This is a genomic window from Actinomadura pelletieri DSM 43383, from assembly GCF_003634705.1.
GTDB classification, from domain to species: domain Bacteria; phylum Actinomycetota; class Actinomycetes; order Streptosporangiales; family Streptosporangiaceae; genus Spirillospora; species Spirillospora pelletieri.
Map to the genome: position 1 here is coordinate 684,654 of NZ_RBWU01000002.1, position 55,986 is coordinate 740,639.

The window sequence follows — 55,986 nt, forward strand, 5'->3', positions numbered from 1 at the left end:
GGACTCGGCGCCAACCCGATGCTGGTGTGGGGTTTCTGGCTGATGCTGCCCGCCGCGGGCGAACGGGGCAACAAGGCATATCTGGCCCGGATGCGCGGCGAGGTCCCCGCGTCCGGCGGACCGAGGGGAGAGTGACCATGGGCACCGTCGTCGGCGGCTTCCTGCTGCCCCACGACCCGATGATGCTCACGCATCCGGACGCGCCGCCCGCGCCGGTGCGCGACCGGGTGCACCACGCCTACGCGGAGATCTCGCGGCGGCTCGCCGCGCTGGACCCCACCACCGTGCTGATCATCGGCGCGGACCACTACATCCTGTTCGGCCCCGGCTGCCTCCCGCAGATGCTCATCGCCACCGGCGACCTGGACGGCCCCGTCGAGCGGCTTCCCGGGCTGACGCGCGGTCCGCTGCCCGACAACGCGCCGCTGGCCCGGCACATCGCCGCGCACGGGCACCGCAACGGCGTCGACTGGGCGGTCGCGCCGACCTTCACCGCCGACCACTCCGTGGTCATCCCCTACCATCTGGTCGCCGAGCCGCTCGGCGTCCCCGTGATCCCCGTCTATCTGGCGTGCGGCGTCGAGCCGCTGATCCCGTTGCCCCGCGCCGTCCGCGTCGGCGAGGCGATCCGCGCGGCCGTCCAGGACGCGGACGAGGCCGAACGCGTCGTCGTCATCGGCAGCGGCGGCATCAGCCACTGGGTCGGGACGGAGCGGATGGGCGAACTCAACACCGACTTCGACCGGATGGTCCTCGACCGCGTCACGGCGGGCGACACCGCCGGGCTCGCAGCGCTCGACGACGGGCGGATCCAGGCGGAGGCGGGCAACGGCGCCCTGGAGATCCGCACGTTCGTCACGGCGATGGCGGCCGTCGGGCCGTGCCGGGGCGAGGTCATCGGCTACGAGGCGGTCCCCGAGTGGATCACCGGCCTCGGGTTCGCCGAGCTGCTCCCGCTGGAGACGGCCGATGCCCGCTGACGTCACCGACCGCGGGTGCCGCACGGTCCTGTGCCGCCTCGCGGACGTGCCGCCCGGACGGATGCTGCGCGTGGTCACCGCGGAGGTGGGCCCGGTGCTGGTCGCCAACGTGGACGGGACCGTGCACGTCACCGACGACACCTGCACGCACGCCGAGGCGTCCCTCAGCGACGGCGATCTGGAAGGCGACCGGGTGGTGTGCCCCGTCCACTGGGCGGAGTTCGACCTCGCGAGCGGGCGGCCCCTGTGCTTCCCGGCGACCCGGCCCCTCACCGTCTACCCGGCGGCCGTCGAGGACGGTCACGTCGTCGCCCACCTCGCCCCCTCGGCCCAGGAGGCATCCTCATGACCACCGGAACCGACCCGTCCGTGCTCGGCCTCTGCGAACTGGACGACGGCTGGCTCGACCGCCGCGTCTTCTGGGACCAGGCCGTCTACGAGCTGGAACTGGAACGGATCTTCGCGCGGTGCTGGTTGTTCGTCGCGCACGAGTCCCAGTTGCCGAAGCCCGGGTCGTTCCTCACCACCTGGATGGGGGAGGACAACGTCCTGGTCGTCCGGCGGCGCGACGGGTCCATCGGCGCCTACCTCAACAGCTGCCCCCACCGGGGCAACCGGGTGTGCACCGCCGAGGCCGGGACCGCCCGCGGCTTCGTGTGCAACTACCACGGCTGGTCGTTCGGCCTGGACGGGACGCTCAACGGCGTCCACGAATCGGTCGCGTACGGACGCGAACCCACCTTCGACCGGGCCCGGCTCGGCCTCACCCCCGTCGCGCAGCTCGACACCTACAAGGGACTGGTGTTCGCCACCTTCGACCCCGACGCGCCGCCGCTGCGCGACTACCTCGGCGACTTCACCTATTACCTCGACGTGATGCTCGACAACGACGCGGGCGGGACCGAGTTCGCGGGCGGTTCGATCAAGTCCGTCCTGGGCTGCAATTGGAAGATCGCGGCGGAGAACTTCGCGGGTGACGCGCTGCACGCCGGATGGACGCACGCGTCCGGCGCGGAGGCCATGATCGGGCGCGGTGTCGCCGAACTCGGCGCGGACGACGCCGAGAGCTACCACGTCAACGTGCACGGCCACTGCTGGGAGTTCAACCTCGACGGCGTCGGCAACGCCGCCACCCTCGGCGACAAGCGGATCATGACCTATCTGCGGGAGAACCAGGAACGCGTCGCCGGGCGGCTCGGCGAGCTGCGCGCCAGCATGGTCGGGTCGATCAGCTCGGTGAACGTCTTCCCGAACTTCTCGTTCCTGCCGGGCCAGAACACGTTCCGCACCTGGCAGCCCAAGGGCCCGCACCGCACCGAACTCCACACGTGGGTGCTGGTCAACCGGAACGCTCCACCGGAGGTCAAGGACGCCTGGCGCAAGGGCGCGATGATGACGTTCTCCCCGTCCGGCGTCTTCGAGATGGACGACGGCGAGAACTGGGAACTCGCGACACGGTCCAACCAGGGCGTGGTGACGCGGCGGCAGCGGCTCTACTACGGTCTCGGGTCCGACACCGCGATCGACCACCCCGAACTGCCGGGGAACGTGCACCGCGGCCAAATCAACGACGCCAACCAGCGGGCGTTCTACCGGCGCTGGTCGCAACTGCTGCGCGCCGCGACCTGGGACGACCTGGAGAAGACGCGATGACTTCGGCGGAGGTGTACTGGGAGGTCCACGCGTTCCTGGCGTACGAGGCGCGGCTGCTGGACGAGGAACGCTACCCCGAGTGGCTCGACCTGTTCTGCGACGACGCCCACTACTGGGTGCCCGGGGTGGAGAACCGGGGCCGGGCCGACACCGAGGGCTCCTACGCGCCGTCCCGCATGGCCTACTTCGACGACACGCTCGACGACCTGCGCCGCCGGGTCGTCCGGTTCACGGCCCCGACCGCGTGGGCGGAGGACCCGGCGACCCGGCACCTGCACGTGGTGTCCAACATCGAGGTCGAGGGCGCGGACACGGCGGGGGAACTGCTCGTCCGGTCGGTCATCGTCAACTATCGCGGGCAGGGCGACATCGACGCGGCGACCCTGTACGGGCGGCGCGAGGACGTGTTGCGCCGCACCCCCGAGGGGCTGCGCATCGCGCGGCGGCTCGTCGTGCTGCGGCACGCGGTCCTGCCCGCCAAGAACATCAACACCTTCTTCTGACCTCCCCGGCCCGCCGGGCCGGGGAGAACGGCATAAGGACGGCAACTGGAATGACGGCACAGCAACGACCCGCCGGGCCGCCCGGTCGGCTCGACGGCCGGGTGGCGCTGGTGACCGGTGGCGGCAGCGGCATCGGCCGCGCGGTCGTCGACCGCTACGTCGCCGAGGGCGCCCGTGTCGGCGTCCTGGAACGCGACGCCGGGCGGGCCGACGCGCTGACCCGCGACCACGGCGACCGGGTCACGGTCGAGGTCGGCGACGTCCGGGCGCCGGAGTCCCACGCCGCGTCCGTCGCACGGACCCTGGAGGCGTTCGGTCGCCTCGACGCCTACGTCGCCAACGCGGGCGTCTACGACTACTCGGCGCCCTTCGAGGACATGGACGGCCCCAGGCTCACCGGCGCGTTCGACGAGCTGTTCCGCACGAACGTCCTCGGCCCCATGCTCGGCGCGCACGCGGCACTGCCCGCGCTCCGGTCCACCGGTGGCACGCTCATCTTCACCGTGTCGTCCAGCGGCCTGTACGCGGGTGGCGGCGGGACGCTGTACGTCGCGTCCAAGCACGCGGTCATCGGGCTGATCCGGCAGCTCGCCCACGAACTGGCGCCCGACATCCGGGTGAACGGCGTGGCGCCCGGCGCCACCCGCACGGCCCTGGCCGGGCTGGACGCGCTCGGTAGCGCGGATCACCGCCTGGACGAACGGCTTGGACGGATCGCCCGGCACCTCCCCCTCGGGTTCGTCAGCGATCCGGACGACCACGCCGGGCTGTACGTTCTGCTCGCCGATCCCCGCGACTCCCGTTTCATGACCGGGACGGTGCTGCCCAGCGACGGCGGCCTGGAGGTTCGCGGCGGACGCACCCGAACGGAGGCGACCCGATGACCACCGGACCGGCCGCACGACTGTCGGTCTCCCTCGGCCTCTGGCAGGACAGGCCACCGGGGGAGGCACTGGACACGGCCGTCCTCGCCGACGCGTTCGGGTTCCCGGAGTTGTGGATCGGGGAGATGGCCACCTACGACGCGTTCGCGCTGGCGACGGCGGTCGCCGCCCGGACCGAGTCGATCGCGCTGACGACCGGGCCGCTGCCGGTCGCCGTCCGCGACCCGGTGATGATCGCGATGGGGGTCGCGTCGCTCGCGGACCTCACCGGCCGGCCCGTGGCCGTGGCGCTCGGCAACTCCAGTCCCCATGTCGTCGAGCAGTGGCACGGCCGCGACCGGCGGAACCCGCCGGAGGCCCTCGCGGAATCGGCGCGGCTCGTCCGGCGCCTGCTCGCGGGCGACCGCCCGGACTTCGAGGGCAAGGTGCTGCGCACGCACGGGTACCGGCTGCGGCTGCCCGCGCCCGCGGCGCCCATCACCATCGCCGCGTTCGGGCCCGCCGCGATCCGGGTCGCCGCGCGGCAGGCCGACCGGATGGTGGTCAGCCTCGTCACGCCGGAGACTGCCGGGCGGCTCGCCGCGTCCCTGCTGGCCGAGGCACTCGAACTCGACGCCGAGGTGCCGCCCGTCACCGCGTGGGTCCCGGTGGCCGTGGACGGCGGTGACCAGGCCCGCGAGCAGGTCCGCCGGGCCGTCGTCGGCTACCTGGCCGCCCCCGGCTACGCCCAGATGTTCGAGGAGGCCGGGTTCGGGGACGTGGTCGCGTTCGCCCGGAGCCGCCCGCACCCCGGTGAGCTGCTGGCGGCCGTCCCGGACGCGCTCGTGCAGGCGATCGCGGCACTCGGCGACGCGGACGCGGTCGCCGAACGCCTCGCGTCCTACGACGTCGGCGAGATCGCCGTCCTGCCCTGCTGCACCGACGACGACCCGGCGGGCGAACGCACCCTGCGCGCGCTCGCCCGGCACCTGCCATGAGCGGCGACACCCCGCGCCGCGTCGTCATCGTCGGCGGCGGCCTCGCCGGGCACACGGCGGCCGTGACGCTGCGCGACGCGGGCTACGACGGCGGAATCACCATGCTCACCGCGGAACCGCGCCCGCCCTACGACCGGCCGCCGCTGTCGAAGGAACTGCTGGCCGGGACGGTCGACGACAGCACTCTTCAGACCGACCTCGCGGACCTCGACGTCGACCTGCGCCTGCGGTGCCGTGCCCTGCGGCTGCGTCCGGACGCCGTGGACAGCACCGGCGGCGCCCACCGCTACGACGCCGTCGTCCTCGCGACCGGTTCGTCACCCATCGGGCTGGGCGGGACGTCCCGCTCCGTCCACGAACTGCGCACGGTCGAGGACGCGCGGCGGCTGCGCGCGGCGCTGCGGGAGGCCGGCTCGGTCGCGGTCGTCGGCGCGGGATGGGTCGGCAACGAGGTGGCCACCCGGGCCGCCGCCCTGGACCTGAAGGTCACCGTCATCGACGCCGCGCCCACACCTCTCGCACGGGCCCTGCCCGCCGCGCTCGGCGAGCACCTCGTCCCGTGGTTCGCCGCGCAGGGAATCGACCTCCGGCTGAGAACGCTCGTCGACGGCGTCGACGAACGCGGCGTCCGCCTCACCGGCGGTGGCCGCGTGGACGCCGACATCGTCGTGACGGGCATCGGCGCCCGGCCCGACACCGGCTGGCTCCTGGACAGCGGAGTCCCCCTCGCCCCGGACGGCGCCGTCGAGGCCGACGCGACCCTGCGTGCCGGGCCGGGCCCGGTCTACGCGGCCGGGGACATCGTCCGGTGGCCGTCCCGGCTGTTCGGCGCGCGGATCCGAGTCGAGCACTGGGACCATGCGGCGGCGTCCGCCCGGACCGCCGCCCGGAACCTGCTCGGTCACGCCGAACCTTACGATCCGGTGCCCTACTTCTGGTCCGACCAGCTCGGGCACCGCCTCCAGTACGTCGGCCACCACCACGGCGCCGACCGGCTCGTCCTGCGCGGCGACCCGGCCGGGGAGGACCCCTGGTCGGCCCTGTGGTTCCACGGCGAACGGCTCCGCGCGGCCCTCGCCGTCGACAACCCGCGAGACGCCCGCGACGCCCGCCGCCGCATAGCCGGACCGGACACCCGGGGTCGATGAGGGTGCCCCGAAGACCGCTATATGGGTATCCCCATACTCACTCTGGGTGACATCTGCAGTGTGTGCTGTTCAGCGCTGATCTAGATTCGCCGATATGGACACGGGGGAGTCAGGGCGAAGTCAGGGCCTCTGCCGAGGGCCCGTCGCGGTGCTGGTGGTCGCGGCCACGATCGGGGGGACGGTCTCGGCCTCACCGCCCGCGATGGCCGAGGGTTCGGCGCACCGGTGCGGCGATCGGGGCGCCGTCCGGCAGGTCTTAGATCGGGTGACGGGCGTCCATGGCCTGACCGGGGCGACCGTTCGCGTGGACGATCCGCGGTGCGGAACCTGGACGGCGGCGAGCGGGGTCGCCGACCGGCGCACCGGACGGCCGATGACCGCGAACCTGCGGTTCCGGGTCGGCAGCATCGCCAAGACGTTCACCGCGACTACGGTCCTGGCCCTCGCCGCCGAAGGACGGATCGGGCTGGACGCCCCGATCAGCCGTTACCTCCCCGGCCTCGTCGACGAGAACGGCTACGACGGGCGGAAGATCACCGTCCGGAGCCTGCTGCGGCACACCAGCGGCCTGCCCGACCACATGGACACTTTCGCGAGCACGGACGAATTCCGGTTCCGGCACTTCGACCCCGAGGAAAGCGTCGAACGGGCCCTGACCCTCCCGCCCCCGAAAGCGACCTGGCACTACTCCACCACCAACTACGTCATCGCCGGACTCGTCATCGAGAAGGCGACCGGGCATCGCGCGGAGGACGAGATCCAACGCCGGATCATCGCGCCGCTGCGGCTGCGCGACACCTACTGGCCCGGCGACCAGATTCGGATCCGCGGCCCGCACCCGCGCGGTTACGTCCGCCGGGAGGTGAAGGGAACGGTCCGCTGGGACGACTACACCGAGATGAACACGTCCACGGCCTGGACCGGCGGCGCGCTGATCTCCACCCCGCGGGACGTGAGCGTGTTCTACGACGCGCTCCTCGGCGGACGGCTGCTGCCGCCGAAGTCGCTCGCGGAGATGAAGGTGACCGTCGCCCTCGACCCCGACCGTGTCTGGGACGGCGCCGCGTACGGGCTCGGGCTGATCGGCACCCCGCTGCGCTGCGGCGGAACGTGGTGGGGACACGCCGGTGACATCGACGGCTTCACCACGATCTCGGGTGTCGCGCCGTCCGGGCGCCGCGTCGCCATCGCCTTCAACGAGAACCCCTCGACCAATGCGGCGTTCGACGAAGAACTCGACCTCGTCCAGACCGCGCTGTGCGACCCGCGATGAACGGAGCGATCATGACCACGACGCGCACCGCGGCCGCGCTGCTGACCGGCGGCGCGGTGGCCGCCACGATGCTGGTGTCGGTGGCCCCGTCCGCTGCCGCCGCCGCTCCGGCCGGCTCCCTGAGCCGCTTCTACCACCAGCGCCTCGAATGGAAGGCGTGCACGCTGGGCCCGGATGACCAGGTCGGCAAGGACCTGGACGCGGCCGGAGCCCGGTGTGCAGACGTGACCGTGCCGCTGGACTACGCCCGCCCGAACGGCCGCACCATCAAGGTCGCGATCTCGCGGCTGAAGGCGTCCGGTGGGCAGCGGCGGCTCGGCACGATGCTCATCAACGGAGGCGGACCCGGCCCGTCCCTCGACATGCCGCCCCACATACGGCAGGTGATGGGGGCGGCCGGGCCGCGCTACGACCTGGTCGGCATGGACCCGAGATCGCTCGGACGCAGCGCCCCGGTCGACTGCGGCTGGAAGGTCGGCACCTGGATCAAGGGCGCCGGAACGACCCGCCGTTCGTTCGAGCAGTCGGCGCGGTTCGCCAAGGACCTGGCGGACCGGTGCGCCAGGACGAACCAGGACCTGCTGCCGCACATCAGCACGCGCAACATCGCCCGCGACATGGACATCGTCCGGAGCGTGCTCGGCGAGCGGAAGATGTCCTACAACGGCGCGTCGTACGGCACCTACCTCGGCGCGGTGTACGCGACGATGTTCCCGGGACGGCTCGACCGCGTCGTCTTGGACAGCTCCATGGACCCCGACGCCTGGGGGCCGCGCTTGCTGGCGCCCGCCGTGAACGCCAACGAGAAGGCGCTCGCCGCCTGGGCCGGATGGGCGGCGAAACGCGACGCCGAATACGGCCTGGGCGACACCCGGACCGAGGTCCTCAAGCTGGTCCGCCACATCCACGCGGTGTCCGGCGAACGGCCCCTGAAAATCGGTCGGTACCGGGTGGACGCCACTCTGGTGCCGGTCGTCCTGGTCGACTACCTCGGCACCGACGAGGTCTCGTCACGTGCCGCCCTCGCCGGAGCCGTCCGGGTGATGCGGGAGGCCGCGGCGGGACGTCCCGCCACGCCCACCCCCGACCTGGCCGACGAACTCGCCTACCTGACGGCGCCGACGGCCCAGGACGCCCGCGACGGCAGCGGACAGGTCTCGCTCATCTGCGGGGACGTCGCCGTGCCCCGCGACCCGGCCGTCTACTGGCGCGACATCCAGAAGCACCGGGCCGGCGCGCCGATCTTCGGTGCGCTGGGCCACAACATCCAGCCCTGCGCGTACTGGCCGACCCGGCCCGCGGAAACGCCGACCACGATCAAAACGGACCTTCCGGCGCTGATGGTGGCCGCGACCGGCGACACCCGCACCACGTACGAGAGCAACCAGGCCCTGCACCGGCTGCTGCGCGGCGCAAAGATGATCACGCTGGACGCCTTCGTCCATGCTCCGTACCAGCGCGGATATCCCAACACCTGTGTCCGCGACCGCGTGAACGCCTACTGGCTCACCGGCCGCCTCCCCAGTGGCGACCTCACCTGCGCCCCGGAGAACTGAGCACCCTTTCCGCCACACCCTCGGCGGCGTCAGCGGCGCACCAGGTCGCCGGTGGGTTCGCCGTCGAGGGTGACCTGTCCCCGGTACAACCGCGAGCCCGGACAACGCCGCCCGTGAGTTCCGCCCGGCGTGCGACCGCCATACGGCGATGTGTCGCCGGACGGCGCGAATCCCGTGGTCGACCTCCCTAACCGGGGAGGGAAGCCGTGCCGATCAGCGGCGGTAGGCGTCCATGTCGACGTTGCCGCCGCACACGATGGTGGCCACGTGGCGTCCGGCGAAGCGGTCGCGGTCTTCGAGGATCGCCGCGACGCCGAGCGCCGCCGACGGTTCGACGACGAGCCCGGCTTGGTCGAAGAGCCTCCGCATCCCGGCGATGATCGACGCCTCCCGGACCAGGACGGCGTCGTCGGCGACCAGTAGAAGATCGTCCAGTACGGCCGGGATGGGACGCCGTCCGGCGACGCCGTCGGCGATCGTGTCGGTCGAGTCGGTGGTGACCACGCGCCGTCGCCGGTACGAGAGCGTCATCGCCGGTGCGCCGACCGGCTGGACGCAGATCACCTCGACGCCGGGCGCGCAGGCCTTCACCACATGCCCCACCCCGGTGGCCATCGCCCCGCCGCCGAGCGCGATCAGAACGGCGTCGAACGGCCCGGCGTCCACGAGTTCCAGGCCGATGGTCGCCGCGCCCTCACAGGTCTCGATGTCCAGGCTGTCCTCGACGAGCCGGACGCCGTCGCGCCGCGCGACGGCCGCCGCCCGTTCGCGCGCCATGTCGAAGTCGCCGTCCACCAGTTCCAACTCGGCGCCCAACGCGCGGATGCGGTCGAGCTTGGCCGCGGGCGCGAAGCGGGACGCCACGACGGTGACGTCGAGTCCACGGCCACGACCGGACCACGCGAGGGCCTGACCGAGATTGCCCGCGCTCGCGCAAACCACGGCACGCGATTCGCTCTCGGCCAGCCCGCTCGCCACGAGTTCGGTGCCGCGCCCCTTGAAACTGCGGACCGGGTTCGCCGTTTCGAGCTTGACGCTCACCGCGCATCCGAGGTCGGGTTCCAGCGCCTCACATCGATACAGAGGGGTGTCGAGAAACACCGGGTCGATCACCTGGCGGGCCGCTCGAATCCGAGCGAGATCGAGACGAGTCTCCAGCACGACACAGCAGCGTAACCTCGCCACCGCCGCCGCCCCGACATGATCGCCGACCGTCGGTTTCTCACGCGGTGGCCAGCGAACGCAGCAGGGACAACGCTTCCAGGAAGTCTCGATGGCCCTCGTCGTACTCATTACCGGCCAGCAGGAGGCCAGAGCGGTCCAGGAGCGCCCGGACGAGTGCGATGCCGTCGTCACGAGGCCGCAGGCGCCGGGCGAGTGCGATGCCTTCGTCGAAGAGCGGCCGGGACGGCTCCGGAAACCTGCACGGGCGGAACTCGTCGCGAACGGCGCACCGGACCGTCAATCGCCGATGAAGGGTCACCAATTCCCCGAGATGTTCTTCCGGAGCGGCGTCCGCGCCGGGCCTGAGCACCTCGATCTCGTCCCGCAGGGCGGCGCATTCCTCTTCGCTCATCCAGCCGCGAACGTGCGGGGCCCATGTGTGAACGGGCGCGCCCAGATGAGGTCGAGGTTCCGCCGGGGGAAACCGCTCGTCCGCGCGGGCGGACGCCGCCAGCAGCACGGCCCAGAAAGAGGTCTGGTACCCGCTCCATGATCGACGTTCGCCCGTCGCGGCGAGCTCGGCGCACACGGGCTCCGCCTCCTCCAGAACGGTGACGGCGCCGTCGAGCCGCCCATCTGCGGCGAGCAGCCGGGCATGGTGGACGAGCGCGTACACAAGGCAGGTCAGAGGCCCGGCGTCCGCCGCGACGTTGACGCGTTCCAACTCCACGAGATCGGCGAACTTCGCGAGGGCGCCCTCCACGTCGCCCGCGGCCTCCGACGCGGCGGCCCAGGCGACCACGCGCCAGGCCGCCGCGCCGTAGGACGGCTCTTTCGTCGGATAAAGCCGATCCAGTTCGGCGTAGGCGGCGGCCGCCTCCTCGTAGCGTCCGTTCTCGGCCAGCCCGAGAGCCCAACGGCCCAGCCCCGTTTCGCCCGCCGACGGTTCCGACCGGCTGATCGAGGCCATCTCGGCGCGCAGGGCGAAAGCGTCCTGATGCCGTCCACTCTCGTACAGGTGCCACTGGCAGGTGTCAAGAGCGCCCATCAGAGCGGCCGGACGTTCCGGATGGGTTTCGGGTATTCGCCGGGCCGCCTCGACGGCCTCCTCGGCGAGCGCTATGGATGCCTCCGGTTTCCCCTGCAGATCCTTCTCGTAGGTGAGCCGTCCGAGTTCTTCGGCCAGGCGGGGGAGGTACGTCGTGGGTTCGACCTCCGCGAGAACGCGATAGGCGCGGATCCTCTCCGTGGTGGTGAGACGCCTTTCGTTGAGAAGCGCGACGCGCGCCTGCGCCACGGCCCAATCATCCATGCACACCTCCGATGTCAGCCCTTCATACCGGCCTGAGCCGCCGCACGCCACCGCTTTGCCTTCCGCCGCCCGGATCGGCCGTTCGTTGGAACGATACTTTGCGGGCCTGGGGTCGCTGATCAACGTGAACGAGTCGTCGGCTGTCTGTAAATTGAAGAAATCCGATGTTGAAAATTGTTGATTGACGGCACTTGACTATAACGGTTACTATTCGCCTAGATCTCGGGGCTATCTCTTCGAAGATGTCCGTTCGGGTCGTACTTCCGGCGCCGCCTTCTCGGTCGTCGAACGAACGGGAGCGCCCACTTTGAATTGAGGAATCGCATGCGCAAACGAATCCCCGCATACTTTGCGGCCGGCATGCTGGCCATGACCGCTGTGACCGTCGCCCCGGCCGCCGCCTCCGGGCAGGTGCTCGCGCACGGCCCCGATGGAGTCACGGTCGACGTGGCGACCGTCAATGGCAGCGGTTGCCCCATCGGATCCGCCGCGGTCGCCTTGTCCGAGTCCAGCGAGACCTTCACGGTCACCTACAGCGAACACCTCGCGCGGGTGGGCGGCAACTCGAAACCCACCGATGAGCGTAGGAACTGCCAGCTCAATCTGAGAGTGCACGTTCCGCAGGGCTTCGTGTACGCCATCTCGCAGGTGGACTACCGCGGTTACATCTCGTTGCGGAAGGGTGCGAGCGCCTCGCTGATATCCTCTTACTATTTCCAAGGCGATTCGCGCACCAGGCACTACCAGAGAAAATTCAGCGGTCCTCTCGAGATGAACTACCAGAGCACGGACATGCTAGATGTCACCGAACTCGTGTGGTCGCCGTGCGGTGAGCAGCGAAACTTCAACATCAACACGCAGTTGTTGGTCGATATTGGTACCTCGGACAAATCGGAGATCAGCTTCATCAGCCTGGACTCCACCGATGGCAACATCAAGACGACCTACCACTTCACCTGGAAGCGCTGCTGACAGCGGAAACCCCGACACCTTCGGGGGAATCCCGGGCCAGAGGGGTACCGAGTCCCGCCCCGGTCAGACCGGTTGATCACCTGGCCCGGATGAGCGCGGACCTGCGCCCAGGACGGCAGCTCCTGCGGACTCCCCGACCCCGCATGCGGACAGCCGTCGCGCTCGCCGGGGTGCGCACGATGCCGGGCGGAGGAACCACGACATTGGAGGGATCGCCTTACAATGCCGGAGGTCCGCCGCTAAACTGGCGTCCGGGTCACGTTGCCGAGTCACGGGGTCACCATGGCATTGTGTGCGTTCTGCGGCATTCCCCACGTTGCGGATGAGCCACCCACGATCTTCCGTGGTGGGTCTCCACGGTGACGGATTTCCCGAGTGATGGACGGATCAAGCATCTTGAGTTCATCCAGGCCGCGATAACGCGACTCGCCGGGAACTCGTTCCTGGCCAAGGGCTGGGCCCTGACGGCTTCCGCCGCGCTCTACGGCCTCGCGGCGAGCGGCAGTAATCCATGGCTCGCACTGGCCGCCACCGGTCTGAACGTCGCCTTCTGGTGGCTCGACGGCTACTTCCTGCGTCAGGAACGCCTGTTCCGGTGCCTCTACAACGATGCGCGCAAGCCCGACTCGGCCGTCGAACCGTTCTCGATGGACACCAGGCCATATCTCGATGACCCCTACACCGCGCCACGCAAAGTGACGATGTCGCACACTCTACTCGTGTTCTATGGGGCGCTTTTGGTGACGGGGCTGGCGATCACAGTGGCCACCTTCATCCACGATTCCAATGGCAACAAGGAATCGACCGTCCCCGCGGTATCGTCGGCTTCCGTTCAGTTCGTGCCCGCAACGAAGTCCGAGATGTTCTGCAACACTTTCGCCATCGTCTGATAGCTGCCGGCCGGCCACTCGGCCAAGAGCAGCTTCTTGGTCTCGCCGGACGATGTGAGCTCGATCCATTTATGCGGCCCGTACTTTCGCGGATACTTCCACTCGTACTTGTACTCGAACGTGACCTCGTCCATCTGTTGATAGGGCAGGGTGACCGACTCGATTTCCTGACCCGCATAATACCTGGTGCCGTTGTAAAAGTGGCCCTGGTAATACAGTGCAATATTGGTGAAAAGGTAGAATTCGCTCGGCTTGGCGCCCCGCATCAACGACCATATCGTCGACGACGAGCAATCGATCAGACCGATGATCTCCTCGTCGGTCGCCAGCCGGGGAGTGTAGAACCGTCGTGCCGCCTCTTTCGCCGCCGTCCCGACATGGGACCTACGACGATTGCCGAAACGTTCGCGCAGCAGGCCGTCCACATGCGCTGCGATCTGGGTCGCTGTCGGTTTCGCCGAGGATCGCGGTGAGCCGCCTGAATTCTCCGAGTCGAGAATCGGCCTTTCGCCGAGCGGAACGTCTTGCACCTCCGGCTGGTTCAACAGAAAACGAAGCAGATCCTTCGCGCCCTCCACGGTGAAATCGTCGACGTGGTACACGGTGGTGGTCGACGGTGCCAGAAAATCCGGTACGCCCTCGACCGTCTGGCCCGGCAGGACCACGGGCACGAACCTCTGTAGATTGCTCTGCTCGGCGTAGAAGGCATCGCGAATCAGGCGCGCCTCCCACTGCACTCCTCGGCCCTTGTCCGGGCCGGTGCGACCCTCCGCCCTTTCTTTGTAGAGCTTGGAGGCCACACAGAGAACGACGTCGGCCTCACGGATCTGCTCACCCATCCACAGTGCCCAGTCCTGGCGCTGACCGGCGGCCGACCGGTCCAGCCGCGCGTCGATGTCATTGCTTCGGAGGAACTTCCAGAAGTCGAGCACAACCTGGTTGTGCCCGTCGTGCTGGGCGTAGGAGACGAACACGCGCGGAGCCACCGACCACTCCGTTCTCTTTTCCAGACTCGGCATCCCATCGTATGCGGCCGCCCAACAGTAGTGCCCTGAACTCCGTGCCCGGCAAACCTGTTGGAGTCTCCCGGCGAGCACTGCTACCTTTCGGGAGAGCCGTGCCAGAGGACGAGGAGGTGGTACCCGTGAACGTTTCGACATGGGTGCTCCCCTCCGGGGTCACGGTCGGACGATAGGTCGTCCGGGAGCGCTGTTCACAAGCCCTCCCGAAAGGCACGACCATGCAGTTCACCGCCGAACGGCGCCTCGACGACGGCGTCCTCGAACGCGACTTCATCCTCGGAGAGATCCCCGGCGTCCTGTGGACACCCGAGTCCACGCCGGCACCCCTGGTTCTGAGCGGCCACAACGGCGGCCTGCACAAGAGGGAGGCCAGGCTGGTGGCGCGGGCCCGACACCTCGCCGCCGGGTACGGCTTCGCGGTGGCGGCCATCGACGCCCCCGGGCACGGTGACCGGCCCCGCTCCGCCCACGACGAGCAGGCCCGCGCCGACCTCCGCAGGGCGAAGGAGTCCGGCGAGCCGCTCGACGAGATCCTCGACGCCCTCATCGTCCCGCTGGTCGAAAAGGCCGTCCCGGAATGGCGGACCACACTGGACGCCCTCCTTCCACTGCCCGAGATCGGCGACACGGTCGGTTATGTGGGGACGACCGCCACCGGCATCCGGCTGGCGGCCGTCGAGCCACGCCTCTCGGCCGCCGGTTTCTTCGCCGGTGGCTTCGTGCCCCGAGCCCTCCGCGCGGAGGCTCGGCAGGTCACCCTTCCACTGCTGTTCCTGGTGCAGTGGGACGACGAAGGAAACGACCGGCAGGCGGCCCTGGACCTGTTCGACGCCTTCGGCTCCAAGGAGAAGACGCTGCACGCGAACCTGGGCGGACACACCGGCACCCCATGGTTCGAGGTGGACGACGGTGCCCGATTCCTCGAACGGCACCTGAGATGAGACCGAGCCCCGGAACGACCGACGAACGCTAGCCGCACCGCCGGCAGCCCGTCCCGCCCACCGTGCTGTCGGCCGGTCGGGACGGACCCGCGAGCTCCCCGGCACGGAACGGCTCAGGGACATCGCCCACGAACGGATCGGGTATCTCGGATCTACTCGTCAACGAACGCACTGAGCCGTTCGGCGCGAGGCGCGAGAATCATCTTCGATCCCAAACCACAACGGGAAGGAGCCGTCCCATGCTGACGCAGGTAGGGGAGGGGGTCCTGGTCCACCAGAGCGAGCTGCTCCAGAACAACACCATCGTCGTGCAGGGCGAGGCCGGAGTACTGCTCATCGACCCGGGCATACAGGCCTCCGAAATGGCCTGCCTGGCCCACGACCTGTCCGAATCGGGTCGGCGCGTGGTGGCGGGCTTCGCCACGCATCCCGACTGGGACCACGTGCTCTGGCACCCCGAACTCGGCGAGGCGCCCCGCTACGGCACGGCCCGCTGCGCGGCCTTCATGCGAGATCTGCGGTCGGCCCCGGACTGGAAGGCCCGCGTCGCCGAGGGCCTGCCGCCGGAAATCGCCGATGACGTACCCCTGGACCTGTTCGGCCTCATCACCGCTCTGCCTCCCGGGACAACGCGATTTCCCTGGGAAGGCCCCCAAATCCGGCTCATCGAGCATCCGGCTCACGCACCAGGCCACGCGGCACTGCTGATCGAGGACAGCGGTGTGCTCGTCGCCGGCGACATGCTCTCCGATGTCTTCATACCGATGCTCGACGACACCACCGACCCGATCGAGAACTACCTCGTCGGGCTCCAGCTACTAGAGGACGTGGCGGGCGAGGTCGATGTCCTCGTCCCCGGCCACGGGTCCGTCGGTGGAGCCGACCAGCTCCACGCACGAATCGAACTGGACCGGGCGTACGTGCTCGCCCTGCGCGACCGCCGAGACCCGACCGACCCACGCATCGGCCCATCCGCGAAGCCCGGCTGGGAATGGGTGACCGACATACACACCGGCCAAGCCCGGCGCCTCGCCCAGAAAAGCGAGGGCGACGAAACGTCCGGCTAGAGGCAAGCGACGACCACTCCGCCCCCTGCCGTGTCGTTGCCGGATCCTTTACCCCTCTTCGCCGTGACGGGTGGCAGAGTGATCGCGGTGGCCATTCCCAGGGACCCCGACCGGCTCGTGTACTTCACCGACGCCGTCGTCGCGATCGCCGTCACCCTGCTCGTCCTGCCACTGGTGAACGTCGTTCCCCAGGCGGAGCGGAACGGGCAGAGCGCGTCCGAGGTGATCACCGAGCACCAACCGGAGATCTTCGGATTCCTGCTGAGCTTCGCGGTGATCACCCGCCTGTGGCTGGTGCACCACAACTTCTTCCGGCACGTCCGTGCCTACTCCAAGCCGCTGATCATGTGCAATGCCGGATGGCTGCTGACCATCGTCGTGCTGCCGTTCCCCACCGAGATGGTCGGCGTCTACGGCGACGACCGTTTCACGGCCGGCTTCTACATCGCCACGATCCTCGCCGCCGTCCTCTTCCAGACCGGCCTGGAACTCATCGTCCGTGCGAACCCCGAACTGGCGTCCGAGACGTCCCCACCACCACCCGAGTCCCTCCCCGGCTCGGTCACCGCCGCCGCACTCCTGACCCTCGCCCTCGTCCTCGCGCTGACCGTCCCGAACCTGTACTACTGGACGCTGCTCCTCCTCTTCCTGTCGTCCCCCATCGAAAAGACCTGGCACAAATACCGCAGGTAAATGCGGGATGCGATGACCATGAAGTGAGCGATCGGCTGAGTGCTCTGGTGACCGACATCGGGAGGCTACGGCGGGCCGTGCGCAACGAGCCCCTTGAAGGTGCAGGTGGGTGGGCTCCGGGGCTGGACGTCGACGGCTTTCTTCGGAAGGTCACCGCCGAGTTGAACGGGCTGCCGTCGGTCGTGGTGGAGGTGTCGTCCTGATCAATGCGGATCTCCTCACCGGTCCACTGCCTGCGGGGCTCGCGGCCGTGACGATGTTGGCGGACTCGGCGCAGCGGGTCTTTGACGCCTGGTTCCACTGGCGTGACTGAGCCGGACGTCAGCAGGGGCCGTTGTCGGTCCAGACGTTCTGGGAGTTGTTGCCGGGGGCGTCGCCTCGCGTCCACCATCTGGCGGTCCAGGTGTGGTCGTTGTACGAGACCTTGTCACCGCCGACGTAGGCGGTCGAGGAGTCCCACTCGGGTTCGGTGCATTTGCCCGGGTTGTTGTTGTCGGTCCTCCATGGCACCTGGCTTGAGCGGTAGAAGTTGATGCCCATGACCTGCCATCGCGGTCCCTGCGCGCCGAGCCGTTGCCGGAAGGCGTTCCAGTTGTGGGTGGACTGCGGCGACCAGGCGAGTTCGGCGATGGCCGGAAGGCGCGGGAACGCCATGAACTCGATGTCGGCGATGTTCAGCAGGGTTTCCGACCACAGCGGCGCCTCGACGCCGAACACCTGCGACTCGGTCACGCCGGTCATGTGCGCGCCGGGGTTCCATTCGTAGGCGGTCTGCACCTCGATGTAACCCGCCCAGCTCAGCCCGAGACGGGTGCTGGAGTTGTACTTCATGTCGAGGTAGGACTTGTTGGCCGGTGACATGAGGATCTTGTTGCCGCGGCGTGCCGCCGCCTGGACTCCCGCGTGCGACGTCCCCGTCTGCCAGTACTGCGGGACGGCCGAGGTGGGCGGGGTGGCGTCCACGATGTCGTGCCAACCCATCGCGATCTTCCCCTGCTGCTGGACGAGCGGCAGCACCTTGTTGAGGAAGGTGTTGTAGTCCTGCTGGGACGTGGAGTTGGCCTCGTCTCCGCCGATGTGGAGGTAGGGGCCGGGGGTGAGCGCCGCGACCTCGCGGATGACGTCGGCGACGAACTTGTAGGTGATGTCCTTGCTGATGCACAGGGAGCTGTAGCCGACCTGGATGTCGGTGCGGCGCGGCGGCGCGACGTTGTTGCAGTTGAGTTCCGCGTACGAGGCCAGTGCCGCGTTGGTGTGGCCGGGCATGTCGATCTCGGGGACGAGGGTGATGTGACGGCTCTGCGCGTACGCGACGATGTCCTTGTACTGGTCCTGGGTGTAGTACCCGCCGGGGGTGCCGCCGACCTCGAGTTCGCCGCCGTACGTCGCCAGCCGGGGCCAACTGTTGATCTGTATCCGCCAGCCCTGGTCGTCGGTCAGATGCAGATGCAAGTAGTTGATCTTGTACAGGGCGATCTCGTCGATGTACCGCTTGACCTCGTCGACGGTGAAGAAGTGGCGGGCGACATCAAGGTGGGCGCCGCGATAGGCGAACCGTGGATGGTCGACGACCCGGCCGCCGGGGATCTGCCACGGGCCCGGTTGGGTGGTGGTGCTCTCGACCGCAGCCGGGAGAAGCTGCCGCAGCGTCTGCACGCCCGCGAACAGACCGGCGGGCTGGTTCGCCCGGATGACCACCGTGGTGGGCGTGACGTTGAGCTGGTAGCCCTGGTTGCCCACGGTCGGATCGGCGCCGGTGAGCAGCAGCGATATGCCGTCGGTGGGCGTGGCGGTCGCGCTCTTGACCGGCAGCGGGTAGCCGGTCGACCGGCGCAGGAGGGCGGCGAGGTAGTCGCCCACGCCCGCCGAACCGGTCTGGACGTAGATCGCCGTGTCGTTGGTGATCGTGTGGTCGGCGCCCGCGGCCGGCTCGGCCGTGACCGGCACCGGAACGATGTCCTGCATGCTCGCGACCTTGGCGGTGTCGGACGCCGGACCGGCGTCCGCGCGCACCGCCGGTCCCGTACCGGCCACCGACAGCACCAGCGAGGAGAGGATGGCCACGAGCTGCTTGGAGCGCGATCCCGCGCGTGGCGGTCGGGAGGGATTCATGGAAGCGGGTCCTTCAGCGGGGGAACAACAGAAAGGTTTGTTGCCAGTTAGAACGCTTCCCGTCCCGCTGTCAAGGGCTTCCCCTGCCCGACCGCCCCGTGTGCCGGTCGCGCGGTGAGCGCGGTTGATATTCGGTGGTCATCGGGTGCGGGGCCTTCTAGGCTTCCGGGCCATGTCGTCCCTTCGCCGCGAGCGACAACGTGAGCGCCCCGCGCACCGCCGGTTGAGTTCACCTTCGCGACGGAGAGACCATGACCGCACCGCCCCTCGACGTCCGCCATTTTTTGGATGTGCTGCCCGACCCCGACGCTGATCTGGCGTTCCTCCTGACCGAGGTGGTCTGGGACGACCGCATGCGTGCGCGCCGTACGGCCAGTTTCGGTGTGCCCTACAACTACTCCGGCCAGCGCTACGAACCCGTGGAGATGCCCCCGCGGATCGCGGCGATCGCGGCCCGGGCCGGCGAGTTCGCGGGCCATCCCTTCAACAACTGCCTGGCCAACCGGTACGAAACCGGCGACAACTCCATGGGGTTCCACCAGGACTCCTACGAGGGTCTGGTTCCGGCCACCACGATCGCGATCGTTTCGCTCGGCGCGACCCGTCCCCTGGTGTTCCGTAGCATCGACCGGGCCCACCGCACCGAACTCGCCCTTGAGCACGGATCGTTGCTCCTGATGACGCGGGAGACCCAGCGGGCCTGGACGCACGGCGTGCCCCGCGCCGGTTCCGCCGGACGCCGCATCAGCCTCACGTTCCGCTGTTTCGAGTGAGCTGCCCCGGTACGGATTCTCGCGGGGCCGTTCCGGGCCTCACGACGGTCGCCGCGACCGCGGCCGCCGCGCCGACACCGGCGCCGCGCAACAGGCTCGCGCGAGAGATCTCGGTCAAAGGAACTCCTTCAGTAGCGGCCCACGACGTCGCGGATCAGCCCGTCCTGGATCAGAAACGCGTAGGAGAAGCTCTCGGCAGCGCCCCCACGCGTCGTGAAGTCGTAGTTCACGACGTACCGATCGCCGTCCCAGCGGCTTGCGGTGGCCTTGTAGCGGCCGCCGACGTCGAGTACTTCGGGAATGAGGAAGCGATTCATGATGTCCGCGCGCGACGGGTAGACGCGGCCGACGCTGTCGAACCGGGCGTTCACCGCGAAGGTCGCCCCGACCCTTTTAGCGTCGCCCGCGTTGGCCGCGTCCAAGAACCGGTGCGCGACCCGTTCGGCCTCCGCCCTGTCGACGGGAATGGCGAGTTCGGACGCCCGAGGAGAATCGGAGGCACCCGCGGAAGGCTCCGGCGAACCACCGCAACCTGTGAGCAGCACCGCCGCCACAACCGTGAGGCCGATGTGTTGACGAAAGCGCATACGAGTCCCTGGCCTTGCCATCTTCCTTCTTTCGCTGCCGTCGACGAGATGCCGCCGAGGGGCGTCCGTTGGGCTCAGCAAAGCGCGAGCTTCCCGCGCGAGTCCAAGACCTCTGCCTATGCGAAAAACGCATGGCCGCCTGGGGGCGGCTCACCCGAGACTCGTGCCCATACAGTTGACGCCTAGATCGGCTCGGCCAGGGAGGACCTGCGCATGGACGTGGACACGCGGTCCCTGCGGTATTTCATCGAGCTGGCCGAGCAACTGAACTTCACTCGCGCCTCAGAACGGCTCTTCGTCTCCCAGCCCGCATTGAGCCGAAGGATCCGTCAGCTAGAAGAGGGCCTCCGCACACCACTGTTCGAGCGGACCGGTCGCGAGGTCCTCCTGACCGCCGCGGGCGAGGCGCTCCTCCCATTCGCCCGGCAACTCGTCGCCGACTGGCAGACGGCCCAGCGCACCGCACGCGTGGTGGCCGCGGCCCGAGCTCGAACCCTGCGAGTCGGATTCGAGGCCTCGGGCGCCGGAACGATGGCCACCCGGGCCTACACCGACTTCATGCGGCAACACCCCGACTCCTCTGTCGAACCCAAGCGCTTCGAGTGGGGCGGCGAGGTCATGGCGCTGCACGAGGGCCTGGTCGATGTCGCCTTCGTCTGGCTGCCCGCCGACACCACCGGCCTGCACACCGAGGTCGTCGCCGTAGAACGACGGATGGCCGGGCTCGCCACCACACATCCCCTGGCCTCCCGGAGCACGCTCTCGATCCTGGAGCTGAACGACGACCCGATCGTCTGGACCCGCCGGGCACCGAAGGAGTGGGTCGACTGGTGGGCGGTGAACCCGCGTCCCGACGGACGGGAACCGCTGTGGGGACCGGAGAACGACAACGTCGAGGAAATGCTCGAACACGTGGCCTCCGGCCGGGCGATCTGCATCAGCCCCGAGTCGATGACACTGCACTACAGCCGCCCGGACCTGGCCTGGGTGCCCCTGAACGACGTCCCACCGCTACGCATCGCCCTCTGCTGGCCGTCCGGCACCACCAACCAGTCCACCGCCGCCTTCGCCTCCGTCGTCAGACGCCTGTCCAGAGAATCCGTCAAGGCGGTGGACAGCAGGTGCGCAGGTAGGCCTGCAGCTCCGTAAGCGAGTGGGGCTGGAGTGGCAGCGCTGCTTCGCCTCGGCGACGCTTCGCGGTGTCGGCGCCGATGCCCACCACGTCCTCAACCGCCTGCGTGAACGGGCGCCGCGGCTACGGCGTACCGGCTGAGGCGGGCTCGGGCAGCGTGAACAGGCCCGCCAGCCGGGTCAGTCGCTCGGGGATCACCCGGTAGTACACCCAGGTCCCGCGGCGTTCACCGTCGATCAGTCCGGCCTGGCGCAACACCTTCAAATGATGCGAGATGGTCGGCGGTGTCAGCTCGAACGGGACGGTCAGGTCGCACACGCACGCCTCCCCGCTCTCGGCCGAGGCGATCATGTTCAACAACCGTAGCCGGATCGGGTCGGCCAGCGCCTTGAACACCCCGGCGAGCTCCACGGCCTCCGCCTCGCCCAGATCGGCCTCGCTCAGCGGCTCACAGCACGCCGAGGCGGTCACGTCTTCCAACCCCAGCAACTTAGACATACGTCTAATTTGACATCCATCTATGCAAGACGCAAACTGGCTCTGATTAGAAGAACGTCGAAACAAGGTGGTCCCGTGACCGAGGTGAACCAGTCTCATGCCGAGAGCGCCTGCTGCGGAGTCGGTGGTTGCTGTACCGGCGCCGAACGGTCCCTGAACCCGACGGTCACCGTGACCGAGGCCAAGAAGGCCGCCGGATGCGGATGCGTCGACAAGACGGGACTTCCGGTGGTCATCGTCGGAGCCGGTCCGGTGGGGTTGGCCGCGGCGGCGCATCTGGCCGAGCGCGGGCTGGACTTCGTCGTCCTGGAAGCAGGGAACGCGGTCGGCGCGGCGATCTCCGAATGGGGGCACGTCCGACTGTTCTCCCCGTGGCGGTACGACATCGACGCCGCCGCCCGCCGCCTGCTGGAGCCGACCGGCTGGACGCCACCCGATCCTGACGCCCTGCCCACCGGGGGCGAACTCGTCCGTGACTACCTGACGCCGCTGGCCCGCGTCCCCGAGTTGGCCGGACGAATCCGCACGAGAACCCGCGTGGTCGCCATCGCCCGCCAAGGTATGGACGTCACCCGAACCGTGGGCCGTGACGAGCGCCCGCTGCTCGTGCGAACCGTCGACCAGGACGGCGCCGTCACCGACCTGACCGCCCGCGCGGTCATCGACGCGTCCGGAACGTGGGGCCACGGAAACCCCCTCGGACACTCCGGCCTGCCCGCGCCCGGCGAGGCAGAGGCCGCCGCGCGCATGACCGGGCCGCTACCGGACGTCCTGGGAGGCGATCGCACCCGTTTCGCCGGACGTCACACCCTGGTCGTCGGCATGGGCCACTCGGCCGCCAACACCCTCCTCGCCCTCGCCGAACTCGCGAGAACGACCCCTGACACGCGCATCACCTGGGCGGTGCGCGGCTCGTCGGTCGCCCGCCTGTACGGCGGCGGCGACGCCGACGGCCTGCCCGCCCGCGGCGCACTCGGCACCCGCCTGAAGAAGGCCGTTCAGGACGGCGAGATCGACCTGATCCGCGGTTTCACCATCACCCGCTTCACCACCGGTGACGAGACCGTCCAGATCACCGGCACCACCACGGACGGGGAGAGGGTCATCACGGCCGACACCGTGGTCGCGGCCACCGGCTTCCGTCCCGACCTGGACATACTGCGCGAAGTCCGGCTCGACCTCGACCCCGCCGTCCAGGCCCCGACCAAGCTGGCCCCACTGATCGACCCGAACTTCCACTCATGCGGAACCGTCCCGCCGCACGGCGAACGCGACCTCGCCCACCCCGAACCCGGCTTCTACCTGGCCGGGACGAAGAGCTACGGACGCGCCCCCACCTTCCTCCTGGCCACCGGCTACGAACAGGTCCGCTCCATCGTCGCCGCGCTCGCCGGGGACCGGGAGGCCGCCGACACGGTCCAACTCGACCTACCCCAGACCGGCGTCTGCTCCACCGACCTGGTCACCGAGGACCAACTGCCAGGCCACACCTCCCAGGACGACGGCAGCGGCTCCTGCTGCGGCGGCGCGTCAACGCCCGAGCCGATCGGCATCAGTGTCGGCGCACCGGCCGGACCGGGCTTCGCGACCGGAACCCAGCACGGCTACTCCGCCGAGGCCGAACGCCCCGACGCCTGATCCGCACGACGCGCCTCAGCCGGAGAAGGGGGTGGGGGGTAGGCCTTGGCCGGCGTCGGGGACGACGAAGAGGGGGCCGTCGGCGGTGGTGATGTAGAGGTCGTGGAGGTTCGGGCCGCCGAAGGCGCAGGCGGTGGTGAGGGGGACGGGGAGGTCGATGACGAGGTCGAGTCCGCCGTCGGGGGTGTAGCGGTGGACGGCTCCTCCCTCCCAGAGCGCGGTCCAGATGCAGCCGGCGGTGTCGACGGTCAGGCCGTCCGGGAGGCCGGACACGGTGGTGAGGGTGCGGCGGGCCGTCGGGAGGCCGGAGTCGTCGAGGGGGAACACGTCGATTCGGCGGGTCGGGGTGTCGGCGTAGTACATCCGGTGGCCGTCGGGGCTCCAGGCGATGCCGTTGCTCACCGTGACCTCGGCGAGCATGGTGTCGAGGCGGTGGTCGGGGCCCAGCCGGTAGAGGGCTCCGCCGCCGGGGGTCTCGTCGTAGCGCATGGTGCCCGCCCAGAGGGCGCCGTGCGGGTCGACGGCCGCGTCGTTTCCGCGGCGGCCGGCGGTGCGGAGGTCGGCGAGCCAGGTGAAGTCGCCGGACGTCTCATAGGCCCCGATTCCGTCGCGGAGGTTGACCACATGGCCGCCGGTGGCTCGGGGTTTGGCGGCGCCGACGTGTTGGTCGGTACGGAGGAGGACTCGGTCGGTTCCGGAGGACGGGCTGTAGGCGTGGACCTCGCAGGCGAGGATGTCGACCCAGAGAAGGTGTCCGGCGGCGGGGTCCCAGGTGGGGCCTTCGCCGAGCCGCGCGGGGCCGCGTCGGGCGATCTCGGCTTTCATACCGTGACGGGCACCGGGAACCTGACCAGGTCTCCGGGGTTCCGGCTGCCGATGGGGGACATGGCGGCGTCGGCTCCGTAGCGTTGGAGCAGGTCGAGCACGAGCCGGCCGCGCCGGACACGCTCCCGTCCGCTCGCCACGGCGATGTCGCGCAGATGTCGTCCGACCGGGTAGACGGGCGCGGCGTTGCGCAGGCCGAACTTCAGGTAGATGGGTGCGCCGCACCGGACGAGTTCGGCGGTCTCGTAGAGCCGGACGAACCCGCCGAGGTCGTCGGGGGCCTCGACGTAGAAGTCCAGGGGACAGGAGCTGAGCTGCCGGATCTCGGCCAGATGGTGCACGGTGAGGTCGCTCGGCACGTTGATGGAGTCGGCGCCGAGGCCCTCCCAGATGCTGTAGGCGATCGGGTTGACCGGTCCGACCAGCGCGGAGACCTTGAAGGTGGTGTCGGCGGGCAGTCGTCCGGTGGCGCGCATCTGGTGCAGGGTCCAGAGCACGCCCTCGTCGGCCACCAGCAGGCACCGCACGCCCAGGGCCACCGCGCGTTCGGCTTCGGCGACGCACTGGGCGAGCTGGTCGCGGCCGCGCGCCCGCAGGCCGGCGCCGCCGGAGTCCGAACGCACCGAGCCGCCGATGTCCCAGGTGCCGCGGGGGCCGAGGAACAGGCAGAGTTCGATGTCGCGTTGCGCGCAGGCGCCCACCATCTCGGTGATCTCCGCGTCGGTGAGCATCCACACGCCGCTGCCCTGGCTGACGCGGTGCACCGGCACTTCGAGCCGTTCGCTCTCGGCCAGCACCTCGTGGAGGACGGCGGGTCCCTCGACCGAGGGGATCTCCGTGCGCCAGGAACCGGTGTCCGGGAACCGCGCGGTGGAGGCCGCGGGGCCTTCCCCGCGGGCCGGGAGTCCCAGGTCCCGGAGTGCGGCCTCGCCGGGAAGGTTGTCCATTCTGCCTCCGGGTTCGATATTTCGAACAACGTCCGATATGCTGATCCGGACGGTAATCTCTGTTCGTGTGGGGTGTCAACGTCCCTGCGCGCTGACAAGATGAGGTGGACCATGGCGCGTGAGGTTCCGGCGTTGAGTCGGGCGCTGAACATTCTGGAGCTGTTCCTCGACGTCCCGACGCTGTCGGCCCCCGACATCGCCGCGCGCCTCGGCCTTCCCCGGACCACCGTCCACGAGCTGCTCGGCACGCTCGTCGGTCGCCACTACCTGGTCGCGGTGCCGGGCCAGCCGACGCGCTACCGCCTGGGCGTCCGGCTGTTCCAGCTCGGCGGGGTGTTCGCCCAGAACCTCGACATGATCCGCGAAGCCCAGGAGGTCGCCGACGAGACGGCCGCCGCCTGCGGGGAGACGGTCCAGGTGGGGGTGCTCCAGGGCGACCAGGTGCTCTACATCGCCCGCGCCGAGAGCACCCATCCGGTGCGGATGGTCTCGACCGTCGGTCGGCTCCTGCCCGCGCACTGCACGGGCCTCGGCAAGGTGCTGCTCGCCGGGCTGCCGCAGGAGGAGTTGGACGTGCTCTTCCCGGACGACCGAGAGCTCATCACCATGACCGCGAACAGCATCGCCTCGGTGGACCGGCTGCGCGAGGAGATCGCGCGGATCCGCGAGACCGGTCTCGGCTACGACGACGCCGAGTCCAATGACGCGGTGCACTGCGTGGCGGCGGGCGTCCATGACCACACGGGCGCGCAGGTCGCCTCGATGAGCATCTCCGTTCCGTCGCCGCGCTGGGACGACCAGGTGCGGGCCCGGCTCGGTGAGCTCGTGCGCGAAAGGGCGGGGGTGCTGTCCGCCCGTCTCGGCCACCTCGTCTGACCTTGACGTTCCAACAAAAGGTCGTTTACCGTCCTGCCACCAGGATTTCGAATGCTGTTCGAAATGTCGAACAACTCAGGTGGCATGATGTCCGACGCGCTCCTGCTGAGCCGATACGTTCCGCGCCGGCGGCTGACCGTTCCGGCGCACGAGGTCCCGCGAGCCCGGTTCCCGGCGGTCGACGCCCACACCCACCTGGGCCGATGGTTGAGCGACTGGGACGACCGCCCCGGCGAATGGATGGTCCCCGACGTCCCCGCGCTGCTGGACGTCATGGACGAGCGCGACATCCGGAGCCTGGTCAACCTGGACGGCCGGTGGGGCGCCGAGTTGAAAGCCAATCTGGCCCGCTACGACGCGGCCCATCCCGGACGATTCGTGACCTTCTGCCATGTCGACTGGGCGGAACTGGCCCTGCCGGACGGCGCCACCCGGCTGGTGAAGAGCCTCACCGAGTCGAAGGAGGCCGGCGCCGGCGGCCTCAAGGTGTGGAAGGACCTGGGCCTGGAGGTGCGCGACGGGCGCGGCGATCTGGTCTTGCCCGACGATCCACGGCTCGCCGCGCTCTGGGACACCGCCGGCGAACTCGACCTGCCCGTCTGGATCCACACCGCTGACCCGAGGGCCTTCTTCGACCCCGTCGACGAGCACAACGAACTGCTGGAGATCCTGCTCGCCCACCCCGAATGGTCGTTCGCCCGGCCCGGGCTGCCGAGCTTCGAGCGGCTCATGGACGCGCTGGAGGCCGTGGTCGCCGCCCACCCGCGGACCACGTTCGTCGCCGTGCACGGCGGCGGCAACGCCGAGGACCTCGGCTGGGTGGGCCGGATGCTCGACACCTATCCCAACCTGCACATCGACATCGCCGCCCGGCTCAACCAGCTCGGCCGCCAACCCAGGGCCACCCGCGCCCTGATCATGCGCCATCCGGACCGGGTGCTGTTCGGCACCGACGAGATCCCGCACACCGGCGCCGCCTACCCGCTGCACTTCCGCTTCATGGAGACCGACGACGAGTGCTTCCCGTACTCGCCCGAGGAACCACCGCCGATGGGACGGTGGGTGATCTCCGGCGTCCATCTTCCCGATGACGTCCTCAGGCTCGTGTACGCGGGGAACGCCGGGCGACTCCTGCCGGGACTCGCCCGATGAGCGCGCCGGCCGAGACCACTGTGAACGGGGTCGCCGAAGTCTGCGCCGCGGCCGCGACGGCGGCGCCCGGTTTCGCGGCGCTGCCCCTACCTGAGCGGGCCGGGCTCCTCCGGGACGTGGCGGGCGCGCTCCGCCAGGCCGAGCCGGAGATCGTCGCGCTCGCCGACAGGGAGACCGCGCTCGGCCCCGAGCGGCTCGTAGGCGAACTCGCCCGCACCACCCACCAGCTCGACCGGTTCGCGGACGGCATCCTCGACGGCCGGTTCCGGGAGGTCATCGTCGACCGGAACGGTCCCGGACCCGACTTGCGCCGCATGCTCGTCCCACTCGGCCCGGTCGCGGTGTTCGCGGCGTCCAACTTCCCGCTGGCCTTCTCCGTCGCCGGCGGGGACACCGCGAGCGCGCTCGCCGCCGGCTGCCCGGTGGTCGTGAAGGCGCATCCCGGGCATCCCCGGCTGTCCGAGCTGTGCGCGATGCTGGCCGCCGAGGTGCTCCCCGAGGGTGTGCTCGCCCTGACGCACGGGATGGAGGCCGGACGGGCACTGGTCACCGACCCCCATATCCGCGCCGCCGCCTTCACCGGATCGGCGAGCGGCGGGCGGGCCCTGGCCGACCTCGCGCACGCCCGCCCCGACCCGATCCCGTTCTACGGCGAACTCGGCTCGCTGAACCCGGTGGTGGTGACCGCCGCCGCGGTCGAGGCCCGGGGCCCGGAGATCGCCGACGGGTTCGTCGCGTCCTACACCTTGGGCTCGGGCCAGTTCTGCACCAAACCGGGGGTGGTGCTGATCAGCCGCGGGCACGGCCTCGACGAGCGGCTCGTCGAAGCCGTGTCCCGAGTGGCACCGCGGCGGCTGCTCAGCGAACGGATCGCCACGGCCTACCGGGACGGCGTCGCGACCCTCGCCGCGACCCCGGGCGTGACGCCGCTCGTCCGTCCGGAACCGACCAGCGGGGACGTCGCGGCACCGGCACTGTTCAAGGTCCCGGCGCGGGAACTGGCGGGCCCGCTGCTGGAGGAGTGCTTCGGCCCGGTGTCGGTGCTGGCGGAGTACGACTCGGTCGCCGACCTCACCGCGGCCGTGGAACGGCTGCCCGGCAGCCTCACGATGACGATCCACGCCGAGCCGTCCGACATCGCGCTGGTCCGGACGCTGCTCGTCGCGGCGACGGCGCGGGCCGGCCGGATCGTGCACAACGGCTGGCCGACGGGCGTGACGGTGAGCCCGGCGATGCAGCACGGCGGCCCCTGGCCGTCCACGACCGACCCGCTGCACACCTCGGTCGGGTTCACCGCGATCCGGCGCTTCCTGCGTCCCGTCGTCTTCCAGGACGTACCGGACGAGTTCCTGCCCGCCCCCCTGCGCGACACCGACGACCGGCACCCCCACACAGGAGACTCATGACGAAGATCGCGATGATCGGCGCCGGGGGACAGGAGTTCCCGCTGCGCCTGATGACCGACTTCCTGGCGCTGGAAAGCCCGCGCGAGGCCGCCTACACCCTGATGGACATCGATCCGGTGCCGCTGGCGCGAACCGAACGCCTGGTCAGGCGGGTCGCGTCCGCCCACGGCTACAAGATCGAGCTGGAGACCACGACCGACCGCCGCGCCGCCCTCAACGGCGCCGACTTCGTGATCGTGTGCTTCCAGGTGGGGAGCCAGCGCGCCTACACCCTGGACATGGAGATCCCGCGCAGGTACGGGATCGACCAGACCGTGGGCGACACCCTCGGCCCCGGCGGCGCGATGCGCGGGCTGCGCACGATGGCGGTGCTCGACGGGCTCGCCGACGACGTCCTTGAGCTGTGTCCGGACGCTCTCGTCCTCCAGTACGCCAACCCGATGTCGATCAACTGCGCCTTCCTCCAGGGCCGGGGCGTGCAGGCGGTCGGGCTGTGCCACTCCGTCCACCACACCGCCGGTCAGCTCGCCGACATCATGGGGCTGGCCCCGGGTACCTGGTCGTTCCGCGCCGCCGGTATCAACCACCAGGCCTGGATGCTGGAGTTCCGGCATGAGGGCCGTTCGATCCTGCCCCGGCTGTACGACACGATGCTCGCCTACAGCCGCGGGGAGCACGACCCGGTCGTGGAGATCGACGAGTGGTACGCGGGCGGTCGCGAACGGGTCCGCACCGAGGTCATGAAGCTCACCGGCTACTTCCCGACCGAGTCCAGCCACCACGTCTCGGAGTACTTCCCGCACTTCCGCCGGTCGCCGGAGTTGATCGCCGAGCTGCTGCCCGAACGCTGGGACTACCACGCGATCGGCAGCGGGCAGGGCGACGCCGAACAGGAGGCGCTGGCGGACGAACTCGCCGCCGAGCCGCTCACGCCGAGCGGGGAGTACGCCGCGGGCATCGTCGACTCGATCCTGACCGGCACACCACGCGTGATCTACGGGAACGTTCCCAACGACGGCCTGATCACGAACCTGCCCGCCGGCGCCTGCGTGGAGGTCCCGTGCCTGGTCGACGCGAACGGCGTCCAGCCGACCCGCGTCGGTGACCTGCCCGCGGCCTGCGCCGCCGTCAACCTCCCCTCGATCGCCTTCCAGTCCTGTGTGGTCGAGGCCTACCGGACCCGCTCCCGTCGGCTCGTCAACACCGCGCTCACCCTCGACCGGCTGACCGCGGCCCTGCTCCCGCTGCCCGACATCCAGGCGTTGACCGACGAACTCCTGGACGAACAGGCGCGCTGGCTACCCGCCTTCCACGACAGCGACGGGAAAGGAGAACGACGATGAAGATCGGTATCGGGTCGGCCACGGCCTGCGCGGCCGTCCTCGCGGGCGCCCTGCTGAGCGGGTGTTCGGGAGACGACGGTGGGGTCTCCGCCGACGGCACCGTGCGCATCGTCTTCTGGCACGGCCAGACGCAGATCGCCCAGAAGGCCCTGGACGAGCTGGTGGCGGAGTTCAACCGCACCCATCCCAAGATCAAGGTGGAGAGCCAGAGCGGCGGGTCCACCGCCGACCAGCTCCTGCCGAAGGTCACCGCCGCCCTGGTCTCGGGCAGTTATCCCGACATCAGCTACATCTACGGTTCCGACCTGGCCAGCATCGCCCGTAACCGGAAGGTCGCCGACCTGACCTCCGCCGTCCAGGCGCCGGGGGTCGACTGGAACGACTTCTGGCCCGCGGCCCGGTCAGCGGCCACCGTCGACGGACGGGTGCGGGCCATCCCCGCGCTGACCGACAACCTCGCCGTCATCTACAACAAGAAGCTCTTCGCCGAACGGAACGTGGCACCGCCCAAGCCGGGTTGGAGCTGGGACGACTTCCGGGCCACCGCCAAGGCGTTGACCGACCCGTCCAAGGGCACGCTCGGAACGGCGTGGCCGATCGCCGACGGCGAGGACGTGACATGGCGGCTGTGGCCGCTGGTCTGGCAGCAGGGCGGCGACATCGTGACGCCCGACCGCCGCAGATCCCGGTTCGCCGGCCCCGAGGGGGTGCGCGGGCTCACGGTCTGGCGGGACATGGCCGTGACCGACAAGTCGGTCTATCTCGACCAGGACTCGGCCGGCGCGCGGATGGGCCAGCTGTTCAACAACGGAAAGATGGGGATGTTCATCGCCGGTCCGTGGGCGCTCGCCGACATCGGACCCGCGGGGGTCGACTACGCGGTGGCGCCGCTCCCCGGGTTCAACGGAGACAACACCACGATCGGCGGCCCGGACAACTGGGTGGTCATGGACAAGGGGTCCAAGCGCCGGAAGGCGGCCACCGAATTCCTGCTCTGGCTGACGCGCCCGGCGCAGGACCTGCGCTGGGACCTGGCGACCGGTCAACTGCCGCTGCGTGCGAGCGCGTCCCGCCACCCGAGCTACGCGACCTACAAAGCCCGGTGGAAGCTCGACGTCTGGATCGACAACCTGCCCAAGATGCGCACCCGTCCGACGCTGCGCGCCTACCCCAAGCTGTCCCAGGCCGTACAGGAGGCCATCGCGGCCGTCCTGCTGGGCAAGATGCAGCCGGGGCCGGCACTGGATCGGGCCGCGAAGGCGGCCGACTCGGCGCTCGCCACGGAGGAGTGACCGATGGCCCGCCCCATGAGGAGGGCACTCGGCGAGACCCCGGCCGCCTGGGCCTTCGTGCTTCCGGCGACACTGCTCATCCTCGGCCTCAGCCTGCTGCCGATGGTCTGGTCGCTGCTGCTCTCGTTCACCGACTCCGACCTGGTGACCTCCGGCCGCTGGGTGGGGATGGACAACTACGAGCGGTTGCTGGACGATCCGGCCTTCCGCCAGTCGACCCGTAACACGCTGATCTTCACCGCGCTGTACGTCCCGGGCAGCGCGGGCCTCGGTCTGCTGATCGCGATGGCGCTGAACCGGCCGCGCACCAGACTGATCGGCATCTACCGGACCTGCGTGATCGTGCCGTTCGTCGTGTCACCGGCCGCGACCGGGGTGCTGTTCGCCTTCATCTGCGACGCCCGGTTCGGCGTGGCCAACCGGATCCTGTCGGCGTTCGGAATCCCCCGCCAGGGCTTCCTCGAAGATCCCAACACCGCGCTCTACACATTGACCGGGATCGGGCTGTGGGGCGGTACCGGCTTCTGCGTGATCATCTTCCTGGCCGCGCTCCAGGACATCCCGCCGAGCCTGGTGGAGGCCGCGCGGATCGACGGCGCGGGCCGGTGGAACATCTTCCGCCATGTCACGCTGCCGAGCGTGCGGCCGGTCGCCACCTTCGTGGTGATCTGGCAGAGCCTGGTCGCCATGCAGCTGTTCGACCTGGTCTACGCGACCACCCGGGGCGGGCCGCTGGGCTCCACGTCCGTCGTCGTCTACTTCATCTACAACCAGGCGTTCAAGGTGTTCGACGCGGGCTACGGCGCGGCCGCCGCCTACGTCCTCGCCGTGGTCCTGCTGGGCCTCGGCGGCATCCGGTACCTGCTCATGCGCGCTCGGCGGAGGTACGCGTGAAAACTGCCGAAGAAGCGCGCTCCGGGACGTCGTCCTCCCGGACGGTGGCGGCACCGTCCCGTCCCCGGCGCCGGATCGACTGGTCGCACGTCGGGCTGGCGCCGCTGGCCCTGCTGTTCGTGCTGCCGCTCATCTGGGAGGTGCTGGCGTCGGTCATGGCCGACGCGCAGATCAACAAGTTCCCGCCCGCGGTGGTGCCCGACGGGATCCATCTGGACGGCTACCGCTACGTCTTCACCAACACCGACTTCCCGCGCTGGTTCCTCAACTCGGTGCTGGTCTCGCTGGTGAGCGTGGCCTCCAACCTCGTGCTGTGCTCGCTGGCGGCCTACGGGTTCGCGCGGCTGCGGTTCCGCGGCTCCGGTGTGCTGTTCGGGCTGCTGGTCGCGACGATCGTCATCCCGTTCCAGCTCACGATGATCCCGACCTTCATCCTGATGAAGAACCTCGGCCTGGCCGACTCGCTGGGCGCGCTGATCCTGCCCAACCTGGTCTCGGTGTTCGGCGTCTACCTGCTGCGGCAGTTCTTCGTCGCGCTGCCCCGCGACATCGAGGAGGCCGCGATCATCGACGGCTGCAGCCGCCTCCAGGTCCTGGTCAGGATCGTGCTGCCGCTGGCCAGACCGGCGCTGGCGACCCTGGCCGCGTTGACGTTCCTCACGTCCTGGAACGATCTCACCTGGCCGCTCATCGCCATCTCCAGCGACGACAACTACACCCTGCAACTCGGGCTGACGACCTTCGCCGGGCAGCACCACACGATCTGGTCGGCGGTGATGGCCGGCAACGTCATCACCACGCTGCCCGTCCTGGTCGTGTTCCTGCTCACCCAGCGCACCTTCATCCAGTCGCTCACCTCGACCGCCGTCAAGGGATAGCGCGGCGCCCGGCGTTCGCGCGACGAAGGGAACTCGACGATGCTGCCGGAAATCCAGACGCCCGCGCTGATCGTGGACCTGGACAGGGCCCAGGCCAACATCGACGCGATGGCGCGGCTCGCGGAGGCCGGCGGGACCCGGCTGCGCCCGCACATCAAGAGCCACAAGATGCCGTACCTGGCCGGGCTCCAGCTCGCGGCCGGGGCCTCCGGGCTCACCTGCGCCACGCTCGACGAGGCCGAGGTGATGGCCGACGCCGGATGCGCCGACATCCTGCTGGCCTATCCGGTCTGGGGCGCGCACAACCTCGCCCGGCTGCGGCGGCTGCGGGAGCGCGTCCGGCTGCGGGTGAGCCTCGACTCGGCCGAGGTCGCCGCCGGCGTGGGCGCCGTCGCCGGACCGGAGCCGGTGGAGGTCCTGGTCGAGGTCGACTCGGGGCTCGGACGGCTGGGCCGTCCGCCCGGCCGGCGGTCGGCCGAACTGGTCGCGGACATCGACCGGGTCCCGGGGGTGACGGTCGTCGGGCTGTGCAGTCACGCCGGTCACTCCTACCGGGCCCGGTCGGCCGCCGAGCTGCGCGAGATCGCCGAACGCGAGGTCGCCGAGCTGGCCGAGACGGTCCGGCTCTGCGGCGGCGACCTGGAGATCAGCCTCGGCGCGACCCCCACCGCCCGGTGGGAGGCGGCCGCCGCGGAGGTCGCCGAGATCCGTCCCGGAACGTACGTTCTGAACGACACGACGATGGCCGGGCTCGGCGTCGCCACGCACGACACCTGCGCCGCCCGGGTGCTGGCGACGGTCGTGGCCACCCCTGTTCCGGGACGGTTCGTCGTGGACGCGGGCACCAAGGCACTGGCGGCGGACGGCTCACCGGGCACGATCGGCGTCGTCGGCCGTCCCGGGCTCCACCTCGACATGCTCTACGAGGAGCACGGCGTCGGCCACGGCCCGGAGACCGGCGGCCCCGCCATCGGCGACCGGATCGAGCTGATCCCGAACCATGTGTGCCCGGTCGGCAACCTGTTCGACCTCGCGTTCGGGGTCCGCGGCGGCCGGGTCGAACGCGAACTGGAGATCACGGCGAAGAGGAGGTCGGTCCGATGCGCGGACTGAGGGACCGGGGAGTTCTGATCACGGGCGGCACCAGCGGCATCGGCCACGCCACCGCCCGGCGGTTCCTGGACGAGGGAGCCCGTGTCTTCGTCTGCGGCTTGGAGGGCGTCCAGGAGACCCTCGACGAGTTCGACGGGGTCGGCGGCGTGCACTGCGACGTCTCCGACGAGGCGTCGGTCGAGCGGATGCTCGCGGCGGCGGGGGAGTTCCTCGGCGGTGTGGACATCCTGATCAACAACGCCGGCATCGCCCACCGCGAGCCGTTCCTGGACATCGCCACCGACCGCTGGGACACCGTGCTCGCGGTCAATCTGCGCGGAATGTTCCTCGTCGCCCAGCGCGTCGCGGCCTCGATGCGCTCCGCCGGCACCCGCGGCGCCATCGTCAACATGGCCTCGACCAACGCCCTCGGCGGTGAGGCGGGCTACGCCCACTACAACGCCAGCAAGGCCGGTGTTCTGCTGCTGACCAAGACGATGGCGGTCGAACTGGGACCCCACGGAATTCGCGTCAACGCCCTCTGTCCCGGCTATATCCGCACGCCCCTCAACGCCGCCATCGAGGCCGAAAGCGGCGACCCGGATTACGTCGCCGCCTACGAACGCGAACACATTCCGCTGGGCCGCGCCGGTCATCCCGACGAGGTCGCCGCCGCTTACGCGTTCCTCGCCTCCGAGGACGCTTCTTTCATCAACGGCGCCGAACTCGTCATAGATGGTGGCCAACTCGCCATCATGTAGGCGGACCGAGGGAGCACGAATCCCTCGGTCTCGTCCTGCCAAGTGGAGCGGCATCATCTGAGACTCTTGGCCCTTGTGTGATTCGCGGCGTCCCGCGTCGGGGGTGCCGGGCGAAACCCGGCACCCCCGACCGGCCAGGGTTTTACGGCTTACACTGCTTGCGGAACGCGGACGTCGGGGGCTCGTCCTTGATGATTCCGTCGAAATCGCGGCTCACATGCGCTTGGCACGCCCTCCTGTCCGTTCGTTGGTTCACCGTGTAGTCCACGGCGAAGACGGCTTTGCCCGCGGCGATGAAGGGAGAGAGGTTGTCGCACTGATCGAGCGAAACGCATTCCTCGGGGAGTGCCCAGTCGAAGGCCTGCACGAGTTCCGGGAACCGCGTGCGGTCGCTGAGGTCGTGACCGTTCTTGAGTCCCACCGACAGCCCCAGCGCGTGCGCCTGCCTGGCCACTTCGAGGTACCAGTCGATCTGGTCGTCATCGGTCATCTCCCAGCCCGGAGCGTTTCCGGAGCTGGGGCCCATGTCGTTCTGGTCGGGCTCGACGCCATCGCAGCCGAGGCGCTTGGCGAGCGCGAAACGCGCCCAGATCAGATGGGCGAACCTGGGCCAGGACTGCCGTCGAATGTCGAGGTAGCGCTCTCCCGGCCACTGCCCGTCATTGGTGTGCCACCCGATGACCGAGCCCGGCTCCGGAGGTGACGGATTGTCGGGGATGTCATTCAGATTCGCCTTGTAGCCGGGGAACAGATGCCGGTCGGCACGGTTCTCGTCGTGCTCATAGGCGCCGGAGTCGAGGTAACAGATGACCTTGGCTCCCCTGCGGTGGAGCTCGTCGACTTTGCCCGCGAGGGCCCCCTCTTCGACCTGGATCCGAGGAAGTTCCGGGTGCCCCGGATACTCCAGATAGGAGTTGGGTCCGCCGTCCGCCAACTCCCAGAGGTCGAGGTCGTACATCGTCCGAGGTTGCGAGACATTGTACGGTTCGTCGATCTGCCAGTCCCAGTTCTTCGCCTCCCCGGGGCGCGGCTGCCACCATGCCGCCGACGAGGCTTTCGCGGTGCTTTTCGCCTGGACCGAACCGATGGTCCCGACCAGCAGAGCCAGGGCTGCCAGTACGGCACCGATCGTCCTGAGTCGTTTCCCTCTCGCTCTCATGATCCCGATCGTCGGTCGCAGATCAAGGTGAGTCAATGGTTTTCCCGAAATTGGTCCGAAATACTGATTTGCATTCGAAATATCGAACACCCCTCTCGGCGGCCGACGCGGCGCGCTCAGCCGGTGCCGGTCGGAGCCGTCCGGCGGCGGCGCAGCGCACCAAGGAGGCCGTCGATCGCGAGGAAGGCGACCAGGGTGATTCCGAGCATCGGCACCGCCCACCCCACCAGCAGGACGGCGGGGACGCCGAGGAGAAGAAGGGGACGCGGAAGCCTCCGCCAGGCGCCGCGGGCCGGGGGACGTCCGACGGATGCGCGGCGGTCGGCGCGGACGGGGCGACGCCGCCACCACGTCCGGTAGCCCCAGAAGATGACCCCGAGCAGGCCGAGCGCGGCGGTGCCCAGCAGGATCTGATTCGCCAGACCGAACAGCCGACCCATGTGGAACTGGATGCCGAGCGAGGACAGCTTCGCGAGCCAGGGCGTCTCGGCCCAGGTCACGCGGTCGGTGACCCGCCCGGTGGAGGCGTCCACGGCGACCTTGTCCCGGCGCACCGGCCACCGGTTGTCGACCTGCGCGACGCTCCACACGCTACGGGCGTCCTCGGGCGTGCTGATCTCGACCGGGCCGTCCATTCCCGCCCGGCGCGCAGTCGCCAGCACCGTGTCGACGTCGGCGGCGGGGTCGGCCGTCCCGGACGGTGCGCCTCCGCCGCCGTGATGCCCGCCGCCACCGCCGGGGGCGGGCGCGGTTCCGGGCCGTGCGGTGTCGAGCTTGGGCGCGGTCGACCGAAGCTTCTCCTGGACCGTGTCGAACCGGGCCCCGGCATGGTCGGACCAGGTCAGGCCGGTCGCGCTCAGGAACAGCAGAACCGCGGCCAGCCATACGCCGGTCACGGCGTGCCTGCTCCGCGTGCGCCGCACGCCCTTCGCCGAGCGGTCGAACCGGAAGGCCCGGAGGGACGGGCCGCGGCCCCGGTAGTGGCGGCGGCGGCCCAGCCACATCACCGCCCCGGCGGTCACGATGACCCACAGCCAACTCGCGGCCGTCTCCGAGTACAGCCGCCCGGGGGTGCCGAGGTGCAGGCTGCGGTGCAGTTCGTCCAGCCAGGCGGTCATCGGCGTGCTGCCGGACCAGGTGGTGTGCACGCCCAGTACGCGACCGGTGTAGGGGTCGACGTACACGGTGCGGTCCTTCTCGCCCAACCCCGGCACGGACAGGACCACCTGCGTCGAGGCGTCCGCCTCGGCCGGGGGGACGACGGTGGCGACGGTGCCGGGCTGCACCGCCATGGCCGCCCGGACCTGGTCGGCCAGCGGGAGGCGAGCCCCCGCCACCCGGTCGACGCGCAGTTCGTCGCTGTAGACGACGGCGTCGAACTGCGGGGTGAACGCGTAGGCCAGCCCGGTCAGGGCGGCCAAGGCCAGGAAGGGCGCGACGAACACGCCCGCGTAGAAGTGCAGCCGCCGCACCAGCGGCCACACCTCGCGCCGGGCGGAGCGGCGGGTCGTACCGGGAGGGGCGATCGGGGCGCGGTCCGGTTTCGTGGACGGCGAGTCTGACGTCGTTGACATACGGGCTCCAAGGCATGGCGCCCAGCCGGTACGGCACGCGCCATGCGGCGGGAGCACCGCACCGACCGGAGATCTTCGGGGGAAACGGGACCTCGTCCTCGGAGGACGGGATGCCGTGGCGTCGTCCGCTCGAGAACGGCGACGCCGATGCCCCGGAAGGCCCCGGTGTCAGCCGTGAGCGGCCATGCTCCCCGGAGGACCGCGCCTGACCATGGCGTAGCGGAGGATGACGGCGTCCACCGGCGCCTGGAGCCGGCGTCGCGCCCGTATCGGACGGGCCGGGCCGTACACGGGCGCCGGCCGCAGCCGGGCGAACGCCCGCAGCGTCCAGCGGGCCAGCCGGCGCACCAGCGCGCACAGCCTGGCCTCGCCGCACTCCAGCCACCACGAGGTGACCAGCACCGCGACGGCGTGCATGAGCAGCATGGCGAGCCCGCCCGAGCCGTCGTGCGGCTCGGGCATCGGCATCGACATCGCCGTGGACGCCTCGGCGGCGGGCACGGCCGCCGAATGGCCCGTGCCGGACTGCGACAGCGCGAAGTGCAGGACCGCCTGGGCCGCGGCGACCGTGGGCAGGATCGTCGCGATCGTCCTCTCCCGGCGGGTGGCCACGAGCGCCAGCGCGAGCATCACCAGGAAACCGATGCCGACCGCCGACCGGTCAAGCCGTCCACCGGCCGCGACATGGCTGCCGGCCGCCAACACGGCACACGCGGCGGCGAAGCTCGCCGCCCGCACCCACCGCACCGGCGACCACAGATCCATAGGTTCATGATCTTTCCACAGCCGCCTCCCGAGCCGTCTATCGAACGAGTGACCACCAATGACATTTCCCGACAAAACAGACAGAAGGGTCTCGATGTCACCCCAAGGTCGGGCTCATGGTCCGGGGTAGTGCCGCTCGGGCAGGCCGCCGCCCTAGCTCGCGCTTCCTCGGACATGCTCTGCGCGCTGTGCTTGCGGTCGTGTACCGGATGCCGTCGCCGCTCTTCCCGGCGACGATCTTCCTGCTCGGGCTGACGTTCTTTCATGGTGCTCTCGGTGGGCCACTGGACGCCGTCCGACCGGCGGTGAGCGTGAAGATGAACCGGGCGGAATCTTCAACTCGGTCGGGCCGCGGGCCCCATGGCTGCTCGATTACGCGGCTTGACCTGAGCCAGGGCGGCCGGAGCGGGGGTTCCACGCGGAGAAGGGGGTCCAGGGCGGCGGTCGCGGTGTGAGCGCGCCGGTCCTGGACCCCTTCGGGTGGACGGTCTCCGGGTCAGGGTCGGAGAGCGATGTTCCAGTAGTAATGCTTCAGGATCTGGGAGTGGTTCCAGCCCGCCCTGGCCTTGTCACGGGAGCCTTCCTGGGACATCCAGTTCCCGTCCCGCCAGTCGGGGCACGCCGTCGGTCTCTGGCAGTACTGGGCCTGGAAGATCTTGCCGCCACGGGTCATGCGAGCGCTCCACGTCGCGTCGACCGCGGCGCTCGTCGACCGCTTCGCGGAGCCGGGCCTGTACACCTGGCTCCACACGTCGTCGTAGACGTCGAAGCAGGCGCCCCACGACGTCCTGCGCGTCGAGTGCAGAGCCCAGTGCCAGCCGTAGCTCTTGACGGCCACCGCCCCGGCCCGCAGGGACTCGTCCGGCCAGCTCGGGATCCACTCGTTGGGCAGGACGTTCTTGACGTAGTCCTTGAAGTCCACCCGCTTCACTCGCTTCTGGGACCTCATGTACACGAGGATCGTCGAGGGCGGCTTGGAGTGGGTGGCGTCCGTCTTGCAACCAAGATCCAGCAGGCTGTGTGAGGCGTTCTGGTTCTTCAGGCTGCGGTTCAGGTTGGCCTTGGCGTCCTTGTTGAAGTCTTGGTGGGCGCCGCGGTTGTTGCTGTTGTAGTGGACCCGGACGGTTTTGCCGGTGCGGTTCCAGATGGAGGCGGCGTTGTTCTTGACGCACTTGCCCTTGCCGGTGCCGGGTCCCTTGAAGTCGTAGCAGGAGGGTTGCTTGTCGCCGTAGTTGGCGACCGAGTTATTGAAGTCCGAGATCGAGCCCTTGTTGTTGCTGTTGTAGTAGTAGCAGAACTCGCCCTCCTCGCACTTCCCGTTACGGGCCTCCGCCGCCGAGGCGGGTGCCGCGGTGACGGTGAGCATCGTCCCGCCGAGAACCAGTGCGGTGGTGACCGCGCTGAGCCGTGAGGTCAACCGTAAAGTTCGCGTGGACATGGTCGTCCTCCTTTCTGTGAAGAGTCGCGAGTGTTAGCGGACGTTGTAGCCCTGGCTGCTCCAGAACGCGTTCGGTTTCGGGTTTTCCAGCCGTCCATCGCTGCTCGGGGACGCGTGCGTGTGCGATCCGGGGCGCATCTCGACGTGGGTGTGCGCGCCCGAGCTGTACGAGATTCCGCGCCATGCCTCGTCGGCGATGACCTGTCCCTTGCTGATCGACTGGCCGACGCGCAGGGAATTGCGCGGATCGGTGTGCAGATAAACGATCGTCCTCCGCAGATCGGAGTTGTAGATCGCGATCGTGGACAGCCCCGAGGACCCGTTGTAGCCCTCCTTGACGCGCGTGATCCTGCCTGGCAGCAGGGCATGGACGTCCGAGCCGTTGCCGCGGGCGAAGTCGATGCCCTCGTGCCGGCCGGACCTGCCGTGGTAACCGTCGAAGGGGCAGGTGAGCCGTCCGCCGCTGTTCATGTAGAGCGCGTACGACATGTTCACGCGGTTCGTCGGCGCGAACTCGTGTGAGGCGTTCTGGTTCTTCAGCCTGGGGCTCAGGTTGGCCTTGGCGTCCTTGTTGAAGTCTTGGTGGGCGCCGCGGTTGTTGCTGTTGTAGTGGACCCGGACGGTTTTGCCGGTGCGGTTCCAGATGGAGGCGGCGTTGTTCTTGACGCACTTGCCTTTTCCGGTGCCGGGTCCTTTGAAGTCGTAGCAGGAGGGTTGCTTGTCGCCGTAGTTGGCGACCGAGTTATTGAAGTCCGAGATCGAGCCCTTGTTATTGCTGTTGTAGTAGTAGCAGAACTCGCCCTCCTCGCACTTCCCGTTACGGGCCTCCGCCGCCGACGCGGGCGCGACGGTCGCGACCGCCGTTCCGCCGATCGCCGCCGCGGCCGTCGCCACGGTGAGGAGCTTGGTGAATGTGCCCATGATGTTTCTCCTTTTCTCTGTCGAGCCGTTCTCCGGCTCTTCTTTCGCGGGTGTCTGAGGTTCCGGTTTAGTCAGTGGCGCCGGTACTCCTCCCAGGTGCGGACGGTCACCTTCGGGCCGTCGTCCGGTCCGCGGTCGGCGAGCCCGTTCCGGCCGAGGTGGTAGTCGCCGACCTGGTGCTGGGCCTGGGCGGACAGATCGGTGTCGCTGATGGCCGCGGCGTGGATGTGCCACGGCCAGTCGCCCTGCCGGGGGCTGCGCACCCAGGCCGCGAAACCGACGCGACGCAGCGCGCGGGCCGCCTTGACGCGGGCGGCCGGGCTCATCCCGCGCACCGAGATGTCGACGACACCGCCGCCGTCGTGGGTGCCCGCGGACGACGGGTCGCCGCCGGGGTCGTAGGAGCCCTGGTCCAGCACGAGATCGCGGCCGAGCAGCCGCTCCGCCTCGGTCAGCATGCGGCGGGTGCGGGTGTTGACGACGTGACCGTCCATCGACACCCGGGAACCCGGGGCGATGGCGCGGACGACCTTGAACCGGCCCTTTCCGAGTTCGGTGAGCGAAGCCCTGCCCGGTAGGCCGTTGGCGGCCCGTCCGGTGTGACCGAGCGACTTCTGGTACTTCGCGTAGGCGGTGGTCGTGCTCGTTCCGAAATGCCCGTCCACCCACTTCTCGCCGAGCAGCCCGCGGTCGCGCAGCGCCCGTTCGACGAGGAGCACGGCGGTCTTGGCGCCCGGAGTCGGCGTGGAGTCCGGCCGCCGCGGGTCGATCTGGGCGGCCTTGACGACGAGTTCCATGTCCACGCTCGGCAGGGCCCGGCCGGCGGCCCGCGCCGGCGGTGCGGTGGACAGTCCCGTCAGTGCGGTGAGCAGGGCGGACGCCGCGAGGGCGGCGGCGCATAAGGGCAGCTTCACAGGTCCTCCTGGTGGGGATCGCGCCGCGCGCATGGCACGGCGGAGTGGGCCGTCACGGTTCGCTCACGTGCGGCGGTCGGAAAGGTGTGGTGTCGTCAGCCCGCTCGGCGGGCGCGCCTCCGGCTCCGGGGCGGTCCGGCCGCCGAAGGCGCGGTCGAGCCCGTCAGCAGACCCTGGTGGAGTAGGCGTTGGGCCCGTCCGGGATCCAGCCGACCGCCCGGGTGCAGTGCCTCAGCGTGTCGGTCCCGAGCGACCAGATCTCCTTGGTCCCGATCCGGCACTGAAGGCCCTCGAGCGAACGGTCGGTGTCGTCGGCGATCGCCACGCAGGCATTCCAGGTCCGGTGGGAATTGCGGTAGCCGGCCCATACGTAGAGATAAGCCCAGTTCTTTCCGCAGCCACTGAACTGCTTCACGGAGGCGAAGGTCTGCCCGTCGTGACGAATATGGGCGGTCAAGCCGATCTGAACCTTGTTGCCGCAGCCGAGCGCGGTCTCTGCATGCGCGGTCGGCGGAATCGCGACGATCGCCGGTACGGCCATGAAAGCGACCAGCGTCCCCCTGGCGAGTTTCATCGAAGCCCCCTTGTGTGCCGTCCGCCGAGTGCGGACAGGGACCACCATGCCGGGGGCCGCACGTTGTCAGGTACCCCGTGTGACAGGTTCTGACATGCTCTTACACGGCCGGACTTAGCGGGCGACGTTGACCACGAAATACACGGGACGCGCACCGGGAAGAAGTTGCCTCCCCTGACCGTCGACCATCTTCCAGCCGACCCAGCATGACCCCGGACTGGTCGGTGCGGTGACCCCGACACTGACCCGAACGCGACCGCCGGGGGCGGTATCGGGAATGGGAACCTTCGCCGGAGTCGAACAGGTTCCGTTATCTGCGGGCAGGAGGGCGCGCGCCAAAAAGCGTCCGCGCCAGGGGACGGTGCCCGCATTGGCGAGTTCCCAGGTTTTGATGAAATGCTGCCCGGTTTTCACCACGGTGCCGTCGGGAATCGTCACATCGCCGATGAAGACGCTTCGGTCGCCGGCGAACAGCGGGCCGGACGGCGGTGACTGCTGCACGAGCTTGGTGCCGCTCTCCCGCGCCGGCCGTTCCTTGTCGTCCGCCAGCAGGACCGCGCCGAGGCCCGCACCGCCGAGCGCTGCGCAGCCCACGACGACCGCGATGATCCGGCGGCGGCGCCTGCGCCGGGGGACGGGCACGGGATATGGCTCCGTCCAAGCCGATCCGTCCTCGTTCTCCTTCACGTTCGGCGACTCGTCCCGGCCCGCGGCCGGCTCCTCGGACGGCCCGGCATCCGAGCCCAGCGCGGCGCACCAGTGTTCCCGCCACTCCTCGACATCGCCTCCGCACGCCTCGACGAAGGCCTGTGTCGTCGTCCAGCTCGGAAATCTCGTCCCCTTGGCCGCCTCGTGCAGGGTCGCGTGGCTGACCGACCGGGACGTGGCCGCCATGACCCGGAACGAGGGGTTCCCCGCCTCCGCGCGCAGGCGCCGGAGCCGCTCGGCGAAACGGTCCCGTGCCTCCCGACCCGCGGCGAAGGAGGGCACGCCAGAGTCGCTCATGGTCCACATCACCAACCCCGTCGGCAGTTCCAAACGTGGCCAATCTAGCCGAGGATGGGCGGGATGGTAATACGATCCGAACCATTCAGTAAGCAGAAGAGTTTCAGTCGGATGATCAGTTCATCCGAACGTTCCATTTCACGTGGACCGTCCGAAATTCGAAAATGCCATGATCCCTTTTCGGAATTCTCGCCGCTGTGGAGGGGCCGGCCGCCGGTGGGTTCGGGGCCCCCGCTCCCGTCGAGGGACCGTCCATGGACGGACGGCCCTCGAGTCAACCCACCGGCGGGCTCAGCCACCCCTCGACCCGCCCGATCAGGACACGGGCGCGGCGGGTACGGGGGGTGCGGCCGGCAGGACGATGCGGGGAGTCACGGCGAGCCGTAGGCCGAGGACGCCGTAGGAGATGCCGAGCCAGGCCGCGCCCGGGTAGGTGCCGCCCTCGTCCCCGAGCGCGGCCTGCCCCGCGCCCGCGACGACCAGCCACAGCCCGCACAGCAGGACCTGCCAGCGCAGCACTCCCCGGAAGCGGCCCACTTTGGCGACGGCGATGCCGATGACGAGCATGCCGAGCATCGACAGCGGCCAGCAGATGTCGAAGGGGATCACCCAGGCGGGGGTGTCCTCGGGGTAGGCGACGATGAGCGGGCACCAGATCATCGCCGGCACGAGCAGCACCAGCTCCACGATGGGGATGTAACGGCCCTTGCGGCTCCCGGTGGCGTTGGTGGACAGCACCAGCACGACCAGCGACGCCACGCCCAGCAGGAACGCCAGGCTGCCCCAGATCTCGACGGGGACGACGTCGTCCTGGAGGTCGTCCCCGGCGATGAGCAGCCCGGTGATCCAGGCGGTGGTGCCGGCGACGAGCGCGGCGCCGGTGAGCCGGGTGCGGATCAGCAGCCCCCCGGGCCCGGGGTCGGACGGGTCGTGCGGATAGACGGAGCTTGGCCGGATGTGCACGGTCATTCGTTTCTCTCCCGTGACGGGGCGGTGCAGGGGCGCGCCGCCGGTGACCCTGACGCTCCGTCCCCGATGTCCCGGGCGCCCAGTGACAGGGACGGCGCGAGCGACCCCCGCAGCCCCCCGATTCACCAGTGACCCCTGTCCTGGCCTGCAAGGACGCCGGACCCAGGTGATCGGGACGCCGTGCGGGTCAAGCTGGCCTGATGAGGAGCGCTCACCCGGCGCCTCGGGGCGAGCGGCTCCTGAGGCCGGCCGCCGTCGCGATCGCCGTGCTGTGCGCCGCGGCGACCGCCGCGACCGTCTGGCTCGACGCCCTGCTGGCGGGCGCCGGCACGCCGCCGGACCCGCTGAACTGGGCGCACTGGGGGTCGGCGGGCTCGGGGTTTCCGGTGGCGGTCGCGGGCGGCGTCCTCGCGACGCGGCTGCCACGGCATCCGCTGACCTGGCTCATGCTGGCGGGCGGGTCCATCGCGGTCCTGGACGGCGTCGCCGCGGCGTACGCGTCGCTGTCGGTGCTGGAGCATGACGGCGACCTGCCGCTGACGGCGTTCGCGGTCTACGCGGGCGGCCGCTTCGGCCCCATGATCAACATGATCGTGCCGCTGACCCTGATGTTCTTCCCGGACGGGCGGCTGCCCTCGCGGCGCTGGCGCTGGCCGGTCGCGGCGGCGATCACCGCGCAGTTCGTCGGGGTCATGGCACTGCTGATGGTGCCGTGGGACGTGTTCTCGCAGGGCGAGCCGCTCGCGCCGGGCCTGCGGGACGTCCCGCTGGACCCGCTGACGCCCCCGCTCCCCGCCGGGCTCTGGCCGGTGTCCGGGTGGATGTTCTACGCGGGCTTCCTCACCTCCTTCGGGGTGTCGATCGCCGCGTTCACGGTGCGGTTCCGCCGGTCGGACCCGGTGCGGCGGGCGCAACTGCGGTGGATGCTGCTGGCGCTGATCGTCAATGTCGTCGCGTTCGCCTCGGGCATGGTGCTGACCGAGGTGCTCTCGCCGTCGCTGAACTGGTGGATCGGCGACATCTCCCTCATCCTCATGCACGCGGCGATCGCGGTGGCGGTGCTGGTCGCGGTCGCCCGGTACCGGCTCTACGACGTCGACCTGCTCCTCGGCTGGACGCTCCTGTACGCCGGACTGGCCGCGGTCGTCATCGGGATCGACGTGGCGGTGTTCGTCCTCGCGGGGACGTTCATCGACGAGCCGCTCGCCGCGGTGACGGGCGCGGGCGTGGTCGCCGTCCTGTACGCGCCGCTGCGACTGCGCCTGCAGCGCTGGGTGAACCGGGTGCTGACGGGCCGCGCGGAACCCTACGACGTGGTGTCGGCACTGGCCCGCCGGCTAGAACGTTCCATGGGCCCCGACGAGTTGTTGCTGGAGGTGGCGCGGGTGGTGGCGGAGTCCTTCCGGTCCCCGTACGTGCGGGTCGAGTTGGACCGCGCGGACGGCCGGACGGTCGTCGTGGAGCACGGAACGGCCCGGGACGACGTGGTCGTCCTGCCGTTCGGGTACCGTGGCGCGGCGATCGGACGGCTGGCGCTGGTACCGCGCACGGGCTCCCGGCTCCCGGCGTCCGACCAGCGCCTCCTCGCGGACGTGGTCCGCCAGGCGGCCGCCGCCGCGCGGGCGACCGCGCTGACCGAGGAACTCCAGCGCAGCAGGGAGCAACTGGTGACCGGGATCGCCGAGGAGCGGCGGCGGCTGCGCCGCGACCTGCACGACGGCCTGGGCCCGTCGCTGGCCGCGGCCGCCCTGAAGATCGAGGCGGCCCGCAACCTGGCACCGAAGGACGGCGCCGCCGCCGACGCGACCCTGGAGTCGGTCCGCGAGGACCTGTCGGTGGTGCTGTCGGACGTACGGCGTCTCGTGCACGATCTGCGGCCCCCGTCCCTGGACCAGTTCGGGCTGGCCGGGGCGGTCGAGCAGCTCATGGAGCGGTTCCAGGGGCGGTCGCTGCGGGTGCGGCTCCACTGTGCGGGCGAACTCGCGGCGCTCCCGGCGGCGGCCGAGGAGGCGGCGTACCGGATCGTGGCGGAGGCGCTCGCGAACGTGTCGCGGCACGCGGAGGCGACACGCTGCGACGTCCGGCTGGAGGCGTGCGAGGACGCGCTGGAGGTGGAGGTCGCCGACGACGGGCGCGGCGTCCCACCGGGAGCGCTCGTCGGCGTCGGGCTGGTCGGGATGCGGGAGCGGGCCGAGGAACTCGGCGGGCGGTGCGCGGTGTCGGCCCGGCCCGGCGGCGGGACGCTCGTCCGCGCCGTCCTGCCGTTCGGGCCGCGCGATGTCGCCGAGTCGGAGCCGCTGCCGCTGACCGGGAGCGCGCCGTGACACCGCGGGTGCTGCTCGCCGACGACCATCCGGTGTACCGGGACGGGCTGCGGCTCATGCTGGAGTCCACCGGCGAGGTTGAGATCGTCGGGACCGCGCCGGACGGGGCGACGGCCGTCGAGATGGCGGCCCGGCTGCGTCCGGACGTGGTGGTCATGGACCTCCAGATGCCGCGGCTCGGCGGCGTGGACGCCACCCGCCGGATCCTCGCGGCCCGTCCCGGGACGGGGGTGCTGGTGCTGACCATGCACGAGGACGACGAGAGCGTGTTCGCCGCGATGCTCGCCGGAGCCCGCGGGTACCTGGTGAAGGGCGCCGACCAGCACGAGATCCTGCGGGCGGTGTCCGCGGTGGCGGGCGGCGAGGTGATCTTCGGCCCGGCGCTGGCGGGCCGCGTGGCGGACTACTTCGCCCGGATCGCCGCCGCCCCCGCCGCCGACGAACCGTTCCCGCAGCTCACCGCCCGGGAACGGGACGTCCTCGAACTGGTCGCACTGGGCCTGCCGAACCCGGCGATCGCCGAGCGGCTCGGGTTGTCGCCCAAGACCGTCCGCAACAACGTCTCGAACGTGTTCGCCAAGCTCCAGGTGGCCGACCGCGCGGAGGCGATCCTCCGCGCCCGCGACGCCGGCCTCGGCCGCTGACCCCGCCCCGGCGCGGCGCCGTTCAGTCGTCGACGTCGACGCCGTAACCGCGGGCCAGCTCGTCCAGGCCGTGGTCGTACCCCTGGCCGACCACGCGCAGACGCCAGGACGGACCGCGCCGGTAGACCTCCGCGAGCAGCATCGTGCGCTCGGTGGTCGCGGCGTCGAGCGTCGCCTGCGCCAGGACCGCCTCGCTGCTGCCGGGCGCGACGGTGATCTCGATGGCGCCGGCCGTGCCGAAGGTCGTGGTCCCGTCGATGGCCGCGGCGATGACGACCTTGTGGACCGCCGAGGGAAGCGTCGCGGTGTCGACCGTCATCGACTGCTCGGCCGGACCGTCCGCGGACAGGGTGACGGCTCCGCCGGGCGCCTCGGGCGCGCCGTAGAACACGAAGTCCTCGTCACGGGACACCTGCCCGTCCTCGTCCAGGGCGAAGGCGACGAGGTCGATGTCGCAGGCCGCCCGGTGGGTCCAGGTGGCGGCGACGGTCCACCGCGCCGCGTGCGAGGTCGCGGGGAGATCGGTGGCGCCGCCCCGCGGCAGGACGACGACCGCGGCCGGCTTCGACCGTGCCGCGCCGTCGCCGAACGCCTGCGCCGGGGACGGCTTCTTCAGCCAGGGCTCCTCGTGCACGGGCAGTTCGAGGGAGCGGACGCGGCCCATGCGCCGGTCGCGCTCCCCGCCGGGGAGGACGACGACGTCGGTGACGCTGGCGGACAGGTTGACGGCGGCGGCGCCGCCGAGTTCGACGACGCGTGCGCGGGTGGCCGCGGCATGGGGATGGGTGCCGCCGAGGACGAGCACCCGCCGTCCCGTCAACGGGCCGCGCTCGGGACGCGGCCTCGCGGGGGCGGGGCGTGACGGACTCTGCGCGCCCGTCGAGACACCGTGCGGGACGCCGGGACGCACGTCCTGCAGCAGACGCAGGAAGGTGGACTCGTCGATGAGCGTGACGCCCTCGGCCGCGGCACGCCTGCTCTTGGCGCTGGGCGAGTCCGGGTGGTTCGTCACCAGCGCGCTGGTGTGCCGGCTGACCGTGGACATCATGTTCAGCCCCGCCTCGGCCGCCCGCGCCGCCAGCTCGGCGCGCGGCGTCCCGGTGTCGCCGGTGATCGCGATCTTCATGCCCTGGACGAGCGGCGCGCCGGCGGTGAGCCGGCCGGGATTGCGGTAGGCGCACGGGACCTTGGGGACGCGCTCCGGGTGGTCGCCGACCCGGGCGGTCCGGCGGGGCGGGCACGGCACCAGCGGCAGGTCGAGGCCGAGGCGGGCCGCGGCGGCGAGCGACCCGTTCAGCACTCCGGCGAGGACGCGGGTGTCGTCGGCCGCGTCGTGCGCCTTGCGCTGGACGACGCCGTAGTGGGAGGCCAGCGTCCCGAGCCGCATGTCCGGGGTGGGAGGTGCCAGCCGACGGTTGAGCGCCAGGGTGCACAGCCGGCGGTCGACCGGCAGCGGCACCTCGGCACGGGCGAACTCGTGCGCCAGGAAGTCGTAGTCGAAGCGCGCGTTGTGGGCGACCATGACACGTCCGCTGAGCAGGGCGGCGATGTCCGGAGCGACCTCCTCGAACCGGGGAGCCCCCGCGAGCCGCTGCCGGGTGAGCCCATGAACATGGACGGGCCCGGGATCACAGCCGGGGTTCAGGAGCGACGAGAACCGGCCGGTCACCTGACCGTCCCGGCCGATCGCGAGTAATGCGACCGACAGCACCCGATGCTGTGAAGGCCGGAACCCGGAGGTCTCGACATCGACGACGGTCCAGTCCAGAGAGTAGTCCGACACGGATGGAATTTTTCCGGTCTGCCCTCACGGCCCGTGGTCGTACGGGCACGTTGGCCGCAGTCGGTCACTCTGACATCGAACGCCGCCTGACGGCCCATGAGGGCGTCAGGCGGCGGCGTTCGGGGCGCTATTTCTCGCCGGACGGCCGGAGCGTTTCGAGGATCTCCAGGTAGTGCGGGTTGTTCATGATGCCGAGGACGTTGCCGAACGGGTCGACCACCGAGGCGGTGACGAACCCTGCGTCGCCGTGGGCGGAGATCGGCTCGTGCTCCTTCGCGCCCAGCGACAGCAGCCGCTCGAACGTGCCGTCCAGGTCGTCCACGTGCCAGTACATGATCGCCCCACCCGGCTCGCCGGACGACGGGCGGTACCGGCCGTCGATCAGCCCGAACTCGTTCTGGTAGTCGCCGACGCGGAACTCGTAGTAGGCGGTGTTCCCGTCCGGGCCGGGGCGGGAGAAGTAGGGGTCCATCTCCAGCACGCGCGAGTACCAGTCCTTCGCGGCCTCCAGGTCGTCGGCCCAGAAGACGATCGTCGCGAATCCACGGAACATGTCGTTCTCCCCTCGTCCCGCCGGGGCGTTCCCGGCTGACGTCTCCGACGATAGGCGGCCATTAGGTCACTGAAAGTCCTAGAAGGGCGGCAGGATGAAGAACATGCGCGATCCGTCCGGACGGCTGCTGCGACTGCTGTCCCTCCTCCAGACCCCCCGGGAATGGCCGGGCTCGGAACTCGCCGAACGCCTCGGCGTCACGCCCCGGACCGTGCGCCGCGATGTCGAACGGCTCCGCGAGCTGGGCTATCCCGTCCATGCCGCGCGCGGCAACATCGGCGGCTACCGCCTCACCGCGGGCACGGCGATGCCACCGCTGCTGCTGGACGACGCGGAGGCCGTCGCCATCGCGGTCGGGCTGCGCACCGCCGCCGCGGGCGCCGTCGCCGGCATCGAGGACGCCGCCCCCCGCGCGCTGGCCAAGCTCGAACAGGTCCTGCCGGCCCGGCTGCGCCACCATGTCACCGCCATCGGCGAGGCGGCCGTCGCCCTGCCACCCCAGGTCGCCGGCCCGCCGCCCGCCGACCCCGAGACGCTGGCGCTGCTCGCCGCCGCCTGCACCGCCCGCGAGAAGGTCCGCTTCGCCTACACCTCCGCCGGCGGCGTCGACACGCGGCGGCTGGTGCAGCCGCACCGGCTCGTCACCGTCGGCCGCCGCTGGTACCTGGTCGCCCACGACGAGGACCGCGCCGACTGGCGCACCTTCCGTGTCGACCGCATCGCCGGCCCGCACCGCACCGGAGTCCGGGGGCCCGAACGGACCCTGCCCGGCGGCGTGGACGCCGCGGCCTGGGCGATGGACTCGCTGGCCGGCGGTTCCGGGACGATCCGCGCCCGGGTGCTCCTGCACGTCCCCGCCGACGAGGCCGCCGCGCACGTCACCGCCTGGCAGGGCGCCCTGGAGCCGGTGGACGACGCCACCTGCCTGCTGCACACCCACTCGGACTCCCTGCACTTCCTCGCCTACCGCATCACCCTGCTGCCCCTCGACTACACCCTGCTCGACCCGCCCGAACTGGCCGGCGCGCTGGCCGCCATGGCCGACCGAGCCAACCGCGCCATCAGCTCCTTCACGACCGGCTGACACCCCGCCGAAAGGGGGGACGAGCACCGTCCATGCCCTGGCTTTCGTGGGTGCTCCGGCACGTCGAGGCGGGGTTAGGGTGACGCCATGGCCTCTGGGTACTCGGGCACTCCGCTCGCCAGGAAGATCGGCATCAAGCCCGGCCATCGGGTACGTCTCACGCACCGTCCGGACGGCTGGACGATCCCCGACCTTCCCGAGGACAGCGCGGTCTCCGACGGCGGAACCGTGGACGCCGACGTCACCGTGGCCTTCTACCGGACGTTCGCCGACCTCGCCGCCGAGGGGCCCCGGCTCGTCCAGGACCTGGCGGACGCGTCCGCTCTCTGGATCGCCTGGCCCCGCCGTGCCGCCGGACACGACAGCGACATCACCGAGAACGGCCTGCGCGACCTCTTCCTCCCGACGGGCGTGGTCGACGTCAAGGTCGCCGCACTGGGCGAAGACTGGTCCGGACTCAAGTTCGTCCGCCGCAAAGAGAACCGCTCATGACCGCTTTCAGGTCGAAGCGGCCGGGCTGAGGGCGGCCTGGGCGGCGACGAAGGCCGCGACACCGAGCACCAGGTAGGCGAACCAGCGGCGGAGCCGGTCGGCGTCCAGGTACCGGGTCAGCCGAGCGGCGACCAGCGATCCCGTGATGGCGGCGGCGGTGAACGCGGCGATGACGCCGTAGTCCAGTGACGCGTCTCCGGCGTGGGCGCCGAATCCGGCGGCGGAGTTGACGATCACGATGATCAGGGAGGTGCCGATGGCGGTGGTCATGGGCAGGCCGAGGCCGACCACCAGCGCCGGGATGATGAGGAACCCGCCGCCGACCCCGAACAGGCCGGTCAGCACGCCCACCGTCGCACCCGCCCCGAGGGATCTGGGCAGGCAGCCGCGCCAGTTGACACCGCCGCCGGGCAGCGCGCACACCCCGCCCTCCAGCCGTCCGGACTCCGCCAGCATCCGCCACCCGGCCACGACCATGAGAGCGGCGAAGCCGAGCAGGACGGCCCGGCCCGGCAGGAGGCGGTTCAACGCGGCGCCGCCGAACGCCGCCGCGGCGCCCGCGCCGCCGAAGATCGCGGCGATCCGCCAGCGCACCTGCCCGGCGCGAACGCGCGGCAGGACGGCGGTGGCGGAGGAAATCCCCACGACGAGCAGGGAGGCCGGGACCGCCGAGGCCAGCGGCAGGCCGGCCCCGTACACGAGGGCGGGCACGGCCAGGATGGAGCCGCCGCCGCCCAGCAGCCCGAGCAGAACGCCGATGACGGCGCCGAGGGCGAGCGTGGTCAGCATGTCCCCGCTCCGCTACCGAGGTTCGGCCAGTGCGGTCAGGACGGTGCGGATGTCGGCCTTGGACCCGCGGCTGTAGGGCAGCTTGGCCAGTGCCATGCCCATGGCGCAGGTGTTCGTCAGCGCCGCGACGGTGAGCCCGGCGCCGAGTGCCGCGGCGAGCCATTTGGCCGGGTCGGCGACCGTGCTGGCCAGTACCGATCCCAGCACGAGGGAACCGGCGACCAGGCGGACCTGGCGTTCCAGGGCCCAGCGCGGACGCCCGGTCGCGACGGTCCCGCCGGCTGCCTGCCAGGCGGAGATTCCGCCGTGCAGGACGCGCGGGTTCGGCAGGTCCGCCGCCGCCAGCGCCTGCTCGGCCTGGGCGGCGCGCTGTCCGGAGTGGCAGATCAGCACGACCGGTTCGTCCAGGTGGGCGCGCAGTTCGGCCCGGTGCTCGCGCAGCAGATCCAGCGGGACGTTGTAGGAGCCGGGAATGTGAGCGCTTTCGAATTCCCCGGGGGTGCGCACGTCGATCAAGCGGGGCGCGTCACCCGCGTCCAAGAGCCGCCGCAGGGTCGCGGCGTCCAGGGTGACAGGAAGGGGCGGGGGCGTCATCAGGTCTCCTGTACGGGTTTCAGTGCTCGGTGATGGGCAGGCCCGCCTCAGCGGCGTCGTCGAAGGAGTCATCGATGTGCACCACCCGGCGTCCGGCCCGCTGGAGCAGGCTGCTCGCGGCGGCGGCCCGGTAGCCGGAGCCGCAGTGCACCCAGACGGTTCCGGGCGGCACCTCGTCCAGGCGGTGTGGCAGCTCGGGGAGCGGGACATGGGTCGCGCCGTCGATGTGTCCGGCGCGCCACTCGTTGCGCAGCCGCACGTCAAGGACGACGTCCGGTGCGGGCAGATGACCGGGGACGCGCCCGGCGCGTGCGGCGGCCAGGTCGGTGAACGACGCGACGGCCAACCCGCCCAGGCGGGTCGTGTCGCCCCCGGCCCACTCCTGCGGGGCGCCGCTCGCGGTGGCGGCCGGGCGGTCGATGCCGATGCGCGCCAGTTCCCGCTGCGCGGCCGCCACCTGCTCGCGGCTGTCGCCCAGCAGCGTGAGCGGCGCGCCCCACTCGATCATCCAGCCGAGCCAGGTCGACATCGGGCCGTCCAGGCCGAAGCTCAGCGTCCCGGCCAGGTGCCGCCGCGCGAACGCCTTGCGGGAGCGCAGGTCCACGACCCACTCGCCCGCGGCGATGCGCTCGCGTAGTTCGGTGGCGTCCGCGGCGCGCGCCGGGGTGAGGTCGACCGGGTCCGCGGCCGTGGTGTTGCGGACGCCCATGTGCGCGTAGTACGCGGGGTAGGCGTCCAGCCCTTCGAGGGTCTGCGCGACGAAGTCGTCGGCCTCCAGCCGCAACGCCGGGTTGGACCGCTTCTCCTGGCCGATGGTCGAGGCCGCGACGTCGGACCGGCCCGCCGAGCAGAAGCTTCCGAAGCCGTGCGTGGGCCAGACGTGCGCGCCGTCCGGCAGGAGGTCGGCCAGCCGGCGCGCCGACGTGTGCTGCTCGTAGGCCAGGGGACGGGCGTGCTCCTCTCCGACCAGGTCGGTACGGCCCGTGGTGCCGAACAGCAGCGACCCGCCGGTGAACACCCCGACCGGCCCGTCCGGGCCCGAGACGATGTAGGACAGGTGGTCGAAGGTGTGGCCCGGCGTGGCGACCGCGCGGAGGCGCATCGTCTCCGACACGGCGATCTCGTCGCCGCCGGCCACGGCCGCGCGGTCGAAGGCGACGTCGTCACCGGCGGCGACCAGGTAGACGGCGCCGGTCAACCGGGCCAGCGCCAGACCGCCGGAGACGTAGTCGTTGTGCAGGTGGGTCTCGGCCACGTGCGTGATGCGGACGCCCAGCCGTCCGGCCAGGGTCAGGAAGCGGTCGATGTCGCGCTGTGGATCGACCACCAGGGCGACCTGCCCGTCATGGGCCAGATAGCTGCGGTCGCCCAAGGACGAGGTCTCCACTACCTCGATGCGGATCGCGGGCATGTTTCCCCCCTCTTCACGTCGTCCTGAAATCCCCGGTACCCACCGAAATCTCCTATACCCCGGGGGGTATACGCGAGGCACACGACCGCCACGGTTTCGGTGGCGGAACGTCAGGAGAGCGCCAGGAACAGCTTCTCCAGGCGCTCGGCGCTGATCGGTGGCTTTTCGCCACGCTCGGCCGCCGCCTGGCAGTGCCGCAGCCCGGTAGAGATGATCTTGAATCCGGCCCGGTCGATCGCCTTGGACACCGCCGCCAACTGGATCAGCACCTGCTCGCAGTCCTCGGCATTCTCGATCATCGAGATCACTCCGCCCAGCTGGCCATGAGCCCGCCGGAGTCGGGTGAGCGCGTCGGCCAGGACGGTCGCGTCCATCTCCAGGTTCTCCTGCACCCTGCACCTCCGACTCCCGAATATACCCCCTGGGGTATCCGTTCCCATATGAGAGCCGTCACGCCGGCGTCGATCGTGTCGCGTCCGGTCGGCCGGGCCGCGCAAGGCGTCTCCATAGCCGATGGTTATAACAGCAGGTATTGGACGTGTTCGAACCTCGGACCCCAGGATGGGGCGCATGAGCGACACTGCCGATCGTCTCGCGATCATCGAGGCCTGCACCCGGATGGCATGGCATGCCGACCAGCGTGAGCGGGACCGGTCGGGCGAGGTGTTCGCGAATTCGGTCACCCTGGACTCTTGATGAACCAGAGATTGCGGCGCCTTCTCGCCGCAGGCTCCGCCGCCGCATGCGCGATCGCGCCGGTGGCGGGCTGTTCCAGCGACGACAAGAAGCCGGAACCGGGACGGAGCACTGCTGCCGGACATCCCGGAACGGGCCGTTTCGCCTCGTCCAATCCCGGCTCGGTCAACACCTACTGGATCAGTGCGCCGGACGGGCTGATCCTCATCGACACCCTGCGCACCCCGACCGACGCCCGCAAGGCCGTGGCAGAGATCAAGAAGACCGGCGAACCGGTGGCCGCGATTTTGCTCACCCACTCCCATCCCGACCATGTCGGCGGCGCGGGCGCCTTCCGCGAGGCGTTCCCCAAGGCCCCGATCTACGCGTCCAAGGCGACCGACACGACGATGCGGGAGGACAAGCGAGGTTTCTATCCCCTCGCCCGTTCGGCCAACCCGGCCTTCCCCGCGAAGCCCATCTACGCCGACCGTGTCTTCGAGGACGGCGCACCGTTGCAGATCGCGGGACTCCGCCTGGAGACCGCCGGATTCGCGCACGGTGAGTCCGACACCGCGACCGTCTACCACCGTCCCGACACCGGCGACCTGTTCTCCGGCGACCTGGCGACCGGCAAGGTCACCCCCGCACTGATCGAGGGGACCAGTTGCGGTTGGCTCCAGGTCCTCGACCGGCTCGGCTGGCGCTTCCCCGGCGCCAAGACCATGTACCCCGGACACGGCGCCACGGGTCCGGCCCGCGCGTTGATCGAAGAGCAACGCCGGTATCTGCGGGCGTTCCGCGGCCTGGTCCGTCCAGCCGTCGCCCCGAACTCGCCCGAGGGCAGGACGGTCGGCACCGGCGAGCAGAAGTCGATCATCGCCGAACTCGACCGGGCCTACCCGGGCCACCCGCCGGTCGCGGACCTCCCGACCATCGTGCAGGAGAACATCAAGGCCGTCGCGCGGGAACTCGCCGCCGAGGACCCCGCGAAGACACCCGCCGCCTGTGCGGACCGCCCCGCGCAAGGGTTGCTCCCGCCGGTGAGCGCCTACGTCAACGCGGTCAACGGCCGGA

Annotated in this window: 57 protein-coding genes (2 of these 57 running past the window's edge); 34 read left to right on the forward strand and 23 right to left on the reverse strand. The window is 70.4% G+C overall.

Features of this window, described 5'->3' with window-relative positions:
- The 10 genes from BZB76_RS09870 to BZB76_RS09915 all read left to right on the forward strand — a co-directional run.
- Positions 1–135: the 3' portion of a hypothetical protein gene (locus BZB76_RS09870; protein WP_121433982.1), read on the forward strand. 159 nt of this gene lie to the left of the window's left edge; 135 of the gene's 294 nt are visible here — the last part of the coding sequence; its start codon lies off the left edge, out of view; its stop codon occupies positions 133–135.
- A gap of 2 nt (positions 136–137) precedes the next feature.
- Positions 138–980 (forward strand): DODA-type extradiol aromatic ring-opening family dioxygenase, encoded by an 843-nt coding sequence (locus BZB76_RS09875; protein WP_121433983.1) that lies wholly within the window; start codon positions 138–140, stop codon positions 978–980.
- Entirely contained in the window at positions 970–1,329 is a 360-nt protein-coding gene (locus tag BZB76_RS09880) for a non-heme iron oxygenase ferredoxin subunit (RefSeq protein WP_121433984.1), read from the forward strand. Before BZB76_RS09875 ends, BZB76_RS09880 begins: the two co-directional genes overlap by 11 nt.
- Complete coding sequence (locus BZB76_RS09885) at positions 1,326–2,633, forward strand: aromatic ring-hydroxylating dioxygenase subunit alpha (protein ID WP_121433985.1); 1,308 nt, start codon at positions 1,326–1,328, stop codon at positions 2,631–2,633. The genes BZB76_RS09880 and BZB76_RS09885 overlap by 4 nt, the downstream gene beginning before the upstream one ends.
- Entirely contained in the window at positions 2,630–3,136 is a 507-nt protein-coding gene (locus tag BZB76_RS09890; RefSeq protein WP_121433986.1) for a 3-phenylpropionate/cinnamic acid dioxygenase subunit beta, read from the forward strand. The genes BZB76_RS09885 and BZB76_RS09890 overlap by 4 nt, the downstream gene beginning before the upstream one ends.
- A 50-nt stretch (positions 3,137–3,186) precedes the next feature.
- Positions 3,187–4,020 carry a 3-(cis-5,6-dihydroxycyclohexa-1,3-dien-1-yl)propanoate dehydrogenase gene (hcaB, locus tag BZB76_RS09895; protein WP_121433987.1) on the forward strand — a complete coding sequence of 278 codons (834 nt, stop codon included), beginning with the start codon at positions 3,187–3,189 and terminating at the stop codon, positions 4,018–4,020.
- On the forward strand, positions 4,017–4,997 hold the full coding sequence (locus BZB76_RS09900) for an LLM class F420-dependent oxidoreductase (RefSeq protein ID WP_121433988.1): 981 nt from the start codon (positions 4,017–4,019) through the stop codon (positions 4,995–4,997). Before hcaB ends, BZB76_RS09900 begins: the two co-directional genes overlap by 4 nt.
- Positions 4,994–6,145 (forward strand): NAD(P)/FAD-dependent oxidoreductase, encoded by a 1,152-nt coding sequence (locus tag BZB76_RS09905; protein ID WP_121433989.1) that lies wholly within the window; start codon positions 4,994–4,996, stop codon positions 6,143–6,145. The genes BZB76_RS09900 and BZB76_RS09905 overlap by 4 nt, the downstream gene beginning before the upstream one ends.
- A gap of 94 nt (positions 6,146–6,239) precedes the next feature.
- The gene (locus BZB76_RS09910) at positions 6,240–7,418 is read left to right on the forward strand and encodes a serine hydrolase domain-containing protein (protein ID WP_211342926.1); all 1,179 of its coding nucleotides are present in this window, start codon (positions 6,240–6,242) and stop codon (positions 7,416–7,418) included.
- Between the two features lie 11 nt (positions 7,419–7,429).
- Positions 7,430–8,974 (forward strand): alpha/beta hydrolase, encoded by a 1,545-nt coding sequence (locus BZB76_RS09915; protein WP_121434603.1) that lies wholly within the window; start codon positions 7,430–7,432, stop codon positions 8,972–8,974.
- 213 nt (positions 8,975–9,187) lie between these two features.
- On the opposite strand, the gene BZB76_RS09920 is transcribed toward BZB76_RS09915, so the two are convergent.
- Entirely contained in the window at positions 9,188–10,135 is a 948-nt protein-coding gene (locus tag BZB76_RS09920; protein ID WP_121433990.1) for a threonine ammonia-lyase, read from the reverse strand.
- A 61-nt stretch (positions 10,136–10,196) separates the two neighbouring features.
- Positions 10,197–11,450, reverse strand: a complete 1,254-nt coding sequence (locus BZB76_RS09925) for a hypothetical protein (RefSeq protein WP_147449395.1) — start codon at positions 11,448–11,450, stop codon at positions 10,197–10,199.
- A gap of 324 nt (positions 11,451–11,774) precedes the next feature.
- Between BZB76_RS09925 and BZB76_RS09930 the strand changes: the two genes are divergently transcribed.
- Complete coding sequence (locus BZB76_RS09930) at positions 11,775–12,422, forward strand: DUF4360 domain-containing protein (RefSeq protein ID WP_121433992.1); 648 nt, start codon at positions 11,775–11,777, stop codon at positions 12,420–12,422.
- A gap of 359 nt (positions 12,423–12,781) precedes the next feature.
- Positions 12,782–13,312, forward strand: coding sequence for a hypothetical protein (locus tag BZB76_RS09935; RefSeq protein WP_121433993.1), 531 nt, complete (start codon positions 12,782–12,784; stop codon positions 13,310–13,312).
- On the opposite strand, the gene BZB76_RS09940 is transcribed toward BZB76_RS09935, so the two are convergent.
- Positions 13,255–14,298, reverse strand: coding sequence for an SEFIR domain-containing protein (locus BZB76_RS09940; RefSeq protein WP_170180568.1), 1,044 nt, complete (start codon positions 14,296–14,298; stop codon positions 13,255–13,257). The genes BZB76_RS09935 and BZB76_RS09940 overlap by 58 nt on opposite strands.
- A gap of 254 nt (positions 14,299–14,552) precedes the next feature.
- Between BZB76_RS09940 and BZB76_RS09950 the strand changes: the two genes are divergently transcribed.
- From BZB76_RS09950 to BZB76_RS09965, 4 genes are all read left to right on the forward strand, one after another.
- Positions 14,553–15,275 carry a dienelactone hydrolase family protein gene (locus tag BZB76_RS09950; RefSeq protein WP_121433995.1) on the forward strand — a complete coding sequence of 241 codons (723 nt, stop codon included), beginning with the start codon at positions 14,553–14,555 and terminating at the stop codon, positions 15,273–15,275.
- Positions 15,276–15,514: 239 nt separating this feature from the next.
- Entirely contained in the window at positions 15,515–16,342 is an 828-nt protein-coding gene (locus BZB76_RS09955; protein ID WP_121433996.1) for an MBL fold metallo-hydrolase, read from the forward strand.
- Between the two features lie 87 nt (positions 16,343–16,429).
- The gene (locus BZB76_RS09960; RefSeq protein WP_121434605.1) at positions 16,430–17,035 is read left to right on the forward strand and encodes a TMEM175 family protein; all 606 of its coding nucleotides are present in this window, start codon (positions 16,430–16,432) and stop codon (positions 17,033–17,035) included.
- 23 nt (positions 17,036–17,058) lie between these two features.
- Positions 17,059–17,238, forward strand: coding sequence for a hypothetical protein (locus BZB76_RS09965; protein WP_121433997.1), 180 nt, complete (start codon positions 17,059–17,061; stop codon positions 17,236–17,238).
- Between the two features lie 118 nt (positions 17,239–17,356).
- Here the strand turns inward: BZB76_RS09965 and BZB76_RS09970 are convergent, their stop codons facing one another.
- Complete coding sequence (locus BZB76_RS09970) at positions 17,357–19,147, reverse strand: family 20 glycosylhydrolase (RefSeq protein ID WP_121433998.1); 1,791 nt, start codon at positions 19,145–19,147, stop codon at positions 17,357–17,359.
- A 251-nt stretch (positions 19,148–19,398) separates the two neighbouring features.
- On the opposite strand from BZB76_RS09970, the gene BZB76_RS09975 reads away from it, so the two are divergent.
- Positions 19,399–19,920: an alpha-ketoglutarate-dependent dioxygenase AlkB gene (locus tag BZB76_RS09975; protein ID WP_121433999.1), complete on the forward strand. Its 522-nt coding sequence runs from the start codon at positions 19,399–19,401 to the stop codon at positions 19,918–19,920.
- Between the two features lie 128 nt (positions 19,921–20,048).
- On the opposite strand, the gene BZB76_RS09980 is transcribed toward BZB76_RS09975, so the two are convergent.
- The gene (locus tag BZB76_RS09980; RefSeq protein ID WP_147449396.1) at positions 20,049–20,474 is read right to left on the reverse strand and encodes a nuclear transport factor 2-like protein; all 426 of its coding nucleotides are present in this window, start codon (positions 20,472–20,474) and stop codon (positions 20,049–20,051) included.
- 246 nt (positions 20,475–20,720) lie between these two features.
- Here BZB76_RS09980 and BZB76_RS09985 point away from each other — a divergent pair, with 246 nt between their 5' ends.
- Positions 20,721–21,656, forward strand: a complete 936-nt coding sequence (locus tag BZB76_RS09985; RefSeq protein ID WP_246006856.1) for a LysR family transcriptional regulator — start codon at positions 20,721–20,723, stop codon at positions 21,654–21,656.
- A gap of 106 nt (positions 21,657–21,762) precedes the next feature.
- On the opposite strand, the gene BZB76_RS09990 is transcribed toward BZB76_RS09985, so the two are convergent.
- Complete coding sequence (locus tag BZB76_RS09990; RefSeq protein ID WP_121434001.1) at positions 21,763–22,137, reverse strand: ArsR/SmtB family transcription factor; 375 nt, start codon at positions 22,135–22,137, stop codon at positions 21,763–21,765.
- Positions 22,138–22,212: 75 nt separating this feature from the next.
- On the opposite strand from BZB76_RS09990, the gene BZB76_RS09995 reads away from it, so the two are divergent.
- Positions 22,213–23,775, forward strand: a complete 1,563-nt coding sequence (locus BZB76_RS09995; RefSeq protein WP_246006857.1) for an FAD-dependent oxidoreductase — start codon at positions 22,213–22,215, stop codon at positions 23,773–23,775.
- Positions 23,776–23,790: 15 nt separating this feature from the next.
- Here BZB76_RS09995 and BZB76_RS10000 read toward each other — a convergent pair whose 3' ends face one another.
- Entirely contained in the window at positions 23,791–24,600 is an 810-nt protein-coding gene (locus BZB76_RS10000; protein ID WP_121434002.1) for an SMP-30/gluconolactonase/LRE family protein, read from the reverse strand.
- Positions 24,597–25,547 carry a hypothetical protein gene (locus BZB76_RS10005; RefSeq protein ID WP_121434003.1) on the reverse strand — a complete coding sequence of 317 codons (951 nt, stop codon included), beginning with the start codon at positions 25,545–25,547 and terminating at the stop codon, positions 24,597–24,599. Before BZB76_RS10005 ends, BZB76_RS10000 begins: the two co-directional genes overlap by 4 nt.
- Before the next feature lie 111 nt (positions 25,548–25,658).
- On the opposite strand from BZB76_RS10005, the gene BZB76_RS10010 reads away from it, so the two are divergent.
- The 9 genes from BZB76_RS10010 to BZB76_RS10050 all read left to right on the forward strand — a co-directional run bounded on the left by BZB76_RS10010 (position 25,659) and on the right by BZB76_RS10050 (position 35,241).
- Positions 25,659–26,423: an IclR family transcriptional regulator gene (locus tag BZB76_RS10010; RefSeq protein ID WP_121434004.1), complete on the forward strand. Its 765-nt coding sequence runs from the start codon at positions 25,659–25,661 to the stop codon at positions 26,421–26,423.
- Positions 26,424–26,486: 63 nt separating this feature from the next.
- Positions 26,487–27,575 (forward strand): amidohydrolase family protein, encoded by a 1,089-nt coding sequence (locus tag BZB76_RS10015; protein ID WP_121434608.1) that lies wholly within the window; start codon positions 26,487–26,489, stop codon positions 27,573–27,575.
- Positions 27,572–28,981: an aldehyde dehydrogenase (NADP(+)) gene (locus BZB76_RS10020; protein WP_121434005.1), complete on the forward strand. Its 1,410-nt coding sequence runs from the start codon at positions 27,572–27,574 to the stop codon at positions 28,979–28,981. Before BZB76_RS10015 ends, BZB76_RS10020 begins: the two co-directional genes overlap by 4 nt.
- Complete coding sequence (gene melA / locus BZB76_RS10025) at positions 28,978–30,324, forward strand: alpha-galactosidase (RefSeq protein WP_121434006.1); 1,347 nt, start codon at positions 28,978–28,980, stop codon at positions 30,322–30,324. Before BZB76_RS10020 ends, melA begins: the two co-directional genes overlap by 4 nt.
- Positions 30,321–31,616, forward strand: coding sequence for an ABC transporter substrate-binding protein (locus BZB76_RS10030; protein WP_121434007.1), 1,296 nt, complete (start codon positions 30,321–30,323; stop codon positions 31,614–31,616). Before melA ends, BZB76_RS10030 begins: the two co-directional genes overlap by 4 nt.
- A 3-nt stretch (positions 31,617–31,619) precedes the next feature.
- The gene (locus tag BZB76_RS10035; protein WP_121434008.1) at positions 31,620–32,510 is read left to right on the forward strand and encodes a carbohydrate ABC transporter permease; all 891 of its coding nucleotides are present in this window, start codon (positions 31,620–31,622) and stop codon (positions 32,508–32,510) included.
- Positions 32,507–33,388 carry a carbohydrate ABC transporter permease gene (locus BZB76_RS10040; protein WP_121434009.1) on the forward strand — a complete coding sequence of 294 codons (882 nt, stop codon included), beginning with the start codon at positions 32,507–32,509 and terminating at the stop codon, positions 33,386–33,388. The genes BZB76_RS10035 and BZB76_RS10040 overlap by 4 nt, the downstream gene beginning before the upstream one ends.
- 39 nt (positions 33,389–33,427) lie before the next feature.
- Positions 33,428–34,501 (forward strand): alanine racemase, encoded by a 1,074-nt coding sequence (locus BZB76_RS10045; RefSeq protein ID WP_121434010.1) that lies wholly within the window; start codon positions 33,428–33,430, stop codon positions 34,499–34,501.
- On the forward strand, positions 34,489–35,241 hold the full coding sequence (locus BZB76_RS10050) for an SDR family NAD(P)-dependent oxidoreductase (protein ID WP_121434011.1): 753 nt from the start codon (positions 34,489–34,491) through the stop codon (positions 35,239–35,241). Before BZB76_RS10045 ends, BZB76_RS10050 begins: the two co-directional genes overlap by 13 nt.
- A gap of 142 nt (positions 35,242–35,383) precedes the next feature.
- On the opposite strand, the gene BZB76_RS10055 is transcribed toward BZB76_RS10050, so the two are convergent.
- The 9 genes from BZB76_RS10055 to BZB76_RS10095 form a co-directional block, all read right to left on the reverse strand.
- The gene (locus BZB76_RS10055) at positions 35,384–36,490 is read right to left on the reverse strand and encodes an endo alpha-1,4 polygalactosaminidase (RefSeq protein ID WP_246006858.1); all 1,107 of its coding nucleotides are present in this window, start codon (positions 36,488–36,490) and stop codon (positions 35,384–35,386) included.
- A 26-nt stretch (positions 36,491–36,516) separates the two neighbouring features.
- Complete coding sequence (locus tag BZB76_RS10060) at positions 36,517–37,974, reverse strand: PepSY-associated TM helix domain-containing protein (RefSeq protein ID WP_121434013.1); 1,458 nt, start codon at positions 37,972–37,974, stop codon at positions 36,517–36,519.
- A 168-nt stretch (positions 37,975–38,142) separates the two neighbouring features.
- Entirely contained in the window at positions 38,143–38,739 is a 597-nt protein-coding gene (locus BZB76_RS10065; protein ID WP_121434014.1) for an MFS transporter, read from the reverse strand.
- 496 nt (positions 38,740–39,235) lie between these two features.
- Positions 39,236–40,177: a SpoIID/LytB domain-containing protein gene (locus BZB76_RS10070; RefSeq protein ID WP_147449397.1), complete on the reverse strand. Its 942-nt coding sequence runs from the start codon at positions 40,175–40,177 to the stop codon at positions 39,236–39,238.
- 33 nt (positions 40,178–40,210) lie between these two features.
- A complete protein-coding gene (locus BZB76_RS10075) occupies positions 40,211–41,098 on the reverse strand; it encodes a peptidase inhibitor family I36 protein (RefSeq protein WP_121434016.1) in 888 nt (295 codons plus the stop codon).
- A gap of 71 nt (positions 41,099–41,169) precedes the next feature.
- Entirely contained in the window at positions 41,170–42,012 is an 843-nt protein-coding gene (locus BZB76_RS10080; protein ID WP_121434017.1) for a peptidoglycan-binding protein, read from the reverse strand.
- A gap of 163 nt (positions 42,013–42,175) precedes the next feature.
- The gene (locus BZB76_RS10085; protein WP_147449398.1) at positions 42,176–42,586 is read right to left on the reverse strand and encodes a hypothetical protein; all 411 of its coding nucleotides are present in this window, start codon (positions 42,584–42,586) and stop codon (positions 42,176–42,178) included.
- Between the two features lie 114 nt (positions 42,587–42,700).
- Entirely contained in the window at positions 42,701–43,591 is an 891-nt protein-coding gene (locus BZB76_RS10090) for an NBR1-Ig-like domain-containing protein (protein ID WP_121434609.1), read from the reverse strand.
- Positions 43,592–43,906: 315 nt separating this feature from the next.
- Entirely contained in the window at positions 43,907–44,560 is a 654-nt protein-coding gene (locus BZB76_RS10095) for a hypothetical protein (RefSeq protein ID WP_121434019.1), read from the reverse strand.
- 200 nt (positions 44,561–44,760) lie between these two features.
- Here BZB76_RS10095 and BZB76_RS10100 point away from each other — a divergent pair, with 200 nt between their 5' ends.
- Entirely contained in the window at positions 44,761–46,884 is a 2,124-nt protein-coding gene (locus BZB76_RS10100; RefSeq protein ID WP_121434020.1) for a sensor histidine kinase, read from the forward strand.
- Entirely contained in the window at positions 46,881–47,528 is a 648-nt protein-coding gene (locus BZB76_RS10105) for a response regulator transcription factor (protein WP_121434021.1), read from the forward strand. The genes BZB76_RS10100 and BZB76_RS10105 overlap by 4 nt, the downstream gene beginning before the upstream one ends.
- A 22-nt stretch (positions 47,529–47,550) precedes the next feature.
- Here the strand turns inward: BZB76_RS10105 and BZB76_RS10110 are convergent, their stop codons facing one another.
- Both BZB76_RS10110 and BZB76_RS10115 read right to left on the reverse strand, forming a co-directional pair.
- Positions 47,551–49,311 (reverse strand): DEDDh family exonuclease, encoded by a 1,761-nt coding sequence (locus BZB76_RS10110; RefSeq protein WP_246006859.1) that lies wholly within the window; start codon positions 49,309–49,311, stop codon positions 47,551–47,553.
- 127 nt (positions 49,312–49,438) lie between these two features.
- Positions 49,439–49,864, reverse strand: a complete 426-nt coding sequence (locus BZB76_RS10115; protein ID WP_121434023.1) for a VOC family protein — start codon at positions 49,862–49,864, stop codon at positions 49,439–49,441.
- Between the two features lie 103 nt (positions 49,865–49,967).
- Between BZB76_RS10115 and BZB76_RS10120 the strand changes: the two genes are divergently transcribed.
- Both BZB76_RS10120 and BZB76_RS10125 read left to right on the forward strand, forming a co-directional pair.
- Positions 49,968–50,948: a helix-turn-helix transcriptional regulator gene (locus tag BZB76_RS10120; protein WP_121434610.1), complete on the forward strand. Its 981-nt coding sequence runs from the start codon at positions 49,968–49,970 to the stop codon at positions 50,946–50,948.
- 87 nt (positions 50,949–51,035) lie between these two features.
- Positions 51,036–51,440 carry a DUF3052 domain-containing protein gene (locus tag BZB76_RS10125; RefSeq protein ID WP_121434024.1) on the forward strand — a complete coding sequence of 135 codons (405 nt, stop codon included), beginning with the start codon at positions 51,036–51,038 and terminating at the stop codon, positions 51,438–51,440.
- 6 nt (positions 51,441–51,446) lie between these two features.
- Here the strand turns inward: BZB76_RS10125 and BZB76_RS10130 are convergent, their stop codons facing one another.
- The 4 genes from BZB76_RS10130 to BZB76_RS10145 form a co-directional block, all read right to left on the reverse strand.
- A complete protein-coding gene (locus BZB76_RS10130; protein ID WP_121434025.1) occupies positions 51,447–52,229 on the reverse strand; it encodes a sulfite exporter TauE/SafE family protein in 783 nt (260 codons plus the stop codon).
- 12 nt (positions 52,230–52,241) lie between these two features.
- Entirely contained in the window at positions 52,242–52,823 is a 582-nt protein-coding gene (locus BZB76_RS10135) for a rhodanese-like domain-containing protein (RefSeq protein ID WP_121434026.1), read from the reverse strand.
- Between the two features lie 19 nt (positions 52,824–52,842).
- Positions 52,843–54,234: an MBL fold metallo-hydrolase gene (locus BZB76_RS10140; protein WP_121434027.1), complete on the reverse strand. Its 1,392-nt coding sequence runs from the start codon at positions 54,232–54,234 to the stop codon at positions 52,843–52,845.
- A 110-nt stretch (positions 54,235–54,344) separates the two neighbouring features.
- Positions 54,345–54,608, reverse strand: a complete 264-nt coding sequence (locus BZB76_RS10145; protein WP_420534777.1) for a metal-sensitive transcriptional regulator — start codon at positions 54,606–54,608, stop codon at positions 54,345–54,347.
- Positions 54,609–54,804: 196 nt separating this feature from the next.
- Between BZB76_RS10145 and BZB76_RS36350 the strand changes: the two genes are divergently transcribed.
- Positions 54,805–54,930, forward strand: a complete 126-nt coding sequence (locus BZB76_RS36350; RefSeq protein WP_281273861.1) for a hypothetical protein — start codon at positions 54,805–54,807, stop codon at positions 54,928–54,930.
- Positions 54,930–55,986, forward strand: the 5' portion of a protein-coding gene (locus BZB76_RS10150) for an MBL fold metallo-hydrolase (protein WP_170180569.1). The gene runs 272 nt beyond the window's last position; only the first 1,057 of its 1,329 coding nucleotides appear in the window; its start codon is at positions 54,930–54,932; the stop codon falls past the right edge of the window. Before BZB76_RS36350 ends, BZB76_RS10150 begins: the two co-directional genes overlap by 1 nt.

Coding starts and splice junctions, on each gene's coding strand:
- BZB76_RS09875 (WP_121433983.1), top strand. CDS start 138: ATGGGCACCGTCGTCGGCGGCTTCCTGCTGCCCCACGACCCGATGATG.
- BZB76_RS09880 (WP_121433984.1), top strand. CDS start 970: ATGCCCGCTGACGTCACCGACCGCGGGTGCCGCACGGTCCTGTGCCGC.
- BZB76_RS09885 (WP_121433985.1), top strand. CDS start 1,326: ATGACCACCGGAACCGACCCGTCCGTGCTCGGCCTCTGCGAACTGGAC.
- BZB76_RS09890 (WP_121433986.1), top strand. CDS start 2,630: ATGACTTCGGCGGAGGTGTACTGGGAGGTCCACGCGTTCCTGGCGTAC.
- hcaB (WP_121433987.1), top strand. CDS start 3,187: ATGACGGCACAGCAACGACCCGCCGGGCCGCCCGGTCGGCTCGACGGC.
- BZB76_RS09900 (WP_121433988.1), top strand. CDS start 4,017: ATGACCACCGGACCGGCCGCACGACTGTCGGTCTCCCTCGGCCTCTGG.
- BZB76_RS09905 (WP_121433989.1), top strand. CDS start 4,994: ATGAGCGGCGACACCCCGCGCCGCGTCGTCATCGTCGGCGGCGGCCTC.
- BZB76_RS09910 (WP_211342926.1), top strand. CDS start 6,240: ATGGACACGGGGGAGTCAGGGCGAAGTCAGGGCCTCTGCCGAGGGCCC.
- BZB76_RS09915 (WP_121434603.1), top strand. CDS start 7,430: ATGACCACGACGCGCACCGCGGCCGCGCTGCTGACCGGCGGCGCGGTG.
- BZB76_RS09925 (WP_147449395.1), bottom strand. CDS start 11,450: ATGGATGATTGGGCCGTGGCGCAGGCGCGCGTCGCGCTTCTCAACGAA.
- BZB76_RS09930 (WP_121433992.1), top strand. CDS start 11,775: ATGCGCAAACGAATCCCCGCATACTTTGCGGCCGGCATGCTGGCCATG.
- BZB76_RS09950 (WP_121433995.1), top strand. CDS start 14,553: ATGCAGTTCACCGCCGAACGGCGCCTCGACGACGGCGTCCTCGAACGC.
- BZB76_RS09955 (WP_121433996.1), top strand. CDS start 15,515: ATGCTGACGCAGGTAGGGGAGGGGGTCCTGGTCCACCAGAGCGAGCTG.
- BZB76_RS09970 (WP_121433998.1), bottom strand. CDS start 19,147: ATGAATCCCTCCCGACCGCCACGCGCGGGATCGCGCTCCAAGCAGCTC.
- BZB76_RS09975 (WP_121433999.1), top strand. CDS start 19,399: ATGACCGCACCGCCCCTCGACGTCCGCCATTTTTTGGATGTGCTGCCC.
- BZB76_RS09985 (WP_246006856.1), top strand. CDS start 20,721: ATGGACGTGGACACGCGGTCCCTGCGGTATTTCATCGAGCTGGCCGAG.
- BZB76_RS09990 (WP_121434001.1), bottom strand. CDS start 22,137: ATGTCTAAGTTGCTGGGGTTGGAAGACGTGACCGCCTCGGCGTGCTGT.
- BZB76_RS10000 (WP_121434002.1), bottom strand. CDS start 24,600: ATGAAAGCCGAGATCGCCCGACGCGGCCCCGCGCGGCTCGGCGAAGGC.
- BZB76_RS10005 (WP_121434003.1), bottom strand. CDS start 25,547: ATGGACAACCTTCCCGGCGAGGCCGCACTCCGGGACCTGGGACTCCCG.
- BZB76_RS10010 (WP_121434004.1), top strand. CDS start 25,659: ATGGCGCGTGAGGTTCCGGCGTTGAGTCGGGCGCTGAACATTCTGGAG.
- BZB76_RS10015 (WP_121434608.1), top strand. CDS start 26,487: ATGTCGAACAACTCAGGTGGCATGATGTCCGACGCGCTCCTGCTGAGC.
- BZB76_RS10020 (WP_121434005.1), top strand. CDS start 27,572: ATGAGCGCGCCGGCCGAGACCACTGTGAACGGGGTCGCCGAAGTCTGC.
- melA (WP_121434006.1), top strand. CDS start 28,978: ATGACGAAGATCGCGATGATCGGCGCCGGGGGACAGGAGTTCCCGCTG.
- BZB76_RS10030 (WP_121434007.1), top strand. CDS start 30,321: ATGAAGATCGGTATCGGGTCGGCCACGGCCTGCGCGGCCGTCCTCGCG.
- BZB76_RS10035 (WP_121434008.1), top strand. CDS start 31,620: ATGGCCCGCCCCATGAGGAGGGCACTCGGCGAGACCCCGGCCGCCTGG.
- BZB76_RS10045 (WP_121434010.1), top strand. CDS start 33,428: ATGCTGCCGGAAATCCAGACGCCCGCGCTGATCGTGGACCTGGACAGG.
- BZB76_RS10050 (WP_121434011.1), top strand. CDS start 34,489: ATGCGCGGACTGAGGGACCGGGGAGTTCTGATCACGGGCGGCACCAGC.
- BZB76_RS10060 (WP_121434013.1), bottom strand. CDS start 37,974: ATGTCAACGACGTCAGACTCGCCGTCCACGAAACCGGACCGCGCCCCG.
- BZB76_RS10065 (WP_121434014.1), bottom strand. CDS start 38,739: ATGGATCTGTGGTCGCCGGTGCGGTGGGTGCGGGCGGCGAGCTTCGCC.
- BZB76_RS10070 (WP_147449397.1), bottom strand. CDS start 40,177: ATGTCCACGCGAACTTTACGGTTGACCTCACGGCTCAGCGCGGTCACC.
- BZB76_RS10075 (WP_121434016.1), bottom strand. CDS start 41,098: ATGGGCACATTCACCAAGCTCCTCACCGTGGCGACGGCCGCGGCGGCG.
- BZB76_RS10085 (WP_147449398.1), bottom strand. CDS start 42,586: ATGAAACTCGCCAGGGGGACGCTGGTCGCTTTCATGGCCGTACCGGCG.
- BZB76_RS10090 (WP_121434609.1), bottom strand. CDS start 43,591: ATGAGCGACTCTGGCGTGCCCTCCTTCGCCGCGGGTCGGGAGGCACGG.
- BZB76_RS10095 (WP_121434019.1), bottom strand. CDS start 44,560: ATGACCGTGCACATCCGGCCAAGCTCCGTCTATCCGCACGACCCGTCC.
- BZB76_RS10100 (WP_121434020.1), top strand. CDS start 44,761: ATGAGGAGCGCTCACCCGGCGCCTCGGGGCGAGCGGCTCCTGAGGCCG.
- BZB76_RS10115 (WP_121434023.1), bottom strand. CDS start 49,864: ATGTTCCGTGGATTCGCGACGATCGTCTTCTGGGCCGACGACCTGGAG.
- BZB76_RS10120 (WP_121434610.1), top strand. CDS start 49,968: ATGCGCGATCCGTCCGGACGGCTGCTGCGACTGCTGTCCCTCCTCCAG.
- BZB76_RS10125 (WP_121434024.1), top strand. CDS start 51,036: ATGGCCTCTGGGTACTCGGGCACTCCGCTCGCCAGGAAGATCGGCATC.
- BZB76_RS10130 (WP_121434025.1), bottom strand. CDS start 52,229: ATGCTGACCACGCTCGCCCTCGGCGCCGTCATCGGCGTTCTGCTCGGG.
- BZB76_RS10135 (WP_121434026.1), bottom strand. CDS start 52,823: ATGACGCCCCCGCCCCTTCCTGTCACCCTGGACGCCGCGACCCTGCGG.
- BZB76_RS10140 (WP_121434027.1), bottom strand. CDS start 54,234: ATGCCCGCGATCCGCATCGAGGTAGTGGAGACCTCGTCCTTGGGCGAC.
- BZB76_RS10145 (WP_420534777.1), bottom strand. CDS start 54,608: ATGGACGCGACCGTCCTGGCCGACGCGCTCACCCGACTCCGGCGGGCT.
- BZB76_RS36350 (WP_281273861.1), top strand. CDS start 54,805: ATGAGCGACACTGCCGATCGTCTCGCGATCATCGAGGCCTGCACCCGG.